This window comes from Amycolatopsis sp. NPDC006125, assembly GCF_040614195.1.
In the GTDB taxonomy this organism is placed as follows: Bacteria; Actinomycetota; Actinomycetes; order Mycobacteriales; family Pseudonocardiaceae; genus Amycolatopsis_E; species Amycolatopsis_E tucumanensis.
In genome coordinates, this window is record NZ_JBEXTZ010000003.1 from 101,326 (window position 1) to 157,537 (window position 56,212).

Below are 56,212 nucleotides of genomic sequence, written 5' to 3' on the forward strand. Positions count from 1 at the left end.
GGCGGCAGGACCACCGGGCGCGGGAACACCGGGCGGCAGGACCACCGGGCGCGGGAACACCGGGCGGCAGGACCACCGGGCGCGGGAACACCGGGTGGCGGGAACGCCGGGCGCGGGACCGCCGGGTGGCGGCCGCCCGGGGTTGGAACGCGGATGGCGCGAACGCAGGGTGGGGGAAGCGCGGTCGGGGTTCGGGCAGTGGAGCGTCGCAGCCTGGGGCTGCGGCATGGAGCACCGCAGGGTGGATCCTGGACCGGTGAAAGGGCTGGCTGGGCTGCGCTACTGCACGCCGCCCAGCCGCGCAACCACTCAACCGCGCAGCCGGGGCCTACGTCAGCTCGGCGCGCAGTTGCGAAGCCGTCGAGACCACCAGCATCAACAGGGTCCCCAGTGCGGAGATCTCCAGCCCCTGCGCGGGGAACGCGTACCGCAGCGTCAGGTCCAGCCCACGCTCCGCGTGCTGCACCCCCAGCGTGCCGAACAGGCCCTGCCCTGCGCGTTCGGCCGCCTTCGCCGCGAAGGCCGGGTCGTCGGGCAGGTCCCAGCCGACCACGCAGGTCAGGCTGAGCACCGTGAGGCCCTCGGCGAGCTGCGTCGACTGGATCACGCAGGGCACGCCATTGTGCGAAAACGTCAACGCGCCGTCGTCGTCGACGTGGACCTCCAGGTACGTCTCCAGCGCCTCCCGGGCCCGGCTGAGCAGCTCCGCGGTGTCCGCCGCCTCCGTGTTCACGACGCCCCCTTCGCCGCGTCCACCGCGGCGCCGAACCGGCGGTCCCGGCGCGCGTACTCCTCGCACGCCGCCCACAGCTGGCGCCGGTCGAAGTCCGGGAACAGCGTGTCCTGGAACACGAACTCGGCGTAGGCCGACTGCCAGAGCATGAAGTTCGACGTCCGCAGCTCGCCGGAGGGCCGCAGGAACAGGTCCACGTCCGGCATCTCCGGCTGGTACATGTACTTCGCGAGCATCCGCTCGTCCACCTTGTCCGGGTTGATCTTGCCCTCGGCGGCCAGCCGCGCCACCTGGCGGGCCGCGTCGGCGATCTCCGCGCGCCCGCCGTAGTTCACGCACATCGTCATGTTCAGCAACGTGTTGTGCTTGGTCTTCTCCTCGGCCGCCTGCAGCTCCTTGATGACGCTGCGCCACAGCCGCGGCGCGCGCCCGGCCCACCGGATCCGCACGCCGATCGAGCCCAGGTAGTCGACCTGGCGGCGGATCGTGTCCCGGTTGAAGCCCATCAGGAACCGCACCTCGTCGGGGCTGCGCTTCCAGTTCTCCGTCGAGAACGCGTACACCGACAGCCACTTGACGCCCAGTTCGACGGCCCCGCTGGCGACGTCGATCATCACGGCCTCGCCGCGCTTGTGCCCCTCGATTCGCGGCAGGCCGCGCTGGTTGGCCCAGCGGCCGTTGCCGTCCATGACCAGTGCGACGTGGTTCGGCACCAGCTCGGCGGGGATCGCCGGCGGCTTCGCGCCGGACGGGTGCGGGTCCGGGGCCCGCAGTTCCACTGCCGCCGAACGCGCCGCACGTGCCTTGAGCCGCACCTGATCCTCCCACTGCCTCGGGTTGCGGCTTCCGACCCTACTTGCCCGGCTGGAGCTCCCTGGCACGCCTCTCGACGAGCGGCAACGACTTCAGCTGCCGCTCCAGGTGCCACTGCAGGTGAGCGGCCACGATGCCGCTGGCGTCCCGCCTGGTCCCGGCGACCGAGGCCTCCGCGACGTCCCAGTCGCCGTGCAGGAGCGACTCCAGCAGCACCAGCACCTCGGGCGCCGGATGCACCGACCCCGGCACCCGGCAGTTGCCGCACAGCAGGCCGCCCGCCTGCACGTTGAACGCGGTGTGCGGGCCGGGCAGGCCACACCGCGCGCACTCGGTGATCGCCGGCGCCCAGCCCGCGAACGCCATCGCCCGCAGCAGGAACGCGTCCAGCACCAGCGAGGCGTCCCGCTGACCGTCGGCCAGCGCCCGCAACGCCCCCACGACCAGCAGGTACAGCCGCATCGCCGGCTCGCCCTCCTCGACGGTGAGCCGGTCGGCGGTCTCGGCGATCGCGCTGGCCGCCGTGTAGCGCTGGTAGTCGCCCACCAGCGGCAACGCGAACGCGTCGACCGTCTGGACCTGCGTGATCACGTCCAGGGTGCGCCCGGTGTAGAACTGCACGTCGACGTGCCCGAACGGCTCCAGCCGCGCCCCGAACCGCGACGTCGTGCGGCGCACCCCCTTCGCGACGGCCCGGACCTTGCCGTACCGCCGCGTGAGGAAGGTGATGATGCGGTCCGCCTCACCCAGCTTGTGGACCCGCAGCACCACGCCGGTGTCGCGATAAAGACTCACGTCCCCATGGTCTCACGCGTACGCGGACAACCCGGTGAACGGCGCGAACGGCAGGTTCCGCCCTGCCCACCACACGAGCGCGGCACCGGCGACGGCCAGCGTGAGCCACCGTCCCCGCGCTCCGGGCGGCCACCACCTGCCCGCCAGCCCGGCCTCCCACCGGAGCGCCGCGACCAGCGTGGCCACCGCCAGCGGGAGGAGCACCACCAGCGCGAACGCGTTGTACGACAGGGCCGCGACCACATCGCCGTGCAACAACGCGCCCAGCGCCCGGCTGCCGCCGCAGAACGGGCAGTCCAGGCCGGTCAGCGCGTGGAACCAGCACGGGATCCGGAGCACGCCGGTGCCCAGCGCCACCCCGGCCGCGAGACCGGCGGCGGCCACGGCGGGCGTGGCCCGCACGCTCCGCCACGACCGTTCGCCCATGCCTTCAGTACAGCGCCTTCGTCGAGATCGCGTAAGTCTTCGCGGCCTTGTCGTGCCAGCCCTGGCGCGCCTGCTCGTCGAAGAACGGCGACAGCACCACCAGCAGCTCGACCAGACCGCCGACGCACGGGATCAGGCCCGGCAGCACCATCGTGGCCAGCCGGGTGAACGCGGGCCCGCCGCCGATCCCCGCGCCCGGCTGTCCCGCCGACTGCTCGGTGACGATCCGGATGCCCGCCACGTTCTTGCCGACCGTCGCGCCGCGCGTGGCGAGCATCGCGCCCTCGTACACCAGCACCGACAGCGAGGTGAGCGGCAGGAACAGGAGGAAGATCCACCACGTGCTCGGGTCGCCGGCGAGCACGGCGAGCTGCAGGATCAGCACGAGGATCGTCAGCGGCACGCCGATGATCAGCCCGTCCACGAGCCGGGCGAGGAAGCGGCTGCCCATCGTCGCCAGCACCAGCGGCGGCGTGTGCCGGAACTGGATCTGCGACCCCGGCACGACGATGTGCGCCTGGCCCGGCATCGGCGGGATGGCCCCGTACTGGGGCTGGCCATATGGCGGCTGGCCGGGATAGCCCTGCGGCGGCCCGTACGCCGGGTAACCAGGCTGCGGGTACGGCTGCTGAAACCCGCCGGACGGCTGGCCATAGGGCTGCGGGCCGGTCTGCGGGTACTGCCCGTAGGGCTGCTGCCCCGGCGGCTGCCCAAAGGGATTGGTCACTGGATTTCCCCCTCGGAGTGGATCACGTCGGGCGGCAGCGTACCCGGTGCTCCGGTGAGGACCGGCGGAACCGTCAGAAACCCAGGCGGCGCAACTGCTTCGGGTCGCGCTGCCAGTCCTTGGCGACCTTCACGTGCAGGTTGAGGTAGACCTTCGTGCCCAGCAGCTTCTGGATCTGCTGCCGCGCCTGCGCCCCGACGGCCTTCATCCGCTCGCCCTGGTGGCCCAGGATGATGCCCTTCTGGCTGGGCCGCTCGACGTACACCGTGGCGTAGATGTCGAGCAGGTCCCGCTTGTCCTCGCGCGGCAGCATCTCCTCGACGGTCACCGCGATGGAGTGCGGCAGCTCGTCGCGCACGCCCTCCAGCGCCGCCTCACGGATCAGCTCCGCCACGAGCGTCTGCTCCGGCTCGTCGGTCAGGTCGCCGTCCGGGTAGAGCTGCGGACCCTCCGGCAGCCGCGCGACCAGCAGGTCCTCCAGCTGCTTCACCTGGAAACCGTCCACGGCGGACACCGGGATCAGCTCCTCGAAGTCCAGCACGTCCTGCAGCGCCAGCAGCTGCTCGGCAATCTGCTCCGGCTTGGCGACGTCGGTCTTGGTGACGATCCCGATGACCGGCGTGCCCTTGGCGACCTTGCGCAGCTCGCTCGCGATGTAGCGGTCGCCGGGGCCGACCTTCTCGTCGGCGGGCACGCAGAACCCGACGACGTCCACTTCGGACCACGTCTCGCGCACGACGTCGTTGAGCCGCTGCCCGAGCAGGGTCCGCGGCTTGTGCACGCCGGGCGTGTCCACGATGACCAGCTGGGCGTCGTCGCGGTGGACGATGCCGCGGATGGCGTGCCGGGTGGTCTGCGGCTTGCTCGAGGTGATCGCGACCTTGGTGCCGACCAGCGCGTTGGTCAGGGTGGACTTGCCGGCGTTGGGACGGCCGACGAAGCAGGCGAAACCGGAGCGGTGGGTCACAGGACTTCCTGCACTGTCCCGGACGGATCGGCCCGCAGGATCGTCGCCGTCTTCGCCAGATCGCGCACCGCCTGCACGGACGCCTCGGCCACGAACGGCTCGGCCGTGACGACCGCGGCCGCCTCCAGGCCTTCCGCCCCGCTGGACACCGCCGCCGCGACCGCCGCCTGCAACGCGGTGATCTTGAACGAGGGCAGGTCGACCGTGGTGGCCGCGTAGGTGCGGCCGTCGGTGTCGCGCACCGCGGCGCCCTCGGCGGCGGAGTTCCGCGCCCGCGCGGATCGGGCGAGGATGACGATCTTCTCGTCCTCCGGGTCCAGGTCAGGCATGGTCCACACTCCTGTCGGCCTCGTCGTGGTCACCGTTCCCGGTACGCACCCTACGTCCGGCCAGCTCGTCGCTCTCCGCCTGCACCACCACGGTCGTGATCCGCATCCGGCCGCGGCGGTCCTTGCCGCCCTCGGCGTGCAGCCGCAGGCCGTCCACTTCGGCTTCGGCGCCGGGCAGCGGCACGCGCCCGAGCCGCTGGGCGAGCAGACCGCCGACCGTTTCCACGTCGTGGTCCTCCAGCTCCAGTCCGAACAGCTCGCCCAGGTCGCCGACGCCGAGCCGCGCGGACACCCGGACCGTCCGGTCGTCGAGGTGCTCGACCGGCGGCCGTTCCTCCAGGTCGGACTCGTCGGTGATCTCGCCGACGATCTCCTCCAGGATGTCCTCGATGGTCAGCAGGCCGGCGGTGCCGCCGTACTCGTCGACCGCGATCGCCAGGTGGTTGTGCGACACCTGCATCTCCCGCAGCAGGTCGTCCAGGCGCTTGGAGTCGGGCACGAAGCTGGCCGGGTACATCAGGTCCGACACCGGCTTGGCCTCGCCGCCCTCCAGCTGCGCCCGGACCAGGTCCTTGATGTTGACCACGCCGACGATGTCGTCCACCGACTCGCCGATCACCGGCAGCCGCGTGTACCCGGTGCGCAACGACAGCGCGAGCGCCTGCCGGACGCTCTTGGTCTGCTCGATCCAGATGATCTCGGTGCGCGGCACCATCACCTCGCGCGCCACCGTGTCGCCGAGCTCGAACACCGAGTGGATCATCTGCCGCTCGCCCGGCTCCACCACACCGCGTTCCTCGGCAAGGTCGACCAGCTCGCGCAGCTCGATTTCCGTGGTGAACGGGCCTTCGCGGAAGCCCTGGCCGGGGGTGATCGCGTTGCCGAGGATGATCAGCAGCCGGGACAGCGGCCCGAGGATCGACCCGAGGACCCGCACCGGCCAGGCGATGACCGTGCCCACGCGGTACGGGTACTGGCGGCCGATGGTGCGCGGCCCGACGCCGATGAGGACGTAGCTGACCAGCACCATCACCAGCGCGGCCACCACCAGCGCCAGCGCTTCCGGCTTGATCCACCGCAGGAACACGACGGTGACCAGGACCGTCGCGGTCAGCTCGCAACCCAGCCGCAGCAGCACCAGCAGGTTGATGTGCCTGCGCCGCTCGTCGATCACCATGGCCAGCTGGCGGGCGCCGGGCCGGCCCATCCGGACCAGCCCCTCCGCGCGGGCCTTGGACACGGTGCTCACGGCCGCGTCCGCGGCCGCCAGCACCGCGCCGAGCAGCACCAGCGCCACGGCGATCACCAGGAGAGCGGCCGAACTCGCCATCTCCGGCAGCCTCAGCTTTCGGCGTCGGCGGGGCCGTCCAGGCCCGCTGCCCCCAGCAGCCGGTCGTCGGCCGTGCGCTGCGCGTCGCGGCGCCTCGCCTCCGCGACGGCGGCCTGGAAGTCGGCGAGGATCCGCTTCTGCAGCCCGAACATCTCGCGTTCCTCGGCGGGCTCGGCGTGGTCGTAGCCGAGCAGGTGCAGCACGCCGTGCACGGTCAGCAGGTGCAGCTCGTCGAGCAGCGAGTGACCGGCGGTGCGGGCCTGGTCCCTGGCGAAGGCCGGGCACAGCACGATGTCGCCGAGCAGCGCAGGCGACGGGTCACCGGCGTCGGGGCGGCGGGCGGCGTCCAGCTCGTCCATCGGGAAGGCCATGACGTCGGTGGGACCGGGCAGGTCCATCCACCGCTCGTGCAGGTCGGACATGACGTCCAGGGTCACCAGCACCACCGACAGCTCGGCGAGCGGGCTGACCTCCATGCGGTCCAGCGCGAAGCGCGCGGCTGAGACGATCGACGTCTCGTCCACCGCGACGCCGGACTCGTTCGCGATCTCGATGGTCATGCTCAGTGCCGGCCCCGCCAGCCGTTCCCGGTGCCGGTGCCGCGCTCGGCGTCCTGCTCGGCCTGCCACTTCTCGTAGGCGTCCACGATGTCCCCGACCAGCCGGTGGCGCACCACGTCGGAGCTGGTCAGCGTGGCGAAATGCAAGTCTTCCACGCCTTCCAGGATCTCACGCACCACTCGCAGGCCCGACTTCTGCCCGCTCGGCAGGTCGACCTGCGTGATGTCGCCGGTCACCACGATCTTCGAGCCGAAGCCGAGCCGGGTGAGGAACATCTTCATCTGCTCGGGCGTGGTGTTCTGCGCCTCGTCGAGGATGATGAACGCGTCGTTGAGGGTGCGGCCGCGCATGTAGGCCAGCGGCGCGATCTCGATCGTGCCAGCCTGGATCAGGCGCGGGATCGAGTCCGGGTCGACCATGTCGTGCAGCGCGTCGTACAGCGGCCGCAGGTACGGGTCGATCTTCTCGGACAGCGTCCCCGGCAGGAAGCCGAGCCGCTCCCCGGCCTCGACCGCGGGGCGGGTGAGGATGATCCGGGTGATCGCCTTGGCCTGCAGCGCCTGCACGGCCTTCGCCATCGCCAGGTAGGTCTTGCCGGTGCCGGCCGGGCCGACCCCGAACACGATCGTGTGCTTGTCGATGGCGTCGACGTAGCGCTTCTGGTTCAGCGTCTTGGGTCGGATGGTGCGGCCGCGCCTGGACAGGATGTCCATGCTGAGCACTTCGGCCGGCGACTCCGCGCCGCCTGCCGACAGCATGCCGACGGTGCGGCGGACGGTGTCCGGGCCGACCTGCTGGCCGCGCCCGGCCAGCGCGACCAGTTCGGCGAACACGCGCTCGCCGAACGCGACGTCCGCGGGCTCCCCGGTGAGGGTGACCTCGTTGCCCCGGACGTGGACGTCGGCGGCCAGCAGTTCCTCGGCCACCCGCAGGTTCTCGTCGCGGGATCCGAGCAGCGTCAGCACCGCGCCGTCCGGAATGGGGAACCGGGACTGGGCGCTGCGCGTGCTCCGTGCGGTTCCGGTGGTCTCAGTGACGTCCCCGGCGCTCTCGGGAACGTCCGATCGGGCGGCTCCACCCTGTGCGGTTCCGGCCAAGTGTCCTCGGGCCTGCCTTCTGCGTTTCCGCTGCTCTCTTCCTGCTTACCCCATCGATGCTAGCGGGCCGGGCGGGGCGCGCGCAGTCGGTTACTTCGCGACTCGCCCGAAGAACCCGAGCTGTTCTCCGCCGAGGACGTGCGCGTGCACGTGGAAGACGGTCTGACCGGCGTCACTGTCCGTGTTGAAGACCACTCGGTAGCCGGACTCGGCGATGCCCTCGAGTTCGGCGACCTTCGCGGCGGTCGTCAGCACGTCGGAGAGCAGTTGCGGATCGGCCGCGGCCAGCTCGGCGACATTCCGGTAACGCTTCTTCGGCACCACGAGCACGTGCACGCGAGCCTGCGGCTGGATATCCCGAAACGCGAATGTCGTTTCAGTTTCGTACACCTTCTCGCTCGGGATCTCACCGGCGATGATCCGCTCGAACAGCGTCTCGGCATCACTCATGCGCCGAACCCTATCGCGTGCGGGAAGTGCGGTGGCGCAAGGGAAGTCGCGACTCGCGGTAGACGCCGCGGGGCGGTGGAGCCTGGGGGTCGCTCCACCGCCTCCGCGGCTCCGCCGGACCGAGGGGGGAGGTGTCCGGCGGGGCTTTGGGCACCCGGGGGCGACCCCAGGTGTCGTGTGGGTCAGGGTAATGGGTGCGATGCCCGGCGCGCCACAGTCGACACCCAATTTTTTCCAGGTTTCGAAGACGGGCGGTACGCGAATCAGCCGTTGAGCCGCTTGCGGTGCGGTTTCCGTGATGTTCCGCCGAGGTGACCGGTTCCACGGTTCGCCCGGTCCGGCGACGACAGCGCGTGACGGTCAGGCCCAGCGGGACGTCATCGCGCCGAGTGCGCCCAGGGCCACCGCGGCCGCGGTGGACGTGCGCAGCACGGTCGGTCCCAGCCGGACCCCGATCGCACCCGCCGACGTCAGGGCGTCCACCTCGCCGTCGGTGATGCCGCCCTCCGGGCCGACCACCAGCAGCAGATCACCGGCGGCGGGCAGCGACAGCTCGGTCAGCCGCCGCGAAGCACTGCCCTCCAGCACCACCGCGCACGCCGCGTCGGCCGCGACCGCCGCCAGTTCGGCCGTGCTCACCGGCTCGCGCACCGGCGGCACCCACGCCCGCCGGGCCTGCTTGGCCGCCGCGCGGGCGGTGTTCTGCCAGCGGGCCAGCGCCTTCGCCCCGCGCGGGCCCTCCTCCCAGCGCACCACACTGCGCTCGGCCCGCCACGGCAGGATCTCGTCCGCGCCGGCCTCCGTCGCCAGCTCCACGGCCAGCTCGCCGCGGTCGCCCTTGGCCAGCGCCTGCGCCACCACGACCCGCAGCGCCGGCGCGGCCTCCGTCCACCGCCGGGACACCTCCAGGTCCAGCACCGGTTCACGGCCCGGCCGGACCTCCGCGATCACGCACTCCGCGGCGGAACCCCGGCCGTCGGAGGCGACCAGCCGCTCCCCCGCGCGCATGCGCCGCACGGTCGCCGCGTGGCGGGCCTCCTCGCCGGACAACGCGAACCGCGAACCCGCCGGCAGCTCCTCGACCAGGAACACCGGCGGCGTGGTGGACGGCATTACTTGTGGCTCTTGGCGCGCAGCTTCGAGAACAGCCCGCCCTGGTGCCGCCCGTTGGACGTCACCCCGGCCTCCTCGCCGCGCAGCTGGGCCAGCTGCTGCAACAGCTCGCGCTGGGCTTCGTCGATCTTGGTCGGCACCGCGACGTCCACGTGGACGTGCAGGTCACCCCGCCCGTCGACCCGCCCGGACGAGCGCAGCCGCGGCATGCCCATCCCCGCCAGCACCAGCTCGGTGCCCGACTGGGTGCCCGGGTCCACCGACAGCTCGTACTCGCCGTCGATCAGGGTCTCCAGCGGCACCGTGGCGCCCAGCGCGGCCGCCGTCATCGGGATCCGCAGGTTGCAGTGCAGGTCGTGGCCCTCGCGCACGAACACCTCGTGCGGCTCCTCGTCGACCTCGATGTAGAGGTCGCCGGCCGGGCCGCCACCGGGGCCGACCTCGCCCTGGGCCGACAGCCGGATCCGCATCCCGTCGCCGACACCGGCCGGGATCTTCGCGGTCACCGAACGGCGGGCGCGCACCCGGCCGTCGCCACCGCACTGGCGGCACGGGTCGGTGATGACCTCGCCGAAGCCGCGGCACACCGGGCACGGCCGCGAGGTGACGACCTGGCCGAGGAAGGACCGCTGCACGGACTGGATCTCACCCTGCCCGCCACACGTGTCGCAGGTCTTGACGGTGCCGCCGGGGGCGGTGCCGTTGCCGTGGCACTGGTCGCACAGCACCGCGGTGTCGACGGTGATCTCCTTGTCGACCCCGGTCGCGCACTCTTCGAGGCTGAGGCTGATCCGGATCAGCGCGTCCGAGCCGGGCTGGACGCGGCTGCGCGGACCGCGCCCGCGGCCGCCGCCGGTGGCCGCGCCGAAGAAGGCGTCCATGATGTCGCCGAGACCGCCGAACCCGCCGAACGGGTCGCCGCCGCCACCACCGGCGCGGGCCCCGTTGTCCAGCGGATCGCCGCCGAGGTCCACGATCTTGCGCTTCTGCGGGTCCGACAGGACCTCGTACGCCGTGGTGACCTCGCTGAACTTGTGCTGGGCGTCCTCGGACGGGTTGACGTCGGGGTGCAGCTCGCGGGCGAGCTTGCGGTAGGCGCGCTTGATCTCCTGATCACTCGCGTTCTTGGGCACCCCGAGGATGCCGTAGTAGTCCCTGGCCACCTTCTGAACCGTCCTCCTAGACAAGCATCGCCCTGGCTAGCCGCCGGCCAGGATCTGCCCCACGTAGTTGGCCACCGCGCGCACCGCGGCGATCGTGCCGGGGTAGTCCATCCGGGTCGGACCGACCACACCCATACCGCCGAGCAGCATGTCGTTCTTGCCGTAACCGATCGACACGACCGAGGTGCTGCGCATCTGCTCGTCTTCATTCTCTTCACCGATGCGAACGGTGACCGCACCGGGGTTGCGCGCCGCGGCGAGCAGCTTGAGCACCACGACCTGTTCTTCGAGCGCCTCGAGCACCTGGCGCAGCGACCCGGGGAAGTCGGCGACGCTGCGGGTGAGGTTCGCCGTGCCGCCGAGGACCAGCCGTTCCTCGGGGTGCTCCACCAGGTGCTCGACCAGCAACGTGCAGATCCGCACGAGGGCGTCGCGCAGCTCGCCGGGCGCCTGGTCGGGCAGTTCGGTGACCCGGGTGGCCGCGTCGGTGAGGCGGCGGCCGGCCAGCGCCGCGTTGAGCATCTCGCGGATGCGGGCGACGTTCTCTTCGGTCATCACGTCGCCGAGGTCGACGGTGCGCTGGTCGACGCGCCCGGAGTCGGTGATGATCACCAGCATCAGGCGGGCCGGTGTGAGCGGCACCACTTCCAGGTGGCGCAGCGACGAGTTCGACATCGTCGGGTACTGGATGACCGCGACCTGCCTGGTCAGCTGCGCGAGCAGCCGCACCGAGCGGCGCAGGACGTCGTCCAGGTCCAGCGCCCCGTCGAGGAAGCTGATGATGGCCCGCCGCTCGGCCGGGCTCAACGGCTTGACCTCGGACAACTTGTCGACGAAGAGCCGGTAGCCCTTGTCGGTGGGAATGCGGCCGGCGCTGGTGTGGGGCTGGGTGATGTACCCCTCCTCCTCCAGCACCGCCATGTCGTTGCGCACCGTCGCGCTGGACACGCCGAGACTGTGCCGGTCCACGAGCGCCTTGGAGCCGACCGGCTCGTGGGTCGACACGTAGTCCGCGACGATGGCGCGCAGGACCTCGAAGCGACGCTCCTCCGAGCTGGGCACGCCTCACCTCCGAACTCCTACGGCGGGTATCTCACCACGAGTTTACGGAAGGCGCGGGCGGCGTGTCCCAGCTCGGTGAGCGGGCGCTCAGGAGTTGCGCGGGAAGCCCAGGTTCACCCCGCCCTGCGAGGGGTCCGGCCAGCGCGACGTGACGACCTTGGTCCGGGTGAAGAAGTGGAACCCCTCCGGCCCGTAGGCGTGGCTGTCGCCGAAGAGGGAGTCCTTCCAGCCGCCGAACGAGTAGTACCCGACGGGCACCGGGATGGGCACGTTGAGCCCGACCATCCCGACTTCGACCTCGTTCTGGAACCGCCGCGCGGCGCGGCCGTCGTTGGTGAAGATCGCCGTCCCGTTGCCGTAGGCGTTGGCGTTCACCAGCGCCAGCGCGTCGTCGTAGCTGCCGGCGCGGACGACCGACAGCACCGGTCCGAAGATCTCGTCCGTGTAGATCGACATGTCGGTGCGCACCCGGTCGAACAGCGTCGGCCCGAGCCAGAACCCGCCGCCGGGCACGGAAACCGACCGGCCGTCCACCACGAGCGACGCCCCCGCGGACACGCCGGCCTCCACATAGGACTGCACCCGGTCGCGGTGCGCCGCGGTCACCAGGGGGCCCATCTCCGATTCCGGTGACCGCCCGTCGCCGACCGTCAGCGAACCCATCCGCGAGGCGATCTTCGACACCAGCTCGTCGCCGACCGGGTCGACGGCGACCACCACGGACACCGCCATGCACCGCTCCCCCGCCGACCCGAACCCGGCCGACACGACGGCGTCCGCGGCGAGGTCGAGGTCGGCGTCGGGCAGCACGACCATGTGGTTCTTCGCCCCGCCCAGCGCCTGCACTCGCTTGCCGTGCGCGGTGGCGGTCTCGTAGACGTACCGCGCGATCGGCGTCGAGCCGACGAACGAGATCGCCTTCACCACCGGGTGCGTCAGCAGCCCGTCGACCGCCACCTTGTCCCCGTGCAGCACGTTGAGCGCCCCGTCCGGCAACCCGGCTTCGGCGAACAGCTCGGCGATGAACAGCGACGCCGACGGGTCCTTCTCGCTCGGCTTGAGCACGACCGTGTTGCCGCAGGCCAGCGCGTTGGGCACGAACCACAGCGGCACCATCGCCGGGAAGTTGAACGGCGAAATCACCCCGACCACGCCGAGCGGCTGCGCGATCGAGTACACGTCCACCCCGGTGGAGGCGTTCTCGCTGAACCCGCCCTTGAGCATCTGCGGCGCGCCGCAGGCGTACTCGACGTTCTCGATGGCGCGCGCGATCTCACCGGCCGCGTCCGAGAGGACCTTGCCGTGCTCGGCGGTGATGATCGCCGCCAGCTCGTCCTTGCGCTCGGTGAGCAGCTCGCGGAACCGGAACAGCACCCGCGACCGGGCCGCGAGCGAGGTGTCCCGCCAGCCGGGGAAGGCGCGCGCGGCCGCCGCGACGGCCTCGTCCACCTGCCCGCCACCGGCGAAGTCCACGCGAGCGCGCACTTCACCGGTGGCGGGGTCGAACACCTCCCCGGTCCGGTCCGCGACCCCAGCCCAGCTCTTGCCGTCGATCCAGTGGCTGATCCGCTGCGTCACTTCCGCGCCTCCTGCACGGCGGCGATCGACTCCCGCAGGATTTCAAGCGCCTCGCCGGTCTCGTCGTCGGTCAGGGTCATCGGCGGCGCCAGCCGGATCACGTTGCCGTGCAGCCCGCCCTTGCCGACCAGCAGACCACGGGCACGGGTCTCCTCCAGCCCCAGCCGTGCGGACTCCGGGCTCGGCGCGCCGTCCGGCTCGACCAGCTCGACGCCGATCATCAGTCCCTTGCCGCGCACGTCGCCGACGACGTCGTAGCGCTCGGCGATGTCGCGCAGCCCGGTCAGCAGCCGCGCGCCCTGCTTCGCGGCGTTGCCCTGGAGATCGTGGCTGAGCAGGTAGTCCAGCGTCGCCTTCGCACCCGCGGTGGACACCGGGTTACCGCCGAAGGTCGAGATCGAGTTCGCGGTGATGGAGTCCATCAGGTCGCCGCGCGCCACGACGCCGCCGATCGCCAGCCCGTTGCCGAGGCCCTTGGCGAACGTCATCGCGTCCGGTGTGACGCCGTGCGCCTGGATGCCCCAGAAGTGCTCGCCGGTGCGGCCCCAGCCGGTCTGGACCTCGTCGGAGATCAGCAGGATGCCGTACTCGTCGAGGACCTCCTTGAAGGCGGCGAACAGCCCGTCCGGCGGGACGTTGAACCCGCCGACGCCCTGGATGGGCTCGGCGATCAACGCGGCCACGTCGCCCGACGTGGTGGTCTCCAGGACGTCCCGCAGGTCGTCGGTGCAGGCACGCACGTAGTCGGCGTCGGACAGGTTGCGGAAGGCATCCCGGTAGCGGTAGCCGCCCTGGACGTAGGAGACCTTCACGGGCGAGAGCGAGCTGGCCGACCAGCCGCGGTTGCCGGTGATGCCGATCGTGGCGAACGCCCGGCCGTGGTAGCTGTTGCGCATCGCGAGCACCTGGTTGGAGCGGCGGTACTGGGTCGCGAGCATCAGCGCGGTCTCGTTGGCCTCGGTGCCGGAGTTGGTGAAGAACACCTTCGCGTCCGGGATGCCGGACAGCTCCGCGATCTGCTCGGCGAGCTCGACCTGCTTGCGGATCAGGTACAGCGTCGAGGTGTGCAGGACGCCGGAGTCGACCTGGGCGCGGATCGCGTCGGAGATCTCGGCGACGTCGTAGCCGATGGCGTTGGTGAGGATGCCGGCGAAGAAGTCCAGATAGGTGGTTCCGGAGGAATCGGTGACCCGCCTCCCCTGCGCTCGCACGATCTCCAGGGGCTCGTCGTAGTACAGGGCCAGCCAGTTCGGCAGGACCGCCCGGTGCCGGGCCAGCAGCTCCGATTCGCTCATGCCCGCCAGTCTCGGTGGCCGCCGCGCCCGGCCACCACACACAACATGTACCCAATGGCCCGATCGGCCGTACAGTCTGCTTTCTGCGGAGGTGGTGGCGCTTGTACCCGACGGTCGCGGACGTGCTGGCCCTGCCGGTGCTGCGGCACGGCCGCCCGAAGGTCGTGGCCGGCGGGCAGAAGCTGGACACCCGGGTGCGGTGGGTGCACGTCGCCGAGGTCGCCGACATCGGGCACCTGCTCAAGGGCGGCGAGCTGGTCCTGACCACCGGGATCGCGCTGCCGGACGACGCCGCGCAGCTGGCGAAGTACGTGGACGGGCTCGCCGAGGCCGGGGTCGCCGGGCTGGTGGTCGAGCTGGTCCGGCACTGGAGCGACGCGCTGCCGCGGGCGCTGGTCGACGCGGCCGCGCGGCACGAGCTGCCGTTGATCACCCTGTCCCGCGAGACGCGGTACGTCGCGGTCACCGAGGCGGTGAACGGGCTGATCGTGGACGCCCAGGTCGCCGAGCTGCGCGCGGCCGAGCACGTGCACCAGGTGTTCACGCAGCTCACCGTCGCGGGCGCGGAGCCGGCCGAGGTGCTGCGCGAGGTCGCGCGCATGACCGAGTCGCCGGTCGTTTTGGAGACCCTGGCCCACGAGGTGCTCGCCTACGACTCCGCGGGCACCGATCCGGCCGAGCTGCTGACCGGCTGGCCGTCCCGCTCCCGCACCGTGCACCTGGGCGAGCGGACTGGCTACCACGCCGACGCGGGCTGGCTGGTCACCGTCGTCGGCGCCCGCGGGCACGACTGGGGACGGCTGGTGGTCGTGTGCGACGAGCCGCCGCCGGACCGGCACGTCGTGGTCGCCGAGCGGGCGGCGTCCGCGCTCGCCGTGCACCGGCTGGTCGCCCGCGAGGCGGACAGCCTGGAGCGACAGGCGCACCGGGCCGTGCTCGCCGAGCTGATGACCTCGCCCGCCCCGTCCACCGAGCTGCTCGCGCGTGCGGCCGCACTGGGCTCGCCGTTGTCCGGGCGGCTGGTGGGCGTCGCGGTCCGGCCCCGGATGACCGCGTCGCAACGGCATGCGGCGTCCGCGCCGACCGTGCTGCGGGACCTCGCCGAGACCGTCTCCCTGGCCACCCGCCGGGCGAAGGTGTCCGCGCTCGTCGCGGTCGTCGACGACGTCAGCGTGCGCGCGTTGTTGTCGCTGTCGCCGCAGGCCAACGTCGACGCGGTGCTGCGGCGGCTGTCCGCCGAGCTGCGGGCGCGGCCGACGTCGGTGCCCACGGTGCTGGCGGTCGGCACGGTCGTGGACAGCGCCGCCGACGCCCGCCGCAGCCTGGTCGAGGCCGCTCACGTCGCCGCGGCGGCGCTGCGCTCGGACACCGACCGCGAGGTGCACCGGCTGCAGGACGTCCGGTTGCGCGGCCTGCTGCACCTGCTCGCCGACGACGAGCGTGTGCGGGCCTTCGCCGAGCGCGAGCTGGGCCCGCTGCTGTCGCGGGACGCGGCGTCCGGCACCCGGCTGGTGCAGGCCCTGCGGCACTACTGCGAGCACGGCGGCAACAAGTCCGCGGCGGCCGCGGCCGCGCACACCTCCCGCACCGCCTACTACCAGCAGCTCGCGCGCATCGAGCAGGTGCTCGGCGTGCCGCTGGAAGACCCTGAATCGATGCTGTCGCTCTACCTCGCGCTGCTGGCCCATGATCTTTCCGACGATCACCCGAACCGGTAACACAGATCCGGGCTGGACCGGCCGATAGCCCCGATATGCCTTTTTCCGCCCTACTCCCCGCCGCGGCGTCGGTGCTGGCCCTGGCCGCCCCGCCCGCCCAGACCCCCGCGGCCAGCCTGATGCTCTCCCTGCAGGACGGCGCGGGCCGGGTCGTCACCGTGAGCCTGGACTGCCACCCGGCGGGCGGCAGCCACCCCGGCAAGACCAAGGCCTGCGCCACGCTGACCACTGTGGACGGCGACATCGAGCGCATCCCCGGCGAGGCGACGGTGTGCCCGATGATCTACAGCCCGACCACGGCCACCGCCAAGGGCCACTGGCGCGGCAAGCCGGTGGTCTACACCCACACCTTCGGCAACAAGTGCGCCGCGGCCGCCGAGTCCGGCGGGGTCTTCGAATTCTGAGCCCGTGTTTCGCGTAGGTTGACCGGCTGTCACAACCGGCTTTCACATCCGGGTGATGCACCGGCCCGCGCCGGGCGCAATCGACACAATGCGTTCCGACGCGGGCAACGGTGAACACTCTGACAGTGCCTCCCCCGCCGCGGGGACGAGCAGGATTCCGCAATGGAACCCACCTCGCAGATCACGCGACCGGACGGCCGGGTGGATCTCAGCGACACCGCGCCGATCCGGGGTAGCCGGTTCTTCAACGACGAGCTCGCTCCGGTGCCCGTCGAAAAGCGCACCTGGAGCACCTACAACTATTTCGCCCTGTGGATGGGAATGGCGCACAACATTCCCAGCTACGCGCTCGCCGCGTCGTTGATCGCGCTGGGGATGAACTGGCTCCAGGCGCTCATCACGATCACCCTGGGCAACCTGATCGTGCTGATCCCGATGTTGCTCAACAGCCACGCAGGCACCAAGTACGGAATCCCGTTCCCGGTGTTCGCGCGCGCCTTCTACGGGATACGGGGCGCGAACCTGGCCGCGCTGCTGCGGGCGTTCATCGCGTGCGGCTGGTTCGGCATCCAGACCTGGGTCGGCGGCGAGGCGATCTACATCCTGGTCGGCAAGCTGACCGGCTCCGGCTGGCGCAACGCGGCCGAGGTGGGCGGCCAGCCGTGGACGCTGTGGCTGTCGTTCGGCATCTTCTGGGTGGTCCAGATGCTGATCATCTGGCGCGGCATGGAGGCGGTGCGGCGGTTCGAGAACTGGACCGCGCCGCTGGTGTCGGTCGGGTTCCTGATCCTGCTCGCCTACGTGCTGATCAAGGCGGGCGGCCTCGGCCCGATCCTGTCCGAACCGGCGAAGCTCGGCTGGGGCGCCGACTTCTGGAAGATCTTCGCGCCGTCGCTGATGGCGATGATCGCGTTCTGGTCGACGCTGTCGCTGAACATGCCGGACTTCACCCGCTTCGGCGGCAGCCAGCGCAAACAGGCCCGCGGCCAGGTGCTCGGCCTGCCGACCACGATGACGTTCATCGCGATCGTGGCGATCCTGACCACCTCCGGCGGCCAGGTGCTCTACGGCGAGGCGATCTGGGACCCGGCGCAGCTGGCCGACCGGTTCTCCAGCCCGGCGCTGGTGGTGGTGGCGCTGATCGCGCTGGTGCTCGCCACGATCTCGGCGAACCTCGCGGCGAACGTGGTCAGCCCGTCCTACGACTTCTCCAACGCCTTCCCCAAGCGGATCACCTTCGCCGTCGGCGGCCTGATCACCGGCGTGATCGGCGTGGTGATCATGCCGTGGAAGCTCTACTCCGACCCCGACATCTACATCTTCGCCTGGCTGGGCTTCTACGGCGGCGTGCTCGGCGCGGTCGCCGGGGTGCTGGTGGCCGGGTACTGGGTGGTCAAGCGCACCAACCTGGACCTGGCCGGGCTCTACGCCGAGGGCGGGCGGTACTGGTTCCGCGCCGGCTGGAACTGGCGCGCGCTGGTGGCCACGGCCGTCGGCGGGGTGCTCGCGGTCGGCGGCGCCTACACCGCGCCGAGTTCGCAGGGGCCGTTCCCCGCCGACGGGCTGATCCCGTTCCTCAAGCCCGTCTACGACTACAGCTGGGTCGCCGGTCTGGCCGGCGCCTTCGTCGTCTACCTCGCGCTGTCCTGGGCGCACCGTCAACCGAAGGAGGAAACCCGTGAGCAATCTGGTCCGAGCCGCGTTGGTACAGCAGCGGTGGACGGGTGACAAGGACTCGATGATCGCCGGCGCGGTCGACGCGATCGGCACCGCCGCCTCGCAGGGCGCGCAGGTCGTGTGCCTGCAGGAACTGTTCTACGGTCCGTACTTCTGCCAGGTGCAGGACGCCGACTACTACTCCTACACCGAGGGCATCCCGGACGGCCCCACGACGAAGCTGCTGCAGGAGGTCGCCGAGCGGCACGGCATCGTGATCGTGGCGCCGATGTACGAGGAGGAGCAGGCCGGCGTCTACTACAACACCGCAGCCGTGATCGACGCCGACGGCAAGTACCTGGGCAAGTACCGGAAGAACCACATCCCGCAGGTCAAGGGCTTCTGGGAGAAGTTCTACTTCAGGCCCGGCAACACCGGCTACCCGGTGTTCGACACCGCGGTCGGCCGCATCGGTGTCTACATCTGCTACGACCGGCACTTCCCGGAGGGCTGGCGCGCGCTGGGCCTGGCCGGGGCGAAGATCGTGTTCAACCCGTCGGCGACCAGCCGCGGCCTGTCGCAGTACCTGTGGCGGCTGGAGCAGCCCGCCGCGGCCGTGGCGAACGAGTACTACGTCGGCGCGATCAACCGGGTCGGCGTGGAACCGCTGGGCGACAACGACTTCTACGGCCAGACCTACTTCGTCGACCCGCGCGGCGAGCTGGTCGGCGACGCCGCATCGGACACCGAGGACGAGGTCGTGGTGCGGGACCTGGACATGGACAAGCTGTCCGAGGTGCGCAACCTCTGGCAGTTCTACCGGGACCGCCGCCCGGACTCCTACGACCCGCTCGTGGCGCCCTGAGGGAGAACGCATGCGCACGCTGATCAAGGGCGGCACCGTGCTGTCCACCACCGGGGCGAGCCGCGCGGACGTGCTCGTCGAGGGCGAGACGATCGCCGCGGTCGCCGCGCCCGGGCTGTTCGACACCGCCGACGAGGTGATCGACGCGACCGGGAAGTACGTGCTGCCCGGCGGGATCGACGCCCACACCCACATGGAAATGCCGTTCGGCGGCACGTTCTCGCACGACACGTTCGAGACCGGCACCACCGCGGCGGCTTGGGGCGGCACCACCACGATCATCGACTTCGCGGTGCAGCCCAAGGGTTCCGCGCTGCAGCCGACGCTGGACAAGTGGCACGAGAAGGCCGACGGGAACTGCGCCGTCGACTACGGGTTCCACATGATCCTGTCCGACGTCAACGACACCACGCTCAAGGAGATGCAGACCTGCATCGACGCCGGGGTGTCCAGCTTCAAGATGTTCATGGCCTACCCGGGCGTGTTCTACTCCACCGACGGCGAGATCCTGCGCGCGATGCAGCAGGCAACCGAAACCGGCGCCACGATCATGATGCACGCGGAGAACGGCATCGCGATCGACCAGCTGGTCGCGCAGGCGCTCGCCGAGGGCAAGGGCGATCCGGTGCAGCACGGGCTGACCCGGCCGCCGGAGCTGGAGGGCGAGGCGACGTCGCGGGCGATCCGGCTCGCGCAGGTGACCGGTGCGCCGCTCTACATCGTGCACCTGTCGGCGTCGCAAGCGCTTGCGGCCGTCGCGGAAGCGCGGAACACCGGGCAGAACGTGTTCGCCGAAACCTGCCCGCAGTACCTGTACCTGTCCATCGAGGACCTGGCCAAGCCGGACTTCGAGGGCGCGAAGTACGTCGCTTCCCCGCCGCTGCGGGAGAAGTGGCACCAGGGCGACCTGTGGCGCGGGCTGCGCACGAACGACCTGAGCGTGGTGTCTACCGACCACTGCCCGTTCTGCTTCAAGGACCAGAAGGAGCTCGGCCGCGGGGACTTCTCGAAGATCCCCAACGGCATGCCGGGTGTCGAGCACCGGATGGACCTGCTGCACCAGGGCGTGGTGGCCGGCGAGATCTCGCTGGGCCGCTGGGTGGAGGCGTGCTCGACCACCCCGGCGCGCATGTTCGGCCTGTACCCGCGCAAGGGCGTGATCGCGCCCGGCTCGGACGCCGACATCGTGGTCTACGACCCGGCGGCGAAGCAGACGTTGTCCGCCGAGACGCACCACATGAACGTGGACTACTCGGCGTACGAGGGCTTCGAGATCACCGGGAAGGTCGAGACCGTGCTCTCCCGCGGCCGCGTGATCGTGTCGCCGTCCGGGTTCTCCGGCAGCGCCGGGCACGGGAAGTTCCTGTCCCGGGACCTGTGCCAGTACCTGAACTAGGGAGCCGTCATGGACTTCGGTGTGGTGCTGCAGACGGATCCGCCCGCGCGTGAGGTGATCCGGCTGATGAAGGCGGCGGAGGACTGCGGGTTCGGCTACGGCTGGACGTTCGACTCCGTGGTGCTGTGGCAGGAGCCGTTCGTCATCTACTCGCAGATCCTGGCCGCCACCTCGGCGATGACGGTCGGGCCGATGGTCACCAGCCCGGGCACGCGGGACTGGTCGGTGCTCGCGTCGTTGTTCGCCACGCTCAACGACATGTTCGGCAACCGCACGGTGTGCGGGATCGGGCGTGGCGACTCGGCGCACCGGGTGATCGGCAAACGACCGTCCACATTGGCCACGGTCCGGGACGCGATGCACGCGATCAAGGAGCTGGCCGAGGGCAGGGAGGTGGTGCTCGGCGACACCCCGGTGCGGATCCCGTGGGTGCGCGGCGGGCGGCTGGAGATGTGGATGGCCGGTTACGGGCCGAAGGCGCTGCAGCTGGCCGGTGAGCACGCGGACGGGTTCATCCTGCAGTGCGCCGACCCGGCGATCGCGGAGTGGACCATCGGCTCGGTCCGCGAGGCGGCCAGGGCGGCGGGGCGGGACCCGGCAGGCATCACGATCTGCGTCGCGGCGCCCGCGTACGTCGGGGACGACCTGCCGCACCAGCGCGACCAGCTGCGGTGGTTCGGCGGGATGGTCGGCAACCACGTCGCCGACCTGGTCGCCCGCTACGGCGAGTCCGGCCCGGTGCCGCACGAGCTGACCGACTACATCCGCGAGCGGCAGGACTACGACTACGCCCACCACGGCAAGGCGGGCAACCCGTCGACCGACTTCGTCCCGGACGAGATCGTCGACCGGTTCTGCCTGACCGGCCCCGCGGGGGCGCACGTGGCGCGGCTGCAGGAACTGGCCGCCCTGGGGGTCGACCAGTTCGCCGTGTACCTGATGCACGACCAGCGCGAACAGACGCTGCACGCCTACGGCGAGCAGATCATCGGCAAGCTGGGCTAGGCACCCGCCGGGTGGCGGGCAACACCCGCCACCCGGCGCGTGCCGGCCGGGTCAGGATGGTGTTCCCCACCGTCGTGACCAGGAGGCCCGATGACCACCAGCGCCCCGTACGGCCCGCCACCGGCGTTCGACCCCGAAGCCGCGGCCATGCTCGACGTCATCGCCGAGCAGGTCCCGCCCGCGATCCTGCCGGACATGATCCCCGCGATGCGCGAGGGCATGGGCGCACGCCTGCTCTCCGACGACGAGCTGAGCCAGGACGGCCGCATCGAGCTGGTGGACCGTCGGGTGTCGGACGAGGTGTCCGTGGTCGTCGGCCGACCCACCGGGCTGCACACACCCGCGCCCGCGATCTACTGGATCCACGGTGGCGGCATGGTCGTGGGCACCAACCGCGTCGGGCTCGACGAGCCGCTGGCCTGGGCGCTGGAGCTCGGGCTGGTCGTGGTGTCGGTGGAGTACCGGCTGGCGCCCGAGCACCCGCACCCGGTGCCGGTCGAGGACTGCTACGCCGGGCTGCTGTGGACCCGCGAGCACGCCGCCGAGCTGGGCATCGACCCGTCCCGGCTGGTCGTGGCCGGGGGCAGCGCGGGCGGTGGGCTGAGCGCGGCCGTCGCCCTGATGGCCCGGGACCGGGGCGGTCCGCGGCTGAAGGGGCAGCTGCTGGTCGCGCCCATGCTGGACGACCGCAACGAGACCCCGTCGACGCACCAGATGAAGGGGCTCGGCGTGTGGGACCGCACGTCGAACGACACCGGCTGGACGGCGCTGCTCGGCTCCGCGCGCGGCGGCCCGGACGTCTCCCCCTACGCCGCCCCGGCGCGGGCCACCGACCTGTCCGGGCTGCCGCCGGCGTTCATCGACGTCGGCTCGGCGGAGTCCTTCCGCGACGAGGACGTCGACTACGCGCGGCGGATCTGGCTCGCGGGCGGGTCGGCCGAGCTGCACGTGTGGCCGGGCGGCTACCACGGGTTCGACTCGTTTGCGCCGCAGGCGGAGATCTCCCGTGCCGCGAAGGCCGCGCGGGTGCGGTGGCTGCGCCGGATCCTCGCCGAGTGACACCATGGACCGGTGAGAGAGCTGGCAGGGCGGCTGGCCGCGCTCGACCCGGAGGCGGGCGCCGCGGTCAAGGTGATCGCCTACTTCGACCGCCTCGTCGACGGGCACGCCGGGCTGGAAGCGCTGGTCCGCGGGGCGGCCACCCTCGCCGGCTGCGCCGCCCGGCTGGAGGTGCCCGGCAAGCGGGTCCGGGTCTCGGCCGACGGGCGGCGCTCGGACCTGGACACCCCGGTCGATCCGGCTTGGCCCGGTGTGGACGGGCTGTGGCTGGAGCGGCCGGGCCCGCCCTCGGCGGTGGACGCGATGGTCCTCGAACGCGCTGCCGCCGCGATCCGGCTCGTGCTGGAGCGGGACCGGGTGCCGGAGCCCGTCGAGGTCGTGCTGGACGGCACCGCGTCCCCGCAGGCCAGGGAGAAGGCGGCGCGGCGGCTGGGGTTGGGGGCGACCGCACGAGCCATCGCCTACGCGGACGGCACGGCCGGGGTGATGATCACTCCGCCTGCCGGGGCGCGCGCGGGCATCGGTCCCCTGGTGCCCGTGCTCGACCTGCCGTCGTCACTGGCCGCGGCCAGGACGGCGGTGCGGTTCACCGCCGAGGGCACCACCGAGGACCCGGGGCCGCGGGTGGTCCGCGCGGACGAACTGGGCGGGCTGGCGGTGCTCGCCGAGGCGGTCGGGCCAGGTAGCGAACCGGTGCCGGACGTGCGGTCCCTGGAGCGTGCGGCCGCCTCGGCGCCGTGGATGCTCGCCACGCTCGACGCCGTGGCCACCAGCGCCAGCCTGCGCGCGGCGGCCGCCGCACTCACCGTGCACCACTCGACGTTGCAGGACCGGCTGGCCCACGCGGAAACCCTGCTGGGCTGGTCGGTGCACGATCCGTCCGGTCGCCTGCGCCTGCAGCTCGCGCTGGCGCTGCGGCGGCTGCACCGTCAGTCGACGACCGCCTGATACACCAGCTGCCGCAGGTGCTGCCGGATCGGGTGGGTGCTGGACGGCAGCAGCTGCGTGAAGAACAACGCGGTGATCTCCGCGGCCGGATCGACCCAGAACGCGGTGCTCGCCGCGCCGCCCCAGGCGAACTCGCCCTCGCTGGACAGGGTTTTCGCCTTCACCCGGTCGGTCAGGACGGAGAACCCGAGCCCGAACCCGAAGCCGTGGAACGGCATTTCGGCGAACAGCGGCCTGCCGTAGGCCTCCAGGTCCACACCGCCGGGCAGGTGGTTGCTCGTCATCAGGTCGACGGTGCGCGGGCCGAGCAGCCGGACGCCGTCGAGTTCACCGCGGTTCAGCAGGAACTGGGTGAACCGGTGGTAGTCGGCGGCCGTGGACACGAGCCCGCCACCGCCCGACAGACAGGCGGCCTTCTCCAGCCCGGACCGCCCGAACGAGTCGTTGCGGACAGCCTTGCCGGTACCGGGATCCGGCACGTACAGCGCGGCGAACTTGTCCGTGGAATCGGTGGCGAAACCGGTGTTGCCCATGCCGAGGGGCTCGAAGACGCGCTGTGCGAAGAACTCGTCGAGCGGCTGCCCGGACACCACCTCGACGAGCCGGCCGAGGACGTCGGTGGCGACCGAGTAGTTCCACTCCGCACCGGGCTGGAAGACCAGCGGCAGCTCAGCCCACCGCCGCGTGCACTCGGCCAGGTCGGCGCCGGGCGGGGTCCCCCACTCGAAGCCGTTGGCGCGGTAGATCGCGTCGACCGGGTGCGCGTGGTGGAAGCCGTAGGTGAGCCCGGCGGTGTGGGTGAGCAGGTGCCACACGCGGATCGGCTCGGTGGCCGGTTCGGTGAAAGGTTTGAGCGCGGAGCCCTTGACGTACACCCGCGGCTCGGCGAACTCGGGCAGCCAGCGGGCGATCGGATCGGTGAGTTCGAAGGCGCCCTCCTCGTAGAGCACCATCGCGGCGACGGACGTGACCGGCTTGGTCATCGAGAAGATGCGCCAGCGGGTGTCCACTTCGACCGGAAGGCCCGCTTCGACGTCCCGGTGCCCGCGCCGGGCGACGTAGGCGATCTTGCCCCGCCGCGCGACCACGGCCAGGTACCCGGGGAGCAACCCGTCGTCGACGTACCTGGCGAAGTGCCCGTCGATCCGGTCCAGCCGCCGCGCGTCGAACCCCACCTCGGCGGGGTCGGTGTCCACCTTCAGCTCCGTCGCCATGATCTCGTTCTACTCCAGCCGGGCTTGACAGACCAGATCTGCGGCTGACATCGTTTAGTTATGCGCATAACTGGCCAAGGCAGGCCACGCCGTGTCTCACAGGCGGACATCGCGCGCCGCGCCGGGGTCACCCAGGCGGCGGTGTCGCTGATCCTGCGCGACAAGGCGACGACGATCCCGGAGGAGACCCGGCAGCGGGTGCTCGCCATCGCCAGGGAGATGGGCTACCGCGCCGATCCGCTCGCGCGGCGCCTGGCCAAGGGGCGCAGCCAGCTGCTCGGGATCTTCACCTACGAGCGCGTGTTCGGCACCGCGCAGCGCAGCCTCTACCACCCGTTCCTGCTGGGCATCGAGGAAGCCGCCGAGGAGTCCGGGAACGACCTGCTGCTGTTCACCAGCGCCGCGATGTCCGGGCCGGTGCGCAGCATCTACGCCGGCGGCGAGAACAAGCTCCGCCTGGTGGACGGCGCCGTGCTGCTCGGGCGGGACGAGATCCCCGCCGACCTGGAGCAGCTGGTCGCCGAGGAGTACCCGTTCGTGTTCATCGGGCGGCGGTTCCTCGACGACGGGCGCGAGGTGCCCAACGTGTCGCCGGACTACCGGGGCGCGGGGCGGGTGCTGGCCGGCCGGATCGCCGCGCTCGGGCACCGGGAAATCCTTTACGTGGGCGCGAATTTCGGTCTGCCCGCCACCGCCGACCGGCTCGCCGGACTGCGCGACGGCGACCTCACGGTGTCGGAGTCCTTCCCGAAGCTCGACGAGATCTCCCCCGCCTTCGTGCGGGAACTGCGCGAAAGCGGGGTCACCGTCGTGGTCGCGGAGAACGTCGGCTACGCCGAGGCGGTGCGCGCGGTGGCCGCGGACCTGCCGATCGCGGTCGCCGGGATCTCCGAGGAGAGCGAAGACGACTTCTGGTCCGGCTACGGCATCCCCGGCCGGCTGGTCGGCCGCCGCGCGCTCGAACAACTGCTCGCCGCGCTGGACGGTGGCGGCACTGCGATCAGCACCGTCGACTGCCCGCAGCGCGAGGGGACCACGCTCACCCGCGCCTGACACTGCCGACCCCAACGGAGAGGTTGCATGAGAAAGCGATGGGGGCGCCTGTTCGCCGTGTCCGCGGTCGCGTTGACCGCGGCCTGCGGGATCGGCGACCGAGCCGGCGCCGACACCGTCACCATGACGGTCTGGACGTCCAACCAGGAGCAGCTCGGCCTGCTCAACCGGCTCGCCGGGGAGTTCTCGGCCCAGCACGGCGGTACGCCGGTGCGGATCCAGACGGTGCCGCAGGCCGACTACACGACGAAGGTGTCCGTCCGGCTGGCCGGTGGCGACCCGCCGGACCTGGGCTGGCTCGGCGCGCCGGACGCGGTCGGCATGGCCGCCACCGAGGTGCTCGCCGACGTCGGGCCCGCCCTGCGCGCCGACCCCGCCTACCGGCTGGGCGACTTCGTGCCGAGCGCGTTCACGAACTGGCGGAACGGCGACGCGGTGTACGGGGTGCCGTTCTCCACCAGCCCGTTCTTCGTGGTCTACAACCGGGACTTCTTCGCCCGCGCAGGTCTGCCCGAACCCGCCGAGCTGGCCGCGCGTGGCGAGTGGACGTGGGACCGGCTGGCCGCCCTCGCGCGCGAGCTGCAGCCGACGTTGCCGGGCGGCAGCTATGTGTTCCAGAGCAACGAAGGCAGCTTGTACGGGCCGCTGCCGGTGTCGTGGCCGACGCTGGACCCGCTGCTACGGGCTTACGGCGCGCGCTTCTCTTCGGGCGATCAGTGCACAATGGACTCGCCGGAAGCCGTGCGGGCCATCGACACCCTGCACCGCATGGCGTTCACCGACAGCACTGCGGTGCCGCCCGGCGCGCAGGCGGACTTCTACGCCGGGAACGCGGCACTGACGATCACCCAGCTCTCCCGGCTGTCCCAGCTGAAGGGCGCGAAGTTCCAGTACGGCTTCGCCCCGCTCCCCGCCGGCCCCGGTGGTCAGCCACAGGTGACCGGGCAGGCCGGGCTGGTGGTGTTCCAGCAGGCGCCGCACCGGGACCTGGCGATCGAGTTCCTCAAGTTCCTCACCAGCGAACGCTCGATGCGTGAGCTCGCCCGGTTCTTCCCGCCGCCGCGCCAGTCCGTGCTCGCCGACGCCACGCAGGTCTACGCCGGGAGCGCACTGCCGCCGGACGCGATCACGAGCATCCTCGTGCCCGGCATCACCGAGGGGCAGGCGTTCCAGTACCCGCCGACGTGGCCGGAGATCAAGACCGCGGCGCAGCCGGTGTTCGACGAGCTGTGGTCACCAGGCGCGAACGTGCCTCAGGCGCTGTCCGAGCTGTGCGGCGAGGTCGGCCCGCTGCTGCGCGAGAAGAGTTAGGGAGGGATCGTGGTCGCACGGCGACGCGTCCGCGAGACGCTGACCGGTTACCTGCTCATCACCCCGCAGATGATCGGGTTCACGCTGTTCGTGCTGGTCCCGCTGGTGTCCGTCGTGGTCCTGTCGTTCACCCACACGGACCTGCGTTCGGGCGTGTCGAAACCAGCAGGCTGGGAGAACTACCGGGAACTGCTCACCGGGGACGCCACGTTCTGGCACTCGCTGGCGGTCACCGGGGTGTTCGCGCTCGGGCTCGTGGTGATCAACGTGGGGTTGTCGCTCGGCCTCGCGCTCGTGCTCCACCGGCGCCCGCCGGGAGCCGAGGTGTTCCTCACGCTCGCCTTCCTGTCCGTCATCACCTCGCAGGCGGCGTGGGCGCTGGTGTGGCGGTTCCTGTTGCAGGGCAAGGGCGGCGGGGTCAACGAGTTCCTCTCGGTCTTCGGCATCACCGGCCCGAACTGGCTGTTCGAGGCCCAGCCGTCGCTGGTGGCGGTGACCGTGGTGGCGGCGCTGAAGACGGTCGGGCTGAAGGCCGTGATCTTCCTCGCCGCCCTGCGCAACATGCCGTCGGAGACCTTGGAGGCGGCACGGCTGGACGGCGCGAGCGAGTGGCGGGTGACCAGGCACATCGTGGTGCCGCTGATCGCGCCCACCACGCTGGTGGTCGTGCTGATCACGTTCATCGGGTCGTTCCAGGTGTTCGACTACATCCAGCTGATGACGCACGGCGGGCCGGCGCACGCGACGTCGGTGCTCGCCTACTACCTGTACGAGCAGGCGTTCCAGCTGTTCCGGACCGGTTACGCGAGCGCGATCGCCGTCGTCCTCTTCGGACTGACGCTGCTCCTGGTGGCGGCGCAGTGGTGGGCGCGCAGGAAGTGGGTGCACAGTGAGTAGCCGGGTACTGCGGTACGCCTTCCTCGTGGTGCTGTGCGTGCCGCTGGTGTTCCCGTTCCTGTGGATGATCACCAGCGCGCTGAAGCCGCCCGGGGACGTGCTCGCGTCGCCGCCGCAGCTCATCCCTCGCGACATCACGCTGGACAACATCCGGGACGTCTTCGCGTTCCAGCCGTTCGCCCGGCAGATCTACAACAGCCTGTACATCGCCGTGCTGGTCGCGTTGTTCACGTGCGCGCTGTCGCTGCTGTCCGGCTACGCCTTCGCGCGGCTGCGCTTCCCCGGCCGCAACGTGATCTTCTTCCTGTTCCTGAGCGCGCTGATGCTGCCGGTCGAGGTCACGCTGATCCCGAACTTCACCCTGATGAAGGACCTCGGGCTGGCCGACACGCACGTGCCGCTGCTGGCGCTGCCGGTGTTCGGCGCGACCGGGGTGACCGGGATCTTCCTGATGCGCCAGTTCATCCAGTCGGTCCCGGTCGAGCTGGAGGAGGCGGCGATGATCGACGGGATGGGCCGGGCGCGGATCCTCTGGCACCTGATCCTGCCGCTGACCCGCCCGATGCTCGGCACGATCGGCATCATCGCGTTCCTGTACAGCTGGAACTCGTTCCTGGAACCACTGGTGTTCGTCAACCGCAGCGAGCTGTACACGGTGCCGCTCGCGCTGACCGCGCTCACCGACACCAGCGGAAACCCGTTGTGGGGGCCGCAGATGGCGGCGACGGCGATCTCGACCGTGCCGCTGGTGATCGCCTACCTGGTGGCGCGGCGGCAGATCACCGAAAGCCTCGCCCAGACGGGCGTGAAGTGAGAGGGAGGGCAATGCGTTCCGACTGCGAGGTGCTGGTCGTCGGTGGCGGTTGCGGCGGGGTGGCCGCGGCCCTGGCGGCGGCGATGCTCGGCAGGCGGGTGGTGCTGACCGAGGCGACCGGGCGGCTCGGCGGCCAGCTGACCACGCAGGCGGTGCCGCCTGACGAGAACGCGTGGGTGGAGACGTTCGGGGCCACCCAGTCGTACCGGCTGATGCGGTCCCGGGTGCGGGACCGGTACCGGGCGGACCCCCGGCTGGGCGCCGAGGCGCGCGCGGTGCGGGAGCTGAACCCGGGCGAGGGCTGGGTGAGCGCGCTGTGCGCGGAGCCGGTGGTCGTGGGCGAGGTGCTGGACGAGCTGCTCGCGCCGCTGGTGCGCGCGGGGAACCTGGAGATCCGGTGCCACCACACGCCGGTCGGCGCGGTGACGACGGGCGACCGGGTGGACGCGGTGGAGTTCGCGTCGCCGGAGGGTGTGGTGTCGCTGAGCGCGTCGTACGTGATCGACGCGACCGAAGAGGGCGATGTCCTGCCGCTGGCGGGGTGTGAGCACGTGCTCGGGTCGGAGAGCGCGGACGAGACGGGCGAGCCGCACGCGCTGGACGGGCCGGCCGATCCGTTCGACCAGCAGGCGCTCACCTGGTGCGCCGCGCTGGAGTGGGACCCGGACGGCTCGCACGTCGTGCCGCGCCCCGACGACTACGACTTCTGGCGCGGTTACCGGGCGCCGTTCTGGCCCGGCCCGCAGCTGGGGTGGGCAACGCAGGAGCCGGAGACGGGCGAGCCGTTGAGCCGCCCGTTGTTCGGCGAGGGACAGGACCTGTGGCGGTTCCGGCGGATCCGGAGTGGACGGTTGTGGGACCCGCCGCGGCCGGACGTGACGCTGGTGAACTGGCCGCAGATCGACTACTGGCTGGCGCCGGTGACCGGGGTGGCGCCGGAGGAGCGGGCGGCGCGGCTGGCGCAGGCGCGGTCGCTGACGTTGTCGTTCGTGCACTGGCTGCAGACCGAGGCGGGGTATCCCGGGCTGCGCCTGGCCGGGGAGCCGCTGGGCACCGCGGATGGGTTGGCGCTCGCCCCGTACGTCCGGGAGAGCCGCCGCATCCGGGCCGAGTTCACGGTGCTGGAGCAGCACGTCGGCGTGGAGGCGCGTGCCGGGATCGGGCAGGCCGAGCAGTTCGCCGACAGCGTGGGGATCGGTTGCTACCGGATCGACCTGCACCCGAGCACCGGGGGCCGCGGGTACCTCGACATCGCCTGCCACCCGTTCCAGATCCCGCTCGGCGCGCTGCTGCCGGTGCGGGTGGAAAACCTCCTGGCGGGTGGAAAGTGCCTCGGGGTGACGCACGTGACGAACGGGTGCTACCGGCTGCACCCGGTGGAGTGGAACACCGGCGAGGCGGCCGGGGCGCTGGCGGCGTTCGCGCTGGAGAACGGAGTGCCTCCGCGGGCGGTGCGCGCGCAGCCCGGTCTGCTGGCGGACTTCCAGGCCCGCCTGGCGAAGCTCGGAGTGCCGCTGGAGTGGCCGGAAGGGGTGCGCGGCGTGGTGCGGTAAGAGCCGCAAAGATCTGTCTTTCGGTAGATGTGCGACGGTTTGCGCCCTCCTAAACTGATCAGCGGAACCGAAGCCACAAAGGACAGAAGGAAGACCATGGCCTCGCAGCAGTCCACGATCATTCCGTGCCGCACCGGCGATCTTGGCAACGGCGTGCGACCTGCGCCGCTCAACGCACCGGCGCCACCGCGAAGAACCCATCCAGCACGACATCCACCACCCGCCGCACGGCGCCGTCCCCGTGCACAGCGGCCGATCCCGCCGCGACCGCCGCTTCCACCATTTCGAACACCAGCAACAGGTCCGTCGGCTGCACGTCCGCGCGCAGCTGCCCATCGGCTTGCGCGCGCCGGAAAGCCGGGGTCAGGATCGTGATCAACGCGTCCGCCTTCTGCTGCTGGTAGCGCACCGGCAGCTCCCGGAACAGGCGGACCAGCGGACGCCGGGACACCTGCATGGCCAGCACCATCGCCAGCAGTTCGCGGAACGGACGGGGCGCGGCCTCCTGCTGCTTCACCATCCGGCGCAGCGCCCGCAGTTGCTGCGCCGCGACCGCCAAGCCGAGCGCGCGGCGGTCGGGGAAGTGCCGGTAGACCGTCGCGCGGCCCAGGCGCGCCCGGCGGGCGATCTCCGCGAGCGGGACGACGTCCACGCCCTCCGCGAACGCCTCGTCGGCCACGCGCAGGATCGTCTCGCGGTTGCGCAGGGCGTCGCTGCGGTGCGGGCTCAACTCCGGCGACCTCGCATCAGCCGGATGCTACTGGCGAGTAGTGAGATCCGCAAATCGTTCCATGTCTCGGTTCACCTCCCTAAACTCCCGCCCGTCACCGAACCCGCACCGACCGCAACGGAGGACCCATGCCCGCTCTGAGCCGCCGCACCGTGATCAAGGGGGCGGCCGCCGCCACGGGCCTGACCCTCCTGCCGAGCGCCGCGTCCGCGAGCCGCGTGCCGGTCACCCGCGAGGAGCACCGGGTGGTGGTCATCGGCTCCGGCTTCGGCGGCGGCGTGACCGCCCTGCGGCTGGCGCAGGCCGGGGTGCCCGTGCACGTCCTCGAACGCGGCATCCGCTGGCCAACCGGACCGAACGCCGAGACCTTCCCCCACCCGACCGCGCCGGACAAGCGGATCTTCTGGCTCGGCTCCGAGCCCAACCTGTTCGGGCTCGTGTCGTTCCCGTTCGAGCGCTACACCGGACTGCTGGAACGCGTGCCGGGCAACGGCATGGACATCATGTGCGCGGCCGGCGTCGGCGGTGGATCACTGGTCTACCAGGGCATGACGCTCCAGCCGACGGAGGAGGTGTTCAACGCCAACTTCCCCGAGCAGCTCGACTACGCGCGCATGGCCCAGGTGTACTACCCGCGGGTGGCGAGCATGCTGCGCATCGCCACCGCACCGGACGAGCTGATCGCCAGCCCGACCTACGCGGCGGCGCGGATCTTCGCCCGCAACGCCCGGGTGGCGGGCCACTCGGTCGAGAAGATCCCGATGCCGATCGACTGGAGCTACGCCCTCCGCGAGCTGAAGGGCGAGATGAAACCGTCCTACACCAACGGCGACTGCGCGTTCGGCGTCAACAATGGCGGCAAGCACTCGGTCGACGTCACCTACCTCGCGGCGGCCGAGGCCACCGGCCGCTGCACCGTCGCGACCCTGCACAACGTCACAGATGTGGCGATGGCTCCCGACGGGCGCTGGCTGATCCACGTCGACCGGATCAACACGGGCGGCGTGGTGCTCGAGAAGAAGGTCCTCACCGCGAACGCGCTCGTGATGGCGGCCGGCACGGCGAACACCACCAAGCTGCTGATGCGCGCGGGGGCCACCGGCGGGATCCCGGACCTGCCGGACGGCCTCGGCACCAACTGGGGCTCCAACGGCGACCAGATCTACACGTGGACCAGCCTCGCCGACGACTTCGGCTCCCCGCAGGGCGGTCCGGTCATCTACGGCAGCAAGGAGTGGGACGACCCGGCACTGGCCAACACGGTCATCCAGGCGTCCATCCCGCCGCTGCCGAACCTGCGCACCACGATGCTCGTCGGTTATGGCGTGAGCGCGGGGCGCGGCCACTTCGTCTACGACCCGGCCAAGGACGACGCGGTGCTGCAGTGGCCGGGCCACGCGGACGCCAAGGTGGCGCAGCGCATCCACGAGCGGATCACCGACATCGGCGGAGCCACCGCGGTCAAGCTCAACACCACGACGCTCGTGCCGAGCACGTGGCACCCCCTCGGTGGCGCGTCGATGGGCACGGTCTGCGACCTCGCCGGCCGCGTGATGGGCCACCGCGGACTCTACGTGCTCGACGGCGCCCTGATGCCGGGCAACACCGCGGCGTGCAACCCGTCCATGACCATCGCCGCCGTCGCCGAACGAGCCCTGGACGAGATCGTCGCCCAGGACGCGGGCACTGTCTTCTGAGGAGGCCGATGAAACACCCCGCCCGCCCGCGACGATGCTCGCCAGCGCCGTGCCCATGGAAACGCCACCCTCGAGCTCAACACCACCACGCTCGCGCTGAATACCTGGCGCCCACTCGGCTACGCATCCGTCACTGTGCCACTGATCAATCCCAGCTGACCGGCAGCCGGTGCACGCCGTAGATGTTCATGTCGTGCCGCAGCGGCACCTCGTCGGCCGGGACGGCCAGGCGCAGCGTCGGGAAGCGGGCGAAGAGCGCGGGGATGGCGACGCGCATTTCGACGCGGGCCAGCTGCTGTCCCAGGCACTGGTGGATGCCGTGGCCGAAAGCCAAGTGCCCGGCGGCATGCCGGCGCAGGTCGAGCGTGTCCGGCTCCGGGAACCGCTCCGGGTCGCGGTTGGCGGCGTTCGCGGCGATGGTCACCGTCTCGCCGGCCCGGATCACCTGGCCGTCCAGCTCGACGTCCTCCAGCGCGGCGCGGACACCGGTGTGGGCGATGGTCAGGTAACGGAGCAGCTCTTCGACCGCGCTGTCCGCCAGGGCCGGGTCGTCGCGGAGCACGGCGAGCTGGTCCGGGTGGCGCAGCAGCGCGAAGGCGCCCAGCGCGATCATGTTGGCAGTGGTGTCCAGGCCGGCGCCCAGCAGGAACGTGCCGATGCCGGACAGTTCCTCGTCGCTCAGGTCAGTCGTGGTGAGGTCGCCGAGCACGTCGTCGGTGGGCTCGGTGCGCTTGTCCCGCACCAGGTCACGCAGGTAGTCCTGCAGCGCGCCGTACGCGGCGAACTGCTCCTCCGGCGTGCTCTTCGGGGCCATCAGCGCCGTCACCTGGGTGTGGAAGAACTCGCGGTCGGCGTAGGGCACGCCGAGCAGCTCGCAGATCATCACTGCGGGCACTGGGCGCGCGTAGGCCTGGACCAGGTCCACTGAGGGCCCGTGCTGTGCCATGGCATCCAGGTGCTCGGCGGTGACTTCTTCGACCCGGTCGGTGAGCTGACGCATCCGGCGGACGGTGAACTTCCCGGCGAGCAGCTTGCGGTAGCGGGTGTGCTCGGGCGCGTCGATGCCGGTGAGATCGCCGACCGGTGCCGGCGGGATGTCGCCGTCCAGGCCGGGCAGCGGGTAGTGCATGAGCTCGTACCGCGAGGTGAACCGCGAGTCGCCGAGCACGGCGCGGGCCTGGGCGTGGCCGGTGACCAGCCAGCCGCGGTGCCCGTCGGGGTATGACATGCGCACGAGGGGCCGCCGCGCCCGGATCTCGCCCAGTTCGGCGGGCGGATCGAAGGGGCAGCCGGTGGCACGGGCGGTGGGCAGCGAGGTGAGTTCGTCCTGTTCCATGACCGCAGCGTGCGGGCGGCCGGTTTCACCGCGGCTTCAGGACGGTTTCGGCGCCGAAGTGACGCGGCCCGGCAGCGCCTGGCACCGGCGAGGCCGTGGGCCTGCAGTGACCGGGCCGCACACGCTTCCGGCCCGCCGGACCGGACAGATGATCGAATCGCGGTGGGCACGGCTCTGTGCCGGCTGCACAGGGTGACCCTGGCGATGGCGTCGGAGAAAGTCCCACTGCTTCCCGCGCCGAGGACCCGGCAGGGCTGCCGGTGCGCTTCACCGCGGCGTCCGTGCCCCCCGAAACGAGAACGGCTGCCGCGCTCAAGCGTGGCAGCCGTTCCCGGAAAGCCGATGTCCACAAGGGACTGTGGTGCGCGATACTGGGATTGAACCAGTGACCTCTACCGTGTCAAGGTAGCGCTCTCCCGCTGAGCTAATCGCGCGTGGAGCGGACGACGGGATTCGAACCCGCGACCCTCACCTTGGCAAGGTGATGCGCTACCAGCTGCGCTACGTCCGCGTGTGGCGCCGGGTTCCGGCGCCGGAAGAGAGAATAGCCGACGGGCCGGCCGGCCTCGCAACCACCCGGCGTAACCGGCCCGCGCAGCCCGTCACGAGCGGCCGCCGCAGCCCCGCCACTAGCGGCAGGCGCAGCCCGCCATGAACGGCAGGCACAGCCATCACGAACGGCAAGCGCAGCCCGCCACAAGCAGCCGCCGCAACCCCGCCACAAGCGGCCGGCGCTATCCGCCACGAACGGCAGGCACAGCCATCGCGAACGGTCGGCACAGCTCGCCACAAGCGCCGGGCGCAGCCCCTCACGAACGGTCGGCGCAGCCCATCACGAGCAGCCATCACAGCCCTCCACGAACGGCCGCCGCAGGCCGTCACGAGCGGCCGCCGCAATTCGCCACGAACGGCCGGTGCAGCCCGCCACCAGCGCCCGCCGCTGACCGTCACGAACGGCCGGCGGCCTCCTCGGCGGCGCGCTCCGCGGCCTTCTCCGCCCGCCACTCCTCGTCCGTCTTGCCCCGGCGCCAGTAGCCCGAGATCGACAGCAGGTCCTTGCGCATCCCGCGCTCGCCGAGCAGGTACCGGCGCAGCTCCCGGACGAAACCGGCCTCGCCGTGGACGAAGGCCTGCACCGTGCCCGGCAGGAACTCCAGCGCGCGCACGGCGGCCACCAGGTCGTCCCCGGCGGAACGGTGCAGCCACTGGATCTGCGCGTCCCCCTTGGTGGCGAGTGGCTGTTCCTCCGCCGGGTCCGCCACCTCGACGAACACCCGCACCGGCACGCCGGCCGGCATCATCTCCAGCGCCACCGCGATCGCGGGCAGGGCGCTCTCGTCGCCGACCAGCAGGTGCCAGTCGGCCTCCTCGCCGGGGGCGTAGGCGCCACCGGGGCCGGCCAGCAGCAGCTCGTCCCCCGGCTGGGCGGCCGCCGCCCACGGGCCGCCGAGCCCCTGGTCGCCGTGGTGCACGAAGTCCAGCGCCAGCTCGCCGGCGCGCGGGTCGTAGTAGCGCACGGTGTAGGTCCGCATCACCGGCCACTGCTCGCGTGGCATCTCGGCGCGGATGACGCCCATGTCGAACGGCGTCGGGTACTCCACACCCTCCTGCGGGAACAGCATCTTCACATACGCGTCGGCGAACTCGTTCGGCTGGAAGTCGGCCAGCCCTGGCCCACCGGCGACGATGCGGATCATGTGCGGTGTCAGCCGCTGGGTGCGCAGCACCCGCAGCCGGACCGCCGGCCGGGACTTGCCTGCCATACGCCGCTCCTCACTCCCGTTCAGCGTCTGCGCTTAGGCTACCCTAATCCCGCCCGGAGTAACCGCCGATGGCGGTCAGCAGATCTTCGATCGCATCCAGCCGGTGGGCGCTGACGACGGCGTCGCAGTACGGCCACGCCGCCGCCATCCCGCCGGTCGACGGCCGGAACCGCGGGCTGGCCGTGCGCGGGTTGGCCCACACGATCCGGTACGCGAGCCGCGACAACCGGGCCATTTCGCGGCCCAGCCGCTCGGGGCTGCCGGTCTCCCATCCGTCGGACAGGACGACCACCACCGCTCCGCGCGCCATCCCGCGCACGCCATGGGTATCCAGGAACTCGCCGAGTGAATCACCGATCTTCGTGCCGCCCGACCAGTCCGGCGCCTCCCGCCCGGCGTCGGCCAGCGCCGCCGAGGGCGTCCGCTGCAGCACCCGGGTCAGCCGCGTGAGACGGGTCGCGAACGTGAACACCTCGGCCCGCGCGCCACCCGCGGCGCACACCAGCAGCTGCAGCAAGGCCTGCGCGTAGGGCTCCATCGACCCCGAGATGTCGCACAGCACGACCAGCTTCCGCGGCTTCTCGCGCGACACCCAGCGCCGCAACCGGACCGGCTCGCCCCCGGTGCGGCGCGCCACGCGCAACGTCTCCCGCAGGTCGGCGCGCCGCCCGCCGGGCGAAACCCGCTTCCGCCGCGACCGCCGCAGCGGGGTCGCCAGCCGGAACTCGCTCATCGCGGCCCGCAGCTGCGCCAGCTCCGCGGGTTCGAGCGTGCCGAAGTCGCGGGTCGCCAGCCGGTCCACCGCGCTGCCCGCGGTGGGCGCCCGCACCTCCCGCGACGGCCCCGTCGATTCCCCAGCGCTGAAGGCCCCGCCGGCGCCGGCCTCGGGCAGGGGGAAGACGGTGGCGAACACCCGGGCCAGGATTTGCTCGTCGGCCGGGGACGAGGTGAGGGTTGCCAGCGCGCACAGGTACAGCTCGCGCGTGCGCTGCGGCGACACGAGCATCACCGCCCGGGCGAAGCGGGCGGCCCGATCCGCGCCGACCGCCAGGCCTGCCGACCGCAACCGCTCGCACAGCCGCGCCGCCAGCTCCGCCAGGTCACTCACGCGGCACCACCGGCGGGCTCACTCACCGACCACCTCCACGAGACGCGCCACCGCGGGGCCGGCGGGCTCACTCCCTGACCACCTCCACCGGCCGCTCCACTACCGCGCCCGCTGGATGTGGCCGCCGCACCGGCACCGAGGAGAACGCCCCACGCGGGCCAGACCGCCAGGCTGACTCACCAACCACCTCCACCAGCCGATCCACCACCGCACCCGCTGGAAATGGCCGCCGCACCGGCACCGAGAACGCCCCCGCAGTCCTCCTCGCACCTCAACACCACGCCGAACCTCCGCACCACCGCGGCCCAGCCCGGCAGCCTCACTCACCAACCACCTCCGCCAGCCGCTCCACTGCCACCGCGCGGTCCTCTTCGTACTTGAGCACCGCGCTCAGCGTCCGCTCCACCGCCGGGCCGTCGACCACCGGCACACCGAGCACCCGCAGCGCCGAGGCCCACGAGATCGCCTCCGCGACCCCCGGCGGCTTGTACAGCCCGAACCCGCGCATCCGCCCCACCGCCCGCGCCACACGCGAGGCGAGCCAGTCCGCCACGCCCGGCACCCGCAACCGGATGACGGCCGCCACCTGCGCCACCTCCGGGTGCGCGATCCAGTGGTACAGGCACCGCCGCTTGAGGGCGTCGTGCAGTTCGCGGGTCCGGTTGGAGGTCAGCACGACCACCGGCGGCACCACCGCGCGCCGGGTCCCCAGCTCCGGGATCGTCACCGCTGACTCGGCCAGCAGTTCGAGCAGGAACGCCTCGAACTCGTCGTCGGCGCGGTCGACCTCGTCGATCAGCAGCACCGCCGGGCGCGGGCCGGGGTGCGTGATCGCCGCCAGCAGCGGCCGCGCCAGCAGGTAGTCGTCGGCGAAGAGGTCGGCCTCCGCCAGCGACTCGCCCCGTGACTCGGCCAGCCGGATCCCGAGCAGCTGGCGCGGGTAGTTCCACTCGTACAGCGCGTCCGAAGAGGACAGTCCCTCGTAGCACTGCAACCGGATCAGCGGCGTGTCCATGGCCGCCGCCAGCGACTTGGCCGCCTGCGTCTTGCCGACACCGGGCTCGCCCTCCAGCAGGATCGGCTGCCGCATCCGGACCGCGAGGAACAGGGCGGTGGCCAGCGCGTCGTCGGTGAGGTACCCGGCGGCGCCGAGGCGCTCGGCGAGATCGCCGACCGTCTCAGGCGTCACCGGTGTACCTGCCCGGTTCGTCGGCGAACGCGTGACGGCACCCGGCCCCGCAGAAGTAGTACCGCCGCCCGCCGTAGGGCAGCTGCACCGCCTCCGGCGTGATCGCGACGCTCATGCCGCACACCGGGTCGACCGCCTCGGCGGCCACCTCGACGTCCTCGGCGGGGCGCCGCGGCGGGCGCGGGCGGGTCGCGATCAGCTCCGCGTACACCGACACCGCGACCTCGGCCGGCGTCCGCGCCCCGATCGGCAGGCCGGCCGGGGTGTGGATGCGGCCGGGTTCGGGCAGCCCCAGCCGCTCCAGCACCGCAGCACCGCGCTTCTCGCTCGCGATCAGGCCGATGTAGGCCACGTCCGCGCGCACCGCCGCCTCCAGCACGCGTTCCTCGTCCCGGCCGTGCGACGCCACGATCACCGCGAACGTGTCGTCGGACAGCTCGGCGCCCACCCGCGTCTCGTAGCCGAGCACGCGGCCGACCGACGCCAGTGCCCGCGCGATCGGCCCGTCACCGTGGATCGCCACCAGCGGCGGCGGCATCTGCGCGTCGAGGAAGATCTCCAGCTCGCCGCCGGACAGACACGGGTTCCCGACCGTCACCACCCCCTCCTCGACCTGCTCGCCCGCGCCCGGCTGGATCCGCAGCAGCGCCGACTCGCCGGTCAGCAGCAGCCGGATCCCCTGCTGCCGCACGGTCGACTCGGCGCAGGACCCGCCGACGAAACCCTCGATGGTCCCGTCGGCGAGCACCAGCGCGCAGTCGCCGGGCTTCGCGCTCGTGGGGCGTTGCGCCCGCACCACCGTCGCCAGCACGAACGGCGTCCGGCCCGCCCGCAGGGACTCCGCGTGCGCCCGCAACTCCTGCCCGTTCATCACGTGATCGCCAAATCTGTCCGGAGTGGACGGTTCTGCGACGCGCGCCACACGGCCGCCGGGGTGAGCGGCATGTCCGCGTGCCGCACCCCGTACGGCTTGAGCGCGTCGAGCACCGCGTTGACCACGGCCGCGGGCGAGCCGACGGTCGCGGACTCGCCGATGCCCTTGGCCCCGATGGGGTGGTGCGGCGACGGGGTCACCGTCTCGCCCAGCTCCCACGACGGGCACTCCACGGCCGTGGGGATCAGGTAGTCCATGAACGACCCGCCGAGGTGGTTGCCGTCCTCGTCGAACGCCATCACCTGCATCAGCGCCATGCCGATGCCCTCGGCCAGCCCGCCGTGCACTTGGCCCTCGACGATCATCGGGTTGATCCGCACGCCGCAGTCGTCGACCGCGACGAACCGGCGCACCTTCACCTGCCCGGTCTCGGGATCGACGTCGACGACGCAGATGTAGGCGCCGAACGGGTAGGTCAGGTTCGGCGGGTTGTAGACGCACGTCGCGTCCAGGTGCCCCTCGACGCCGTCGGGCAGTTCCAGGTCGGAGTGCGCGGCCAGCGCGATCTCCTGGATGGTCTTGCCGGAGTCCGGGTCGCCCTGGACGAACCAGCGGCCCTTCTCCCACTCCAGGTCGTCCGGGCTCACCTCCAGCATCGCCGAGGCGACGATCTTGGCCCGCTCGCGGACCCGACGCGCCACCACCGCCGTCGCCCCGCCGGACACCGGCGTCGACCGGGACCCGTAGGTGCCGAGGCCGAACGGCGTCTGGTCGGTGTCGCCGTGCACGACCTCGATGTCGTCCGGCGAGATGCCCAGCTCCTCGGCGACGATCTGCGCGAACGTCGTTTCGTGGCCCTGCCCCTGGCTCTGGCAGGACAGCCGCAGCACGGCCTTGCCGGTCGGGTGCACGCGCAGCTCGGCGCCGTCGGCCATGCCCAGCCCGAGGATGTCCATGTGCTTGCGCGGCCCGGCGCCGACGGCCTCGGTGAAGAAGCTGATGCCGATGCCCATCAGCGGCCCGTCACCGGTCGCCGCGCGCCGCTTCTGCTCCTCCCGCAGTTCCGCGTAGCCGGCGATGTCCATCGCCTGGCTCAGCGCGCGCGGGTAGTCGCCGGAGTCGTACTCCCAGCCGGTCTTGCTGACGTACGGGAACTGCTCCGGCCTGAGCAGGTTGCGCATCCGCAGCTCCGCCGGGTCCATTCCGAGGTCGTAGGCCAGCACGTCGACCAGCCGCTCGACCAGGTAGACCGCTTCGGTGATGCGGAACGAGCACGCGTAGGCGACGCCGCCGGGCGCCTTGTTGGTGTAGACGCCGGTGACCGCGCAGTGCGCCGCCTCGATGTCGTAGGAACCGGTGAAGACGCTGAAGAACCCGGCGGGGAACTTCGTCGGCTGCGCGGTGCCGTTGAACGCGCCGTGGTCGGCGAGCACCTTGACGCGCACCCCGAGGATCTTCCCGTCGCTGGCGGCCGCGATCTCGCCGTGCATGTGGTAGTCGCGGGCGAAGGACGTGCTCATCAGGTTCTCCGAGCGGTCCTCCACCCACTTCACCGGTTTGCCGGTGACGATGGAGCCGACCACCGCGCACACGTAACCCGGGTAGATGCCGACCTTGTTGCCGAACCCGCCGCCGATGTCCGGCGAGATGACCCGGATCTTGTGCTCGGGCAGCCCGGCCACCAGCGCGTACAGCGTGCGGTGCGCGTGCGGCGCCTGCGTGGTCGTCCACACGGTGAGCTTCCCGGTGATCGGGTCCAGGTGCGCCACCGCGCCGCAGGTCTCCATCGGCGCCGGGTGCACCCGCGGGTACAGCATGTCCTGCGCGGACACCACGTCGGCGCGGGCGAACACCTCGTCGGTGCGCGCGGCGTCGCCTGCTTCCCAGTCGAAGATGTGGTTGTCCCGCTTGCCGTCGATGTCGGTGCGGATCACCGGCGCGTCCGGCTCCAGCGCGCGGCGGGCGTCGACGACGGGCGGCAGCGGCTCGTACTCGACGTCGATCAGCTCCAGCGCGTCGCGGGCGGCGTAGTGGTCGTCTGCGACGACGAAGGCGACCTCCTGGCCCTGGAACCGGACCTTGTCGGTGGCCAGCACGGCCTGCACGTCGTGCGAGAGCGTCGGCATCCAGGCGAGGTTCAGCCCCTCCAGCGTCTGGCCGGTGATGACGGCCTTCACCTTCGGGTGCGCCTCGGCCGCGCTCGTGTCGACGGACACGATGCGCGCGTGGGCGTGCGGGCTGCGCAGCACGGCGCCGTGCAGCATCCCGGGCAGGTTCACGTCGTCGACGTACTGCCCGTGCCCGCGGATGAACCGGGCGTCCTCCTTGCGGTGCATGCGCCCGAACCCCATCGGGGTGTGGTTCTCGGTGGTGGTCACGCGGACACCTCCGCACCGTCCACAGTGCTCTCCTCGGGGACCGCTGCGGCAGCGGTGTCGTGCTCGGCGGCCCACCGGACGGACTTGACGATGTTCTCGTAGCCGGTGCACCGGCACAGCTGGCCGGAAATCGCCTCACGGATGTCCTCTTCGGACGGATCGGGGTGGTGGTCGAGCAGCCAGCGCGCGGTCAGCATCATGCCCGGCGTGCAGAACCCGCACTGCAGGCCGTGGCATTCGGTGAAGCCCTGCTGCACCGGGTCCAGCACGGTGGAGTCGCCGAGCCCCTCGACGGTGCGCACGCGGCGGCCGTCGGCCATCACCGCGAGGACCGTGCACGACTTGACCGGCGCCTCGTCCAGCCACACCACGCACGCGCCGCAGTTGGACGTGTCGCAACCCCAGTGCGTGCCGGTCAGGCCCAGCTCGTCGCGCAGGAAGTGCACGAGCAGCAGGCGGGGTTCGACGTCCCGCGTGTGCTGCTGCCCGTTGACGGTGACCGTGATCTCCATGTGTTCAGGCCTCCTGGCGGTGGTTGCCGTGCCAACGGGTGCGGGCCCGGTGCAGCGCGCGGACGGTGAGGACCTCCGCGAGGTGCCGCTTGTAGTCGACGGGCCCGCGCTGGTCCGGAACCGGTTCGCAGTGCCGCGCGGCGATCCGGCCCGCCTCGGCGAAGCGCTCGTCCACCGCCGGTCCGCCGAGCAGGTACTCCTCGGCCTCCGGCGCGTGGAAGTTCGGCGCGCCCAGCGCGGTGAGCCCGATGCCGACCGAAACCAGTTGCGTGCCTTCGATCCGCAGCTCGGCGCCGGCCGCGGCGACCGCCCAGTCCCCCGCCCTGCGCTCGACCTTCTCGTAGGCCGACGCGGACGAGGAGATCGGCACGCGCAGCTGCACGAGCATTTCGTTGTCCCCCACCACGGTCTGGTAAGGACCGGTGAAGAACTCACGGACCGGCACGACCCGGCGCCCGCCGGGTCCCTCGATCACCGCCTCACCGCGCACGGCGGCGAACGCGGCCGACAGGTCCTCGGACGGATCGGCCTGGCACAGCGAACCGCCGACCGTTCCGCGGTTGCGCACCACGGGATCGGCGATCACCCGCTCGGCGTCGTGGAAGATCGGGAAGTGCTCCCCCACGACCGCCGAGGACAGCAGATCGGCGTGACGCACCATGGCGCCGACGCACAAAGTGCCGTCCTCGACGCTGATCCGGGCCAATTCGGACAGGTCGTTGATGTCGATGAGCGCCTGCGGCTGGGCCAGGCGCAGCTTCATCATCGGGATGAGACTGTGCCCGCCTGCCACGATCCGGCTCTCCGGACCGAACTTCGTCAGCAGACTCAGTGCGTGGGCCACGCTCGTGGCTCGTTCGTACTGGAACTGCGCAGGTACTTGCATGCGCCCTCCCCGGGCATGGATTTTCGGCACAGGGTGCACCCGGTGGGGGAAACCGACAATGGCCGATTAAGGGATCACTTATGTAGGCTGTTCAAGTGATTCGGACCGGTGTGAAATGACGCTCGGTCAGCTGAGTGCCTTCGTCCTCGTGGCCCGGCTCGGCTCGGTCACCGACGCGGCCCGGACCCTCGGTGTCAGCGAACCCGCTGTGTCCCAAGCGCTCGCCGCGCTGCGGCAGCACCACGGCGACAAGCTGATCGTGCGCACCGCCAACGGTATGACGCTGACGCCGGGCGGCAGCCGCCTGCTGCCGATCGCCACACAGATGGTAGCCCTCGGGGCGGATGCCGATGCCGCCGTTCGGGAGGCCAATGGCGTAGCCGAACGGATGCACGTCGTGGTCACGAGCACGATCGCGGAGTTCGTCGCGGATCCGTTGCTCGAAGCGTTCATGCGCCGAACGGGCCAGTCGGTGGACGCCTCGGCGGGGCTGGCCCAGGTGGCGGAAATGCCGGTGCTGGTCACGAACCGGCTCGCCGACGCCGCGCTCGGGCCGCGCCTGGAGGGTGGCGTGGAGAGCGAGCCGGTGTTCCGATGCAACATCGTCGCCGTTGCGGCGCCTGGGTTCCGGCCTCGCGGCGGCCCGGCGCAGTGGCCGTGGCTGGTGGACCCGTCGGGCGCGGACCCGGGCAGCGGGACGGCACAACTGTTGCGCCGCATGGCCGTTCCGGAATCGGCCATCCGCGTCTTCCCCAACCAGACGGCGGCGTGGTCGGCGGCGGCCAATGGCAGCGGGGTGTCGCTGGCCTTCGAGCACCTGGTGGCGCCGCAGCGGCGCAGGCACGAACTGGTCGTGCTGCCGACGCCGGTCACCCCGCGGACGGAGTACTGGCACCTGACCACGTTGCCGCACAACCGGTGTTCCACCGCGGCGAACTCGTTGCGGCACTTCCTCGGCACCCCGGCGGCGATGCAGGTGATGCGCGCCCCCGGCGCCGGGGTGCCGCCGTCCCGCTTCCGGCCACCGGTCTACGTGACCATCTGGAGCTGACGGCGGCCCGTGTCAGCCGGCGACCGCGGACGCCGCGATCGCCTCCACCACCGCCTGCTGCCCCTGCTCGGTGTCGACCATCAGAACCTTGCCGCCGTCGAGGATGCGGCGCACCGTCTTGACCCCCACCATCGGGGCAGGCACATCGGTCGTCGTCGTGGCCCTGGTCGTGGTGGGAGGCACGGGGCCGTTCACGGAGACGTTGTAGCACCGCCCGTCCGACCGGGCCGGAGACTGCGCCGGCACCTCGGGCGGGCACAGCGTCAGGTACTCGTACCGCGCGTCACCGCTCCACTGGCGGACGGTCAGCCCGGCCGGCGCGCGCAGGCTGCGCAGCATCGAGTGCACCGGCGTCGGCACGAGGCGGACCGACCGCGCGATCTGCAGCATGTTGATGTCCGGGATCTGCCAGGTCTTGGTCAGCACCGAGACCACCCGGTCCGGCGCGATGCGGACCTTCGCCTGTGTCCCCCCGCCGGCCAGATCCGTCACGATGCCCGACTCCCCGACGTCGGCGTCCGGGAAGTCGCCGACGCTGATCTCCAGGTAGTTGCCGTAGTAGCCGTTGTACCGGCCGCTCGCGGCGCTGCCGGAGACGGTCCAGCTGCTCAGCTCGAACCCGGACGGCAGCTCGCCGACCGTGAACGGCAACGCGGGCGCGGGCACCGGGAGGTCGGTCGCCCCCGCGGCGGCCTCGATCGACTCGGGTTCGTTCGAGGGGCGCAGCACGGTCATCCCGGCGCCGACCCCGGCGATCACCACCGCCACCGCGGCCGCCGCGCCGGCGATCCGCCGCTGGGCGCGCCTGCGCCGGATCCGGCCGTGCGCCCCGGCGAGCACCGCGTCCGGATCAGGAGCGAGCGCCTCCCGGGTCTTCAGCGCTTCCCGCAGATTCCGCATTTCGGACATGGTCAGGCCACCTCCATCTCGGCGCCCAGGCGGACCCGCAGCACGGACAGGCCGCGGGAGATGTGACTGCGCACGGTACCCACCGCGCAGCCGAGTACCGACGCGATCTCGTCGTCGTCGCGGTCCTCGTAGAACCGGAGCACGATGGCGGCCTGCTGCGACCGGCTCAGCCCCGACAGCAGTTCCTTCAGCTGCGCGCCGTCGGCGATCCGGCCGGCCGGGTCGGCGGTGTGCGGCTCGCGGAACCACGTCGGGTCCGCGACCGACCGCACCGCGCGCTGGTACCAGCGGCGCCGCCACGACAGGTGCCCGTTGACGACCATCTTCCGCAGGTACAGGTCGGGCCGGTCGGTCTCGGCGACCCGGGCCCACTTCTCGTGGGCCCGCACCAGCGCCTCCTGCACGAGGTCCTGGGCCAGGTCCGGATCCCCGGTCAGGACCGCCGCGAACCGCACCAGCCCCGGCAGCTGCTCGCGGGCGAAATCGTCGAAGTGCACGAAGAGCAGATGCTCGCACCACGGGTGGCGGTTGCAGCCGGACCGCACTTTTCCCGGAAAGTGCGGTCCGGGTCACACGATCAGGCCGCGGCGGGCACCCACAGGGCGTCGATCTCCTTCTCCGCCGTGGCGAGGCTCTGCTCGAACAGCGGGATCAGGTCGGCCATGGCCGGGTTCTGCGGCGCGAGGGTCAGCTCGGCGGTGATCACGCGCGGTTCGAGACCGGTCAGGGACAGCCCGTGCGGCAGCCACGGCTCGGCGTGGTCCCAGCCCTCGCGCGGGGTGCCCGGGCCGTAGCCGCCGCCGCGGCTGGCCAGCACGATGAGCTCGCGGTCGCCGAGCAGCCCCCGCGCGGTCTCCGGGTCGAACGCCAGGCCGGGGACGATCAGGTGGTCGACCCACGCCTTCACCTCGCTCGGCGGGCCGTAGTTGTACAGCGGCAGGCCCAGCAGCACGGTGTCGGCCGCCTTGATCTCGCCGATCAGCTCCTGCATGCGCGCCCAGGCCGAGGCCTGGGCTTCGGTGTGCTGCGCCGGCGGCACCATGCGGGCCGTGTTGCCTGCTTCGCCGAGGTGCGGAACCGGGTTCCGGGCGAGGTCCCGGTAGGTGACGGTGCCCTCGGGGTGCGCGGCGCGCCAGGCCTCCGCCGCACGAGCGGTCAGCCTGCGGCTGACGGACTCCTCGCCGCGGATGCTCGAGTCGATGTGCAGTAGGTGTGCCATGGGTGGTTTGCCCTTCAATATTGATTGGTGTTACGCAAACTATCTATAGCACACAGATAGCCGCTTCGGTTGGGTAAAGTGACGAGGTGGCCTCCCTGCCGGTTGTGAACCAGCCCGCGCACCGGGTCGGCGCGTTGATCGACCACCTGGCGCGCCGGCTGCGGCTGCGCTCGGAAACCGTGCTGGAACCGCTGGGCCTGCGGCCGCGGCACCTGCTGGCCCTGACCCTGGTGCGCGACCGGGACGGGATCTCGCAGCAGACGCTGGCGAGCACGCTGGAGATGGACGGGACGAACGTCGTCGGCCTGCTCAACGACCTGGAGCGGGAGCAGCTGGTCGAGCGGCGGCGGTCGCCGGAGGACCGCAGGCGGCACACGGTCTCGCTGACGGAGGCCGGGGCGAAGACGCTGGCCAAGGCGGAGTTCGCGCTGGCCGCCGTGGAGGACGAAGTGTTCTGCGCACTCGACGGAGACCAGCGCGAGACCCTGTACCGGCTGCTGCAGACCGCGAGCAACGGCGAGCAGTCCATCTGCACCGAGACCATCCCCGACTGCTGACACCTGGCCAAGGTCTGAGCGGGCGTAGCCGGAAGCCCGGCGCGCGTGACGGGCTCCGCCCGCGACCATCGGCGGGTGATCGACCGCGGGTCGTGGCGCTCGCGACACTGCTCCGGCGGCAACCGCTCACGACAGCGTGCTGACCATCGTGACGATCGTCGTCCTCCAGTTGCCGACCCACCTGCGCAGCCTGTTCGGCCGCGCGGTCGCTACGACCGGCTGAAGCGGAGCACCTCACCCTCGTCGGCGACGAGCGTGAAGCCGGCCGCTTCCAGCACCCGCACCGAAGCCGGGTTGGCGCGCTCCACCTGGGCCGACACGCTCCGCACCTCGGGCGAGGTGAGCGCGAACCCGGTCAGCGCGACCGTGGCCTCCGCGGCGTACCGCCGTCCGCGGCGGCTCGGCACGATGCCGTAGCCGATCTCCACGACGCCGTCCTCGGGCGGCCAGAACAGTCCGATCGAACCCACGACGAGCCGGGTGGCGCGCTCGACGACCAGGTGGTGCCCGAACGCGGCGAGCCAGTCCGGGCGCTCGGCGAGCAGCCCGGCGATCACGACGTCGCCCTCGGCGGGGAAATCGCCAGCCCAGTCCGGGCGGCGATCACCGGCTCGGACGGCGGCGGCCTCCGCCCCGGTCCACGGGCGCAGCAGAAGACGATCAGTGGTCAAGAACAAGGAGAACTCCTGGTGAGAGAAAACGGGCAGGCGAAGGACGGCCGCTGACAGCCATATTCCTCGACCTCCCGAAGTCACCAGGTGCCGCGAAAGCTAGCAGCGCCGGGATGATCTCCGCGAGCGAAATATTCAGGGAGCGAGCCGCCGCACGAGCCCGTCGGCCAGCAGGCGCCCCCGGAAGGTCAGCACGCACCGCTGCTTCCCGGCGAACGCGGCGGCGTCCAGCAGCCCCTCGGCGACCGCGGCCTCGGCCTCCCGCGCCCCGTCGGCGGTCAGCGCGGACACCGGCAACCCCTCGGCGAGCCGCAGCTCCAGCATGATCCGCTCGAAGGCCTGCTCCTCGGGCGTGAGCACTTCGCGATCGGCCTCGGCCGAACCGCCGGAAGCCAGCGCCGCGGCGTAGCGCGCCGGGTGCTTCACGTTCCACCACCGCACCCCGCCAACGTGGCTGTGCGCCCCCGGCCCCGCGCCCCACCAGTCGCCGCCGCGCCAGTAACCCAGGTTGTGCCGGCACGCGGCCGCCTCCGAGGCCGCCCAGTTCGACACCTCGTACCAGCCCAGCCCGGCCGCCGACAGCACCGAGTCGATCAGCTCGTAGTCCGCCGCCAGCACGTCCTCGTCCGGCGCGGGCAGCTCACCGCGCCGCACCCGCCGGGCCAGTGCGGTGCCGTCCTCGACGATCAGCGAGTACGCCGACACGTGGTCGACCCCGGCCTCCAGCACGGCGTCGAGCGAGGCACGCAGATCCGCGGTCCGCTCTCCCGGCGTGCCGTAGATGACGTCGAGGTTCACGTGCTCGAACCCCGCGGCCCTCGCCTCCTGCGCGGCGGCCACCGGGCGGCCCGGCGTGTGCGTGCGGTCCAGGATCTTCAGCACGTGCGAGGCCGCCGACTGCATCCCCAGCGAGATCCGCGTGTACCCGGCCTCGCGAAGCCCGGAAAAGAACTCCGGTGACGTCGACTCCGGGTTGGACTCCGTGGTCACCTCGGCCCCGGGCGCCAGCCCGAAGGAGTCGCGCACCGCGTCGAGCACGTCGGCCAGCCCCGAAGCGCCCAGCAGCGACGGGGTGCCGCCGCCGACGAACACCGTCTCGGCCGCCGGCGCGTTGCCCAGCGCACGCGCGCCCAGGTCCAGCTCGCGCCGCAACCCCTCCAGCCACGACTCGGGCGACGCGCTCGTGCCCAGCTCACCGGCGGTGTAGGTGTTGAAGTCGCAGTAGCCGCAGCGCGTCGCGCAGAAGGGCACGTGCACGTACACGCCGAAGGGCCGCGTCCCGAGCCCGGCCAGCGCGTGCTCCGGCAGTGCGAACGCCACCGGGGCGGAAGTATCACTCACGCTTCCCAGTGTCCCTGATCCAACTCGCGCGCCAGTCTGCCGGAGATTTTTTCAGCGTGATGCGTATCCCAGCATGCGGAGCGGGCTGGACCACATCGTGAGCAGCGTGGCACGCTGATCCCGTGACTTATGCCGGAGTGCTCCTCGTGGTGCGTCGCCACGTCGACTTCCGGCGTGTCGCCAGCGCCCTGTGCCGCGAAACGAACTGACGCCGCCACCGCCACCCAGCTAGGACCAGCGGGCGCCGTCACGCCGCGGACTGCCAAACCCCCACCACGGGCTTTGACCAGGGCATTTCCGTGCGCGCGGCGCCTTCGCGAGAGCCCCGGAAGGACTCGAACATGGCTTCGCCGACGCGCGACAACCCTGCCGCCGCCCGAACCCCGCGCGCCCGGCAGCGTCGTGGTGAGGGCCAGTGGGCCCTCGGCTACCGGGAGCCGCTGAACCCGAACGAGCGCTCGAAGAAGGACGACCACCCGCTCAACGTTCGATCGCGGATCGAAAACATCTACGCGCGTGGCGGCTTCGACTCGATCGATCCGGGCGACCTCCGTGGCCGGTTCCGCTGGTACGGCCTCTACACCCAGCGCAAGCCCGGGATCGACGGCGGCCGCACCGCGACGCTGGAGCCGGAGGAGCTGGACGACGAGTACTTCATGCTCCGCGTCCGCATCGACGGTGGCGCGCTGACCACCGAGCAGCTAGCGGTCATCGGCGAGATCTCGCAGACCTACGCGCGCGACAGCGCGGACATCACCGACCGGCAGAACGTCCAGTACCACTGGATCCGGATCGAGGACATGCCGACGATCTGGGAGAAGCTGGAGGGCGCCGGCCTGACCACCATGACCGCGTGCGGCGACAGCCCGCGCGTCATGCTCGGCTCCCCGGTCGCGGGGATCGCCGAGGACGAGATCATCGACGGCACCCCGGCGCTCGACGAGATCAAGCGCCGCTACCTGGGCAAGCCGGAGTACGCGAACCTGCCGCGCAAGTTCAAGACCGCGGTGTCCGGGTTGCCGGACGTGGCCCACGAGATCCACGACGTCGCGTTCGTCGGCGTGCGCCACCCCGAGCACGGCCCCGGCTTCGACGTGCAGGTCGGCGGCGGCCTGTCCACCAACCCGATGATCGCCCAGCGCCTGGGCGCCTGGGTGCCGCTCGACGAGGTGCCCGAGGTCTGGGAAGGCGTCATCAGCATCTTCCGCGACTACGGCTACCGCCGCCTGCGCTCGCGCGCGCGGCTGAAGTTCCTGGTCAAGGACTGGGGAGCGGAAAAGTTCCGCCAGGTGCTGGAGGACGAGTACCTGAAGCGCAAGCTGATCGACGGCCCCGCGCCGGAGGCGCCCGCCGTGCAGCACGACCACGTCGGCGTGCACCGGCAGAAGGACGGCAAGTTCTACGTCGGCGCCGCGCCGATCGGTGGCCGGGTGTCCGGCTCGACGCTGATCAAGGTCGCGAAGGCCGCCGAGCGCGCCGGCTCGAACCGGGTGCGGCTCACCCCGCTGCAGAAGCTGCTGGTGCTCGACGTCGCCGAGGAGGACGTGCCCGGCCTGCAGGCGGAGCTGGCCGAGCTGGGCCTGCCCACCGACCCGAGCCCGTGGCGGCGCGGCGTGATGGCCTGCACCGGCATCGAGTTCTGCAAGCTCGCGATCGTCGAGACCAAGCAGCGCGCCAAGGACCTGGTGACCGCGCTCGAGGAGCGGCTGGGCGACATCCAGGACCAGGTGGAGAACCCGGTCACGGTGCACATCAATGGCTGCCCGAACTCGTGCGCCCGCATCCAGACCGCGGACATCGGCCTCAAGGGCCAGATCGTGACCGACGACGACGGCAACCAGGTCGAGGGCTTCCAGGTGCACCTGGGCGGCGGACTGGGCCTGGATGCCGGGTTCGGCCGGAAGTTGCGCGGCCACAAGGTGACCGGCGACGAGCTGATCGGCTACGTCGAGCGGGTCGTGCGCAACTACCTGGGCCAGCGGGAAGAGGGCGAGCGCTTCCCGCAGTGGGTGGCCCGGGCCGACGAGGCCGATCTCCGATGACGGCACAGGAACGCGCGACGCCGTTCCACTGCCCGTACTGCGGGGACGAAGACCTCCGTCCCGAAGAAGAGGGGGCGTGGCTTTGCGGCGCGTGCCGCCGCGTCTTCACCGTCAAGTTCATCGGGCTGCGCTTTCCGGAAGGAGCGAGCAAGTGACCACCGCGACGAGGACCGAAGAACTGAAGGCACTGGCGGAGAAGGCGTCCGCCGAACTGGCCGACGCGACCGCGCTGGAGGCCCTGCGCTGGACCGCGGAGACCTTCGGCGACGACTTCATCGTCGCCTCCAACATGCAGGACGCGGTGCTCATCGACCTCGCCACCAAGGTGAAGTCCGATGTGGACATCCTGTTCCTGGAGACCGGCTACCACTTCGCGGAGACGATCGGCACCAGGGACGCGGTCGCGACCGTGTACCCGGACGTGAAGATCGTCAACGCGGCCGCCGAGCAGACCGTGGCGCAGCAGGACGCCGAGTACGGCCCCAAGCTGCACGAGCGGGACCCGAACCTGTGCTGCCACCTGCGCAAGGTGGTGCCGCTGCGCAAGACGCTGTCGAACTACTCCGCGTGGGTCACCGGCGTGCGCCGCGTGGACGCCCCGACGCGGGCGAACACCCCGATCGTCACCTGGGACGACCGCAACGGCCTCGTCAAGGTCAACCCGATCGCGCCGTGGACCGACGACGAGTTCAACGCCTACATCGACGAGCACGGCATCCTGCAGAACCCGCTGGTCGGCGAGGGCTACCTGTCGATCGGCTGCGCGCCGTGCACCGCGAAGGTGGCGCCGGGCGCCGATCCGCGCAGCGGCCGCTGGGCAGGCAAGTCCAAGACCGAGTGCGGCCTGCACGCGTAGGGAGAGGGAAGTGACCACAGCCGCGACCGACGCCGCGACCGACAACCTGGCGGCACTGGAATCCGAAGCCATCCACATCTTCCGGGAGGTGGCCGGCGAGTTCGACCGGCCGGTGATCCTGTTCTCCGGCGGCAAGGACTCGACCCTGCTGCTGCACCTGGCGATCAAGGCGTTCTGGCCGGCGCCGGTGCCGTTCCCGCTGCTGCACGTGGACACCGGGCACAACTTCGACGAGGTCATCGCGTTCCGCGACCACGTCGTGGAGAAGTACGGCCTGCGGCTGATCGTCGCGAACGTGCAGGACTGGATCGACGACGGCCGCCTGACCGAGCGTCCCGACGGCACGCGCAATCCGCTGCAGACCCAGCCGCTGCTGGACACCATCTCCGAGCACAAGTTCGACGCGGTGTTCGGCGGCGGGCGCCGCGACGAGGAACGCGCGCGGGCCAAGGAGCGGATCTTCAGCCTGCGCAACGCGTTCGGCCAGTGGGACCCGCGACGGCAGCGTCCCGAATTGTGGAACCTGTACAACGGACGGCACCGTCCGGGGGAACATGTGCGGGTGTTCCCGCTCTCCAACTGGACCGAAGCCGATGTGTGGAACTACATCGCGCGCGAGAAGGTGGAGCTGCCCTCGATCTACTACGCCCACCAGCGCAAGGTCTACAAGCGCGACGGCATGTGGCTGACCGAGGGACCGTGGGGCGGTCCGCGTGACGGCGAAGAGGTGAAGGAGCTGACGGTGCGCTACCGCACGGTCGGTGACGGCTCCTGCACCGGCGCCGTGGAATCCACAGCGTCGACCGTCGAGGAAGTGATCGCCGAGGTGATGGCGAGCCGGCTCACCGAGCGCGGCGCCACCCGGGCCGACGACCGCCTGTCGGAGGCCGCCATGGAGGACCGCAAGCGGGAGGGGTACTTCTGATGAGCTCGTTGCTGCGGCTCGCCACAGCCGGGAGCGTCGACGACGGCAAGTCGACGCTCGTCGGCCGTCTGCTCTACGACACCAAGTCGGTGCTGGCCGACCAGCTGGACGCGGTCACCCGCGCCAGCGTCGACCGCGGTCTGTCCACTCCGGACCTGTCGCTGCTCGTCGACGGCCTGCGCTCGGAGCGTGAGCAGGGCATCACGATCGACGTGGCCTACCGCTACTTCGCGACCCCGAAGCGGTCGTTCGTGCTCGCCGACACCCCCGGCCACGTGCAGTACACCCGCAACACCGTCACCGGCGCCTCCACGGCGCAGCTGGCCGTGCTGCTGGTCGACGCGCGCAAGGGCGTCATCGAGCAGACCCGCCGCCACGCCGCGGTGCTCGCGCTGCTCGGCGTGCCGCGCCTGGTGCTCGCGGTGAACAAGATCGACCTGGTGGACTACGACGAGGAGACCTTCCGGGTCATCGCGAAGGAGTTCACCGACCACGCCACGTCGCTGGGTTACGCCGAAGGATCAGTGCTGGCGATCCCGGTGTCCGCACTGGTGGGTGACAACGTGGTGGAGCGCTCGGCGCACACCCCGTGGTACTCCGGCCCGACGCTGCTGGAGCACCTGGAGACCGTGCCGGTCGCGCCCGACCCGCACGACGCGCCGTTCCGCTTCCCGGTGCAGTACGTGATCCGGCCGCGCACGCCCGAGTACCCGGACTACCGCGGCTACGCGGGCCAGGTCGCGGCGGGCACGGTGCGCCCCGGCGACGAGGTCGTGGTGCTGCCCGCGGGCCTGCGCACGACGGTCGAGCGGATCGACACGCCGGACGGCGAGCTGGCCGAGGCGGCCGCGGGCCGCTCGGTGACGCTGGTGCTGGCCGACGACCTGGACATCGCGCGCGGTGACGTGATCGCGGCGGCGGGTTCGGCCCCGGTGGCGACCGACGAGCTGGACGCCACGCTGGCCTGGCTGTCGGAGAAACCGCTGCGGCCGGGCGCCCGCGTGCTGGTCAAGCACGGCGCGCGCACGGTGCAGGCGTTCGTCGACGAGCTGCTCTCCCGCTTCGACGAGCAGAAGCTGTCCACTGTGGACTACCCGGAGACGCTGCAGCTCAACGAGATCGGCCGCGCGAAGGTCCGCGTCGCGGAACCGCTGCCGGTCGACGAGTACGAGGTCAGCAGGCGCACCGGCGCCTTCCTGGTGATCGACCCGGCCGACGGCACCACGCTGGCGGCCGGGATGGTCGGTGCGCCGCTTCCCGTGCTGCGCAGCGACCGGGACGTGGTCTCCCCCGGCCCGTAACTCCCCATCCCCCAACCGAAAGGTCCGTCCGTGAAAACTCGTGTTCTGGCTCTGGCAGCAGTGGCGTTGTCCGCATTGGCAGTGGTGACCGGGTGTTCACGGGCGGACCGATCGGAGGACTCGGCGACGGCGACCGATCAGGGTCCGGCGGCCGAGGTGCGGCTCGGGTACTTCCCGAACGTCACGCACGCGTCGGCGCTGATCGGGCTGGACCAGAACCTGTTCGCGCAGCACCTCGGGAACACCAAGCTGGTGCCGACCAAGTTCAACGCCGGCCCCGAGGAGGTCAACGCCCTCCTCGGCGGTTCGCTGGACATCGGGTTCATCGGCTCCGGCCCGGCGATCAACGCCTACGCCCAGTCCGGCGGCGAGGCCGTGCGGCTGATCGCGGGCGCCACCTCGGGCGGCGCGCAGCTGGTCGTGCAGCCGTCGATCAACACGCCGCAGGACCTGCAGGGCAAGACCGTGGCGTCGCCGCAGCTGGGCAACACGCAGGACGTGTCGCTGAAGAAGTGGATCGCCGACCAGAAGCTCAGCGACGTCAAGGTCCAGAACATCGACAACGCGCTGACGCTCGACCAGTTCAAGTCCGGCGCGATCCAGGCCGCGTGGCTGCCCGAGCCGTGGGCGTCGCGGCTGGTGCTGGAGGCCGGCGCGAAGGTCCTGGTCGACGAGAAGGACCTGTGGCCGGGCGGGCAGTTCCCGACCACCGTGCTGATCGTGCGCACCCAGTTCCTCAAGGAACACCCGGCGACCGTCACCGCGATCCTGCAGGGCCTGCTCGACGCGAACACGCTCGCCGCGTCCGACCCGGCGAAGGCGAAGACCGCGGTGAACAACCAGCTGCAGCAGCTCACCGGCAAGGCGCTCGCGACCGCCACGCTGGACCGCGCCTGGCAGGGCATCCAGCTCACCACCGACCCGCTGGCCGGGCAGTTCCCGCAGCTGGCCCAGGACCAGGTGACCGCAGGGGTCAAGGACAAGGCCCCGGACGTCGCCGGGTTCGCCGACCTCACCCTGCTCAACACCGTGCTCGCCCAGGCCGGGAAGCCGGCCGTCAGCGCGTCCGGCCTGGACAAGAAGTAGGAGGCTGTTCATGACCGCCACGCTGGGACGCCCGCCGGTGGAGCCCGCGACCGGGCACGCCGTGCGGTTGTCCGGGGTGCACAAGAGCTTCGGGCAGGGTCGCGACGCCGTGACCGCGCTCGCCGGGGTCGACCTCGACGTCGCGCCGGGCGAGTTCGTCTGCCTGCTCGGCGCCTCGGGCTGCGGCAAGACCACCCTGCTGAACCTGATCGCGAACCTGGATCAGCCGAGCGCGGGTGAGATCGAGCTGACGACGTCCCGGCCGGCGGTCATGTTCCAGGAGGCGGCGCTCATGCCGTGGCTGACCGCCGCGGCGAACGTCGAGCTGCCGCTGAAGCTGGCCGGCATGGGCCGCGCCGAGCGCAAGACCCGCACCGGCGAGCTGCTGGAGCTGGTGCGGCTGTCCGGCGCGGGCGCCAAGCGCCCGCACGAACTGTCCGGCGGCATGCGCCAGCGCGTGGCACTGGCCCGCGCGCTGGCGTCGGCCACCCACACCGAGGACGGCGAGGAGCGGCCGTCGCTGCTGCTGATGGACGAGCCGTTCTCCGCGCTCGACGCCATCACGCGCGACGTGCTGCAGGCCGAGCTGCTGCGCATCTGGGAAGCGACCGGCACCGCGGTGGTGTTCGTGACCCACGACGTGCGCGAAGCGGTGCGGCTCGGGCAGCGGGTGGTGCTGCTGTCGTCGCGGCCGGGCAAGGTCGTGCAGCAGTGGCGCGTCGACGGGCTGGCCGGGCAGGACGAGGTGAACGCGGTGGACGTGATCAACCGCCGCCTGCGTGAGGTGATCAGCAGCCATGCCGCCGCTTGAGGGCTCGACCGCCGAACCGGACGCCGCGGCGGTCGAAGCGGGTCTGGACGCGCTCGACACGCCGGTCCAGCCTGCCGCGAAGAAGGGCGGCTGGGGCCGGTTCGTCCGGTCGGTGCTGCCGCCGGTGGTGTTCCTGGTCCTGGTGATCGCGGTCTGGCAGGCGTTGTGGGCGGCCGCGTTCTGGCCGGAGTACCAGCTGCCGGCGCCGCTCGCGGTGTGGGACGAGCTGTGGGGCCGGTTCACCAGCGGGGACGCGTTCGGGTTCGTGTGGACGTCGGTGCACCGCGCGGTGCTCGGGTTCCTCGTCGCCATCCTGATCGCGACGCCGCTCGGGTTGCTGGTCGCGAAGGTGAAGCTGGTGCGGGCCGGGATCGGGCCGTTCCTGTCCGGTCTGCAGAGCCTGCCGTCGGTGGCCTGGGTGCCTGCCGCGGTGCTGTGGTTCGGTGTCGAGCCGGCCGCGATGTACGTGGTGCTGCTGCTGGGCAGCGTGCCGTCGATCGCGAACGGCCTGGTGGCGGGCATCGACCAGATCCCGCCGATCCTGCCGCGTGTCGGCAAGGTGATGGGCGCGGGACGACTGGCGACGGCCCGGCACATCCTGCTGCCCGCGGCGCTGCCCGGGTACCTCGCCGGGTTGAA

56 protein-coding genes and 2 tRNA genes (1 of these 58 cut by a window edge) are annotated in these 56,212 nt (G+C 71.5%); 25 read left to right on the forward strand and 33 right to left on the reverse strand.

Features of this window, described 5'->3' with window-relative positions:
- Positions 1-328: 328 nt before the first annotated feature.
- The 16 genes from ABZ193_RS02915 to ABZ193_RS02990 all read right to left on the reverse strand — a co-directional run bounded on the left by ABZ193_RS02915 (position 329) and on the right by ABZ193_RS02990 (position 14,438).
- Positions 329-733, reverse strand: coding sequence for a hypothetical protein (locus ABZ193_RS02915; RefSeq protein ID WP_017981240.1), 405 nt, complete (start codon positions 731-733; stop codon positions 329-331).
- The gene (locus ABZ193_RS02920) at positions 730-1,548 is read right to left on the reverse strand and encodes an isoprenyl transferase (RefSeq protein WP_020416613.1); all 819 of its coding nucleotides are present in this window, start codon (positions 1,546-1,548) and stop codon (positions 730-732) included. Before ABZ193_RS02920 ends, ABZ193_RS02915 begins: the two co-directional genes overlap by 4 nt.
- 37 nt (positions 1,549-1,585) lie before the next feature.
- The gene (gene recO / locus ABZ193_RS02925) at positions 1,586-2,341 is read right to left on the reverse strand and encodes a DNA repair protein RecO (RefSeq protein WP_039791214.1); all 756 of its coding nucleotides are present in this window, start codon (positions 2,339-2,341) and stop codon (positions 1,586-1,588) included.
- 12 nt (positions 2,342-2,353) lie between these two features.
- Entirely contained in the window at positions 2,354-2,767 is a 414-nt protein-coding gene (locus ABZ193_RS02930; protein ID WP_020416611.1) for a DUF2752 domain-containing protein, read from the reverse strand.
- Between the two features lie 4 nt (positions 2,768-2,771).
- Complete coding sequence (locus ABZ193_RS02935; protein ID WP_354708648.1) at positions 2,772-3,494, reverse strand: RDD family protein; 723 nt, start codon at positions 3,492-3,494, stop codon at positions 2,772-2,774.
- Between the two features lie 73 nt (positions 3,495-3,567).
- Positions 3,568-4,461, reverse strand: coding sequence for a GTPase Era (gene era, locus ABZ193_RS02940; RefSeq protein WP_354708649.1), 894 nt, complete (start codon positions 4,459-4,461; stop codon positions 3,568-3,570).
- Positions 4,458-4,790: a cytidine deaminase gene (locus ABZ193_RS02945; protein WP_354708651.1), complete on the reverse strand. Its 333-nt coding sequence runs from the start codon at positions 4,788-4,790 to the stop codon at positions 4,458-4,460. The genes era and ABZ193_RS02945 overlap by 4 nt, the downstream gene beginning before the upstream one ends.
- Positions 4,783-6,120, reverse strand: coding sequence for a hemolysin family protein (locus tag ABZ193_RS02950; protein WP_020416607.1), 1,338 nt, complete (start codon positions 6,118-6,120; stop codon positions 4,783-4,785). Before ABZ193_RS02950 ends, ABZ193_RS02945 begins: the two co-directional genes overlap by 8 nt.
- Before the next feature lie 11 nt (positions 6,121-6,131).
- Complete coding sequence (gene ybeY, locus ABZ193_RS02955) at positions 6,132-6,680, reverse strand: rRNA maturation RNase YbeY (RefSeq protein ID WP_017981232.1); 549 nt, start codon at positions 6,678-6,680, stop codon at positions 6,132-6,134.
- Between the two features lie 2 nt (positions 6,681-6,682).
- Entirely contained in the window at positions 6,683-7,777 is a 1,095-nt protein-coding gene (locus ABZ193_RS02960) for a PhoH family protein (protein ID WP_027935652.1), read from the reverse strand.
- A gap of 90 nt (positions 7,778-7,867) precedes the next feature.
- Complete coding sequence (locus ABZ193_RS02965) at positions 7,868-8,227, reverse strand: histidine triad nucleotide-binding protein (RefSeq protein ID WP_020416605.1); 360 nt, start codon at positions 8,225-8,227, stop codon at positions 7,868-7,870.
- 360 nt (positions 8,228-8,587) lie between these two features.
- On the reverse strand, positions 8,588-9,340 hold the full coding sequence (locus ABZ193_RS02970) for a 16S rRNA (uracil(1498)-N(3))-methyltransferase (RefSeq protein ID WP_354708654.1): 753 nt from the start codon (positions 9,338-9,340) through the stop codon (positions 8,588-8,590).
- On the reverse strand, positions 9,340-10,503 hold the full coding sequence (gene dnaJ / locus ABZ193_RS02975; protein WP_020416603.1) for a molecular chaperone DnaJ: 1,164 nt from the start codon (positions 10,501-10,503) through the stop codon (positions 9,340-9,342). The genes ABZ193_RS02970 and dnaJ overlap by 1 nt, the downstream gene beginning before the upstream one ends.
- A 36-nt stretch (positions 10,504-10,539) precedes the next feature.
- Positions 10,540-11,565: a heat-inducible transcriptional repressor HrcA gene (hrcA, locus tag ABZ193_RS02980; protein ID WP_017981227.1), complete on the reverse strand. Its 1,026-nt coding sequence runs from the start codon at positions 11,563-11,565 to the stop codon at positions 10,540-10,542.
- 87 nt (positions 11,566-11,652) lie between these two features.
- Positions 11,653-13,143 (reverse strand): CoA-acylating methylmalonate-semialdehyde dehydrogenase, encoded by a 1,491-nt coding sequence (locus tag ABZ193_RS02985; RefSeq protein WP_354708655.1) that lies wholly within the window; start codon positions 13,141-13,143, stop codon positions 11,653-11,655.
- On the reverse strand, positions 13,140-14,438 hold the full coding sequence (locus ABZ193_RS02990) for an aspartate aminotransferase family protein (protein WP_354708657.1): 1,299 nt from the start codon (positions 14,436-14,438) through the stop codon (positions 13,140-13,142). The genes ABZ193_RS02985 and ABZ193_RS02990 overlap by 4 nt, the downstream gene beginning before the upstream one ends.
- Before the next feature lie 101 nt (positions 14,439-14,539).
- Here ABZ193_RS02990 and ABZ193_RS02995 point away from each other — a divergent pair, with 101 nt between their 5' ends.
- From ABZ193_RS02995 to ABZ193_RS03030, 8 genes are all read left to right on the forward strand, one after another.
- Positions 14,540-16,156, forward strand: coding sequence for a PucR family transcriptional regulator ligand-binding domain-containing protein (locus ABZ193_RS02995; RefSeq protein ID WP_354708659.1), 1,617 nt, complete (start codon positions 14,540-14,542; stop codon positions 16,154-16,156).
- A 35-nt stretch (positions 16,157-16,191) separates the two neighbouring features.
- A complete protein-coding gene (locus ABZ193_RS03000) occupies positions 16,192-16,560 on the forward strand; it encodes an SSI family serine proteinase inhibitor (protein WP_017981223.1) in 369 nt (122 codons plus the stop codon).
- Positions 16,561-16,722: 162 nt separating this feature from the next.
- Positions 16,723-18,288 carry an NCS1 family nucleobase:cation symporter-1 gene (locus ABZ193_RS03005; RefSeq protein WP_354708661.1) on the forward strand — a complete coding sequence of 522 codons (1,566 nt, stop codon included), beginning with the start codon at positions 16,723-16,725 and terminating at the stop codon, positions 18,286-18,288.
- Entirely contained in the window at positions 18,239-19,081 is an 843-nt protein-coding gene (locus ABZ193_RS03010; RefSeq protein WP_237337307.1) for a nitrilase-related carbon-nitrogen hydrolase, read from the forward strand. The genes ABZ193_RS03005 and ABZ193_RS03010 overlap by 50 nt, the downstream gene beginning before the upstream one ends.
- 10 nt (positions 19,082-19,091) lie before the next feature.
- Positions 19,092-20,477: a dihydropyrimidinase gene (gene hydA / locus ABZ193_RS03015; RefSeq protein ID WP_354708663.1), complete on the forward strand. Its 1,386-nt coding sequence runs from the start codon at positions 19,092-19,094 to the stop codon at positions 20,475-20,477.
- A gap of 9 nt (positions 20,478-20,486) precedes the next feature.
- Positions 20,487-21,482 (forward strand): TIGR03842 family LLM class F420-dependent oxidoreductase, encoded by a 996-nt coding sequence (locus ABZ193_RS03020; RefSeq protein ID WP_020416596.1) that lies wholly within the window; start codon positions 20,487-20,489, stop codon positions 21,480-21,482.
- A 90-nt stretch (positions 21,483-21,572) separates the two neighbouring features.
- Positions 21,573-22,541 (forward strand): alpha/beta hydrolase, encoded by a 969-nt coding sequence (locus ABZ193_RS03025; RefSeq protein ID WP_020416595.1) that lies wholly within the window; start codon positions 21,573-21,575, stop codon positions 22,539-22,541.
- Between the two features lie 12 nt (positions 22,542-22,553).
- Positions 22,554-23,489, forward strand: a complete 936-nt coding sequence (locus ABZ193_RS03030; RefSeq protein ID WP_020416594.1) for a helix-turn-helix domain-containing protein — start codon at positions 22,554-22,556, stop codon at positions 23,487-23,489.
- Here ABZ193_RS03030 and ABZ193_RS03035 read toward each other — a convergent pair.
- Complete coding sequence (locus tag ABZ193_RS03035; RefSeq protein WP_020416593.1) at positions 23,471-24,703, reverse strand: serine hydrolase domain-containing protein; 1,233 nt, start codon at positions 24,701-24,703, stop codon at positions 23,471-23,473. The genes ABZ193_RS03030 and ABZ193_RS03035 overlap by 19 nt on opposite strands.
- 60 nt (positions 24,704-24,763) lie before the next feature.
- Between ABZ193_RS03035 and ABZ193_RS03040 the strand changes: the two genes are divergently transcribed.
- Genes ABZ193_RS03040 through ABZ193_RS03060 form a run of 5 tightly spaced genes read left to right on the forward strand, consistent with a single transcriptional unit; the run spans position 24,764 to position 30,331 of the window.
- Positions 24,764-25,756: a LacI family DNA-binding transcriptional regulator gene (locus ABZ193_RS03040; protein ID WP_354708665.1), complete on the forward strand. Its 993-nt coding sequence runs from the start codon at positions 24,764-24,766 to the stop codon at positions 25,754-25,756.
- 27 nt (positions 25,757-25,783) lie between these two features.
- Positions 25,784-27,067 carry a sugar ABC transporter substrate-binding protein gene (locus tag ABZ193_RS03045; RefSeq protein ID WP_063710134.1) on the forward strand — a complete coding sequence of 428 codons (1,284 nt, stop codon included), beginning with the start codon at positions 25,784-25,786 and terminating at the stop codon, positions 27,065-27,067.
- 9 nt (positions 27,068-27,076) lie between these two features.
- Positions 27,077-27,964, forward strand: coding sequence for a sugar ABC transporter permease (locus tag ABZ193_RS03050; RefSeq protein WP_354708667.1), 888 nt, complete (start codon positions 27,077-27,079; stop codon positions 27,962-27,964).
- Positions 27,957-28,778, forward strand: a complete 822-nt coding sequence (locus ABZ193_RS03055; protein WP_020416589.1) for a carbohydrate ABC transporter permease — start codon at positions 27,957-27,959, stop codon at positions 28,776-28,778. The genes ABZ193_RS03050 and ABZ193_RS03055 overlap by 8 nt, the downstream gene beginning before the upstream one ends.
- 11 nt (positions 28,779-28,789) lie before the next feature.
- Positions 28,790-30,331 (forward strand): FAD-dependent oxidoreductase, encoded by a 1,542-nt coding sequence (locus tag ABZ193_RS03060; RefSeq protein ID WP_020416588.1) that lies wholly within the window; start codon positions 28,790-28,792, stop codon positions 30,329-30,331.
- Positions 30,332-30,500: 169 nt separating this feature from the next.
- Here ABZ193_RS03060 and ABZ193_RS03065 read toward each other — a convergent pair whose 3' ends face one another.
- Positions 30,501-31,061, reverse strand: a complete 561-nt coding sequence (locus tag ABZ193_RS03065; protein WP_020416587.1) for a TetR/AcrR family transcriptional regulator — start codon at positions 31,059-31,061, stop codon at positions 30,501-30,503.
- 128 nt (positions 31,062-31,189) lie between these two features.
- Between ABZ193_RS03065 and ABZ193_RS03070 the strand changes: the two genes are divergently transcribed.
- Complete coding sequence (locus tag ABZ193_RS03070) at positions 31,190-32,758, forward strand: GMC oxidoreductase (protein WP_020416586.1); 1,569 nt, start codon at positions 31,190-31,192, stop codon at positions 32,756-32,758.
- Between the two features lie 145 nt (positions 32,759-32,903).
- On the opposite strand, the gene ABZ193_RS03075 is transcribed toward ABZ193_RS03070, so the two are convergent.
- From ABZ193_RS03075 to ABZ193_RS03120, 10 genes are all read right to left on the reverse strand, one after another.
- Positions 32,904-34,094: a cytochrome P450 gene (locus ABZ193_RS03075; protein ID WP_020416585.1), complete on the reverse strand. Its 1,191-nt coding sequence runs from the start codon at positions 34,092-34,094 to the stop codon at positions 32,904-32,906.
- A 359-nt stretch (positions 34,095-34,453) separates the two neighbouring features.
- Positions 34,454-34,528 (reverse strand) — tRNA-Val (locus tag ABZ193_RS03080).
- 1 nt (position 34,529) lies between these two features.
- Positions 34,530-34,605, reverse strand: a tRNA-Gly gene (locus ABZ193_RS03085).
- A 436-nt stretch (positions 34,606-35,041) separates the two neighbouring features.
- On the reverse strand, positions 35,042-35,857 hold the full coding sequence (locus ABZ193_RS03090; protein WP_237337320.1) for a siderophore-interacting protein: 816 nt from the start codon (positions 35,855-35,857) through the stop codon (positions 35,042-35,044).
- 43 nt (positions 35,858-35,900) lie between these two features.
- Positions 35,901-36,965 (reverse strand): VWA domain-containing protein, encoded by a 1,065-nt coding sequence (locus ABZ193_RS03095; protein ID WP_354708670.1) that lies wholly within the window; start codon positions 36,963-36,965, stop codon positions 35,901-35,903.
- 319 nt (positions 36,966-37,284) lie between these two features.
- Entirely contained in the window at positions 37,285-38,154 is an 870-nt protein-coding gene (locus ABZ193_RS03100; RefSeq protein ID WP_354708671.1) for a MoxR family ATPase, read from the reverse strand.
- Positions 38,144-39,025, reverse strand: a complete 882-nt coding sequence (locus ABZ193_RS03105) for an XdhC family protein (protein ID WP_354708673.1) — start codon at positions 39,023-39,025, stop codon at positions 38,144-38,146. The genes ABZ193_RS03100 and ABZ193_RS03105 overlap by 11 nt, the downstream gene beginning before the upstream one ends.
- Entirely contained in the window at positions 39,025-41,379 is a 2,355-nt protein-coding gene (locus ABZ193_RS03110) for an aerobic carbon-monoxide dehydrogenase large subunit (protein ID WP_354708694.1), read from the reverse strand. The genes ABZ193_RS03105 and ABZ193_RS03110 overlap by 1 nt, the downstream gene beginning before the upstream one ends.
- Before the next feature lie 23 nt (positions 41,380-41,402).
- A complete protein-coding gene (locus tag ABZ193_RS03115; RefSeq protein WP_354708674.1) occupies positions 41,403-41,918 on the reverse strand; it encodes a (2Fe-2S)-binding protein in 516 nt (171 codons plus the stop codon).
- 4 nt (positions 41,919-41,922) lie between these two features.
- Entirely contained in the window at positions 41,923-42,804 is an 882-nt protein-coding gene (locus ABZ193_RS03120; RefSeq protein WP_237337325.1) for a xanthine dehydrogenase family protein subunit M, read from the reverse strand.
- 115 nt (positions 42,805-42,919) lie between these two features.
- On the opposite strand from ABZ193_RS03120, the gene ABZ193_RS03125 reads away from it, so the two are divergent.
- The gene (locus ABZ193_RS03125) at positions 42,920-43,855 is read left to right on the forward strand and encodes a LysR family transcriptional regulator (protein ID WP_020416579.1); all 936 of its coding nucleotides are present in this window, start codon (positions 42,920-42,922) and stop codon (positions 43,853-43,855) included.
- Positions 43,856-43,867: 12 nt separating this feature from the next.
- On the opposite strand, the gene ABZ193_RS03130 is transcribed toward ABZ193_RS03125, so the two are convergent.
- The 3 genes from ABZ193_RS03130 to ABZ193_RS03140 all read right to left on the reverse strand — a co-directional run bounded on the left by ABZ193_RS03130 (position 43,868) and on the right by ABZ193_RS03140 (position 45,983).
- On the reverse strand, positions 43,868-44,764 hold the full coding sequence (locus tag ABZ193_RS03130) for a hypothetical protein (protein ID WP_354708675.1): 897 nt from the start codon (positions 44,762-44,764) through the stop codon (positions 43,868-43,870).
- 2 nt (positions 44,765-44,766) lie between these two features.
- The gene (locus tag ABZ193_RS03135) at positions 44,767-45,261 is read right to left on the reverse strand and encodes a SigE family RNA polymerase sigma factor (protein WP_027935646.1); all 495 of its coding nucleotides are present in this window, start codon (positions 45,259-45,261) and stop codon (positions 44,767-44,769) included.
- A gap of 80 nt (positions 45,262-45,341) precedes the next feature.
- The gene (locus ABZ193_RS03140) at positions 45,342-45,983 is read right to left on the reverse strand and encodes an NAD(P)H-dependent oxidoreductase (RefSeq protein ID WP_354708676.1); all 642 of its coding nucleotides are present in this window, start codon (positions 45,981-45,983) and stop codon (positions 45,342-45,344) included.
- A gap of 86 nt (positions 45,984-46,069) precedes the next feature.
- Between ABZ193_RS03140 and ABZ193_RS03145 the strand changes: the two genes are divergently transcribed.
- Positions 46,070-46,540 (forward strand): MarR family winged helix-turn-helix transcriptional regulator, encoded by a 471-nt coding sequence (locus ABZ193_RS03145; protein ID WP_354708677.1) that lies wholly within the window; start codon positions 46,070-46,072, stop codon positions 46,538-46,540.
- Between the two features lie 209 nt (positions 46,541-46,749).
- Here ABZ193_RS03145 and ABZ193_RS03150 read toward each other — a convergent pair whose 3' ends face one another.
- Together ABZ193_RS03150 and hemW are read right to left on the reverse strand one after the other, a co-directional pair.
- Positions 46,750-47,211 (reverse strand): GNAT family N-acetyltransferase, encoded by a 462-nt coding sequence (locus tag ABZ193_RS03150; RefSeq protein WP_354708678.1) that lies wholly within the window; start codon positions 47,209-47,211, stop codon positions 46,750-46,752.
- 135 nt (positions 47,212-47,346) lie between these two features.
- Positions 47,347-48,531: a radical SAM family heme chaperone HemW gene (gene hemW / locus ABZ193_RS03155; protein WP_354708696.1), complete on the reverse strand. Its 1,185-nt coding sequence runs from the start codon at positions 48,529-48,531 to the stop codon at positions 47,347-47,349.
- A gap of 158 nt (positions 48,532-48,689) precedes the next feature.
- Here hemW and ABZ193_RS03160 point away from each other — a divergent pair, with 158 nt between their 5' ends.
- From ABZ193_RS03160 to ABZ193_RS03200, 9 genes are all read left to right on the forward strand, one after another.
- Positions 48,690-48,761, forward strand: a complete 72-nt coding sequence (locus ABZ193_RS03160) for a putative leader peptide (RefSeq protein WP_354708697.1) — start codon at positions 48,690-48,692, stop codon at positions 48,759-48,761.
- A gap of 132 nt (positions 48,762-48,893) precedes the next feature.
- Positions 48,894-50,594 (forward strand): nitrite/sulfite reductase, encoded by a 1,701-nt coding sequence (locus tag ABZ193_RS03165; protein ID WP_354708679.1) that lies wholly within the window; start codon positions 48,894-48,896, stop codon positions 50,592-50,594.
- Positions 50,591-50,749 carry an Insertion element protein gene (locus ABZ193_RS03170; RefSeq protein ID WP_354708681.1) on the forward strand — a complete coding sequence of 53 codons (159 nt, stop codon included), beginning with the start codon at positions 50,591-50,593 and terminating at the stop codon, positions 50,747-50,749. Before ABZ193_RS03165 ends, ABZ193_RS03170 begins: the two co-directional genes overlap by 4 nt.
- Positions 50,746-51,450, forward strand: a complete 705-nt coding sequence (locus ABZ193_RS03175) for a phosphoadenylyl-sulfate reductase (RefSeq protein ID WP_020416571.1) — start codon at positions 50,746-50,748, stop codon at positions 51,448-51,450. Before ABZ193_RS03170 ends, ABZ193_RS03175 begins: the two co-directional genes overlap by 4 nt.
- Positions 51,451-51,460: 10 nt before the next feature.
- The gene (gene cysD, locus ABZ193_RS03180) at positions 51,461-52,375 is read left to right on the forward strand and encodes a sulfate adenylyltransferase subunit CysD (protein ID WP_354708683.1); all 915 of its coding nucleotides are present in this window, start codon (positions 51,461-51,463) and stop codon (positions 52,373-52,375) included.
- Positions 52,375-53,676 (forward strand): GTP-binding protein, encoded by a 1,302-nt coding sequence (locus tag ABZ193_RS03185; protein WP_020416569.1) that lies wholly within the window; start codon positions 52,375-52,377, stop codon positions 53,674-53,676. The genes cysD and ABZ193_RS03185 overlap by 1 nt, the downstream gene beginning before the upstream one ends.
- 81 nt (positions 53,677-53,757) lie before the next feature.
- Positions 53,758-54,762 (forward strand): ABC transporter substrate-binding protein, encoded by a 1,005-nt coding sequence (locus ABZ193_RS03190; protein WP_237337378.1) that lies wholly within the window; start codon positions 53,758-53,760, stop codon positions 54,760-54,762.
- Between the two features lie 10 nt (positions 54,763-54,772).
- Positions 54,773-55,573: an ABC transporter ATP-binding protein gene (locus ABZ193_RS03195; RefSeq protein WP_020416567.1), complete on the forward strand. Its 801-nt coding sequence runs from the start codon at positions 54,773-54,775 to the stop codon at positions 55,571-55,573.
- On the forward strand, positions 55,560-56,212 hold the 5' portion of the coding sequence (locus ABZ193_RS03200) for an ABC transporter permease (protein WP_020416566.1). 235 nt of this gene lie beyond the right edge of the window; 653 of the gene's 888 nt are visible here — the first part of the coding sequence; the start codon lies at positions 55,560-55,562; its stop codon lies off the right edge, out of view. The genes ABZ193_RS03195 and ABZ193_RS03200 overlap by 14 nt, the downstream gene beginning before the upstream one ends.

Bases quoted from the DNA above. Each gene is read 5' to 3' on its own strand.
- ABZ193_RS02930 (WP_020416611.1), bottom strand. From the start codon at position 2,767: ATGGGCGAACGGTCGTGGCGGAGCGTGCGGGCCACGCCCGCCGTGGCC.
- ABZ193_RS02945 (WP_354708651.1), bottom strand. From the start codon at position 4,790: ATGCCTGACCTGGACCCGGAGGACGAGAAGATCGTCATCCTCGCCCGA.
- ABZ193_RS02950 (WP_020416607.1), bottom strand. From the start codon at position 6,120: ATGGCGAGTTCGGCCGCTCTCCTGGTGATCGCCGTGGCGCTGGTGCTG.
- ybeY (WP_017981232.1), bottom strand. From the start codon at position 6,680: ATGACCATCGAGATCGCGAACGAGTCCGGCGTCGCGGTGGACGAGACG.
- ABZ193_RS02965 (WP_020416605.1), bottom strand. From the start codon at position 8,227: ATGAGTGATGCCGAGACGCTGTTCGAGCGGATCATCGCCGGTGAGATC.
- ABZ193_RS02970 (WP_354708654.1), bottom strand. From the start codon at position 9,340: ATGCCGTCCACCACGCCGCCGGTGTTCCTGGTCGAGGAGCTGCCGGCG.
- ABZ193_RS02990 (WP_354708657.1), bottom strand. From the start codon at position 14,438: ATGAGCGAATCGGAGCTGCTGGCCCGGCACCGGGCGGTCCTGCCGAAC.
- ABZ193_RS03000 (WP_017981223.1), top strand. From the start codon at position 16,192: ATGCCTTTTTCCGCCCTACTCCCCGCCGCGGCGTCGGTGCTGGCCCTG.
- ABZ193_RS03005 (WP_354708661.1), top strand. From the start codon at position 16,723: ATGGAACCCACCTCGCAGATCACGCGACCGGACGGCCGGGTGGATCTC.
- hydA (WP_354708663.1), top strand. From the start codon at position 19,092: ATGCGCACGCTGATCAAGGGCGGCACCGTGCTGTCCACCACCGGGGCG.
- ABZ193_RS03020 (WP_020416596.1), top strand. From the start codon at position 20,487: ATGGACTTCGGTGTGGTGCTGCAGACGGATCCGCCCGCGCGTGAGGTG.
- ABZ193_RS03025 (WP_020416595.1), top strand. From the start codon at position 21,573: ATGACCACCAGCGCCCCGTACGGCCCGCCACCGGCGTTCGACCCCGAA.
- ABZ193_RS03035 (WP_020416593.1), bottom strand. From the start codon at position 24,703: ATGGCGACGGAGCTGAAGGTGGACACCGACCCCGCCGAGGTGGGGTTC.
- ABZ193_RS03040 (WP_354708665.1), top strand. From the start codon at position 24,764: ATGCGCATAACTGGCCAAGGCAGGCCACGCCGTGTCTCACAGGCGGAC.
- ABZ193_RS03045 (WP_063710134.1), top strand. From the start codon at position 25,784: ATGAGAAAGCGATGGGGGCGCCTGTTCGCCGTGTCCGCGGTCGCGTTG.
- ABZ193_RS03060 (WP_020416588.1), top strand. From the start codon at position 28,790: ATGCGTTCCGACTGCGAGGTGCTGGTCGTCGGTGGCGGTTGCGGCGGG.
- ABZ193_RS03070 (WP_020416586.1), top strand. From the start codon at position 31,190: ATGCCCGCTCTGAGCCGCCGCACCGTGATCAAGGGGGCGGCCGCCGCC.
- ABZ193_RS03075 (WP_020416585.1), bottom strand. From the start codon at position 34,094: ATGGAACAGGACGAACTCACCTCGCTGCCCACCGCCCGTGCCACCGGC.
- ABZ193_RS03090 (WP_237337320.1), bottom strand. From the start codon at position 35,857: ATGGCAGGCAAGTCCCGGCCGGCGGTCCGGCTGCGGGTGCTGCGCACC.
- ABZ193_RS03105 (WP_354708673.1), bottom strand. From the start codon at position 39,025: ATGAACGGGCAGGAGTTGCGGGCGCACGCGGAGTCCCTGCGGGCGGGC.
- ABZ193_RS03110 (WP_354708694.1), bottom strand. From the start codon at position 41,379: ATGGGGTTCGGGCGCATGCACCGCAAGGAGGACGCCCGGTTCATCCGC.
- ABZ193_RS03115 (WP_354708674.1), bottom strand. From the start codon at position 41,918: ATGGAGATCACGGTCACCGTCAACGGGCAGCAGCACACGCGGGACGTC.
- ABZ193_RS03120 (WP_237337325.1), bottom strand. From the start codon at position 42,804: ATGCAAGTACCTGCGCAGTTCCAGTACGAACGAGCCACGAGCGTGGCC.
- ABZ193_RS03125 (WP_020416579.1), top strand. From the start codon at position 42,920: ATGACGCTCGGTCAGCTGAGTGCCTTCGTCCTCGTGGCCCGGCTCGGC.
- ABZ193_RS03130 (WP_354708675.1), bottom strand. From the start codon at position 44,764: ATGTCCGAAATGCGGAATCTGCGGGAAGCGCTGAAGACCCGGGAGGCG.
- ABZ193_RS03140 (WP_354708676.1), bottom strand. From the start codon at position 45,983: ATGGCACACCTACTGCACATCGACTCGAGCATCCGCGGCGAGGAGTCC.
- ABZ193_RS03165 (WP_354708679.1), top strand. From the start codon at position 48,894: ATGGCTTCGCCGACGCGCGACAACCCTGCCGCCGCCCGAACCCCGCGC.
- ABZ193_RS03170 (WP_354708681.1), top strand. From the start codon at position 50,591: ATGACGGCACAGGAACGCGCGACGCCGTTCCACTGCCCGTACTGCGGG.
- ABZ193_RS03185 (WP_020416569.1), top strand. From the start codon at position 52,375: ATGAGCTCGTTGCTGCGGCTCGCCACAGCCGGGAGCGTCGACGACGGC.
- ABZ193_RS03195 (WP_020416567.1), top strand. From the start codon at position 54,773: ATGACCGCCACGCTGGGACGCCCGCCGGTGGAGCCCGCGACCGGGCAC.